The sequence below is a fragment of the Pseudonocardia sp. TRM90224 genome (assembly GCF_021245725.1).
In the GTDB taxonomy this organism is placed as follows: Bacteria; Actinomycetota; Actinomycetes; order Mycobacteriales; family Pseudonocardiaceae; genus Pseudonocardia.
Genome location: NZ_JAJGSX010000010.1, coordinates 111147 through 168084 on the forward strand (window position 1 = coordinate 111147; position 56938 = coordinate 168084).

Below are 56938 nucleotides of genomic sequence, written 5' to 3' on the forward strand. Positions count from 1 at the left end.
GTGCGCGAGGCCGGCGTCACCGTGGCCGCGCGGGTCAGCCCGCAGCGCGCCCGCGAGCTCACCCCGATCCTGCTCGCCGCCGGCGTCGAGATCCTGGTGGTGCAGGGCACGATCATCTCGGCCGAGCACGTCTCCGAGGGCGAGCCGCTGAACCTGAAGGAGTTCATCAACTCCCTCGACGTCCCCGTCGTCGCCGGCGGCTGCGGCGACTACCGCACCGCGATGCACCTCATGCGCACCGGCGCCGCCGGCGTGATCGTCGGGTACGGGCAGTCGTCCGCGACCACCACCGACGACGTGCTCGGCATCGGCGTCCCGATGGCCACAGCGATCGTCGACGCCGCCGCGGCCCGCCGCGACTACCTCGACGAGACCGGCGGCCGCTACGTCCACGTCATCGCCGACGGCGGCATGGCCGGCTCCGGCGACATGGCCAAGGCCATCGCCTGCGGCGCCGACGCCGTCATGCTCGGCGAGCAGCTCGCGGAGGCGTCCGAGTCGCCCGGCCACGGCCTGTACTGGACGTCGTCCGCCGCGCACCCCTCCCTGCCCCGATCGGAGGTCACCGGCTTCGCCCCGATGGAGCGCGACCTCGAGTCGGTGCTCTTCGGCCCCTCCGCCAGCCCCTACGGCACCGTCAACCTGTTCGGCGCGCTGCGGCGGGCGATGGCGAAGACGGGCTACTCGGACCTCAAGGAGTTCCAGCGGGTGGGGCTCACCGTCCGGGGGTGAGTGAGGTGGGTGCGAACGTTGATCCACTCGCGCTGCCGCTCATCTCGCGGTGATCATGCGGGCAACACGGTCGGCCACTCGCTTCGGGTTGTGCACCTCCGCCGCGCGGAAGCGGAGCATTCGCCAGCCTGCGCGCGTGAGGTAGGCCTCGCGGTTCAGGTCGCGCATGGCGCGCTCCTGGGTGCGGTGGTCCCGCCCGTCGTACTCGATCCCAAGCCGGACGTCCGGGTAGGCGAGGTCCAGCCGGAACGGACCAACCGGGTGCTGGAGCGTGGGTGGTGGAAGGCCGGCCAGCACGATCGCGAGGCGGATCCTGGTCTCCATCGGTGACTCGGAGAGCGGATCGGCGAGCCGGACGACAGCCGGGAGCTTCGCGCTACCTCTGGACCCGAACTGCGCGTAGGGGTAGCTCAGGAGGTCGTCCGGTGCGAACCGGAAGGTGTGGGCGAGCGCGTCGACGGCGATGACGGCGTCGGTCAGGGACTTCCACCTGGCGAGGTCGTAGGCCGTCCGCAGGGGTGACGTGAGGCGCACGTCCTCGACCGACAGGGTCTCGTCGGCGGCGAGGGTGTCGCCGTGCACGAGCAGCCCCTTCCGGCTCCGCCGCCGACCGCCCCGAGCGAGGACCTTCGCCGGCGCATCCGCCGGACCGCACGACGACCCCAGCAGCTCCGCCGCCGACCAGCCGGCCAGCACACAGCGGCCGTCGAACAGGAGGTACGCCGCGCGGGACCGCGTAGCGAGGTCGATCGGATCCGCCGCACGCACATAGATGTCGGTGAACACCCGTCGGAACCGGGGCCCGCGCAGCTGCGCGGGCGTGACGGCGCCGCGTGCTACTGCTGCGGATCCGCGAAAGGGGCGAGTCGACATAGCCGGTTGGACGGGAGCCGCGCCGGATCGGTTCCACTTCCGTGCGAGGTGGGTGTGAACGCTGTCGCAACGACAGTGGCGCCCATCTCGCGTGGAGTCGCCCGCCCGCCGTCTAGGCTTGCGAGGTGCAGAATCCGCCCACGGTCCTCGTTGTCGACTATGGAGCCCAGTACGCCCAGCTGATCGCACGGAGGGTGCGGGAGGCGCAGGTGTACTCCGAGATCGTGCCGGCCGGGACGACGGTCGAGGAGATCGTCGCCCGCAAGCCGGCCGCCGTGATCCTCTCCGGCGGGCCGTCGAGCGTGTACGCGGAGGGTGCGCCGCGGGTCGATCCGGAGCTGTTCGATGCGGGCATCCCGGTGCTCGGGCTCTGCTACGGCTTCCAGGCGATGGCGCTCGCGCTCGGGGGGCACGTCGCGCACGACGGCACCCGGGAGTTCGGGCGCACCGAGCTCACGGTCACCGAGACCGCGGGCGCGCTGCACGGCGGGCTGCCGGCGAAGCACCCGGTGTGGATGAGCCACGGCGACTCCGTCGTGACCGCCCCGGACGGGTTCACAGTCACGGCGGGGTCGGAGCGGGCCGCGGTCGCGGCGTTCGAGAACACCGAGCGCCGCCTCGCGGGCGTCCAGTACCACCCGGAGGTCGGGCATTCGCCGCACGGGCAGGAGGTGCTGCGCCGGTTCCTGCACCAGGTCGCGGGCATCACGCCGGGCTGGACCACCTCGTCGATCATCGACGAGACCGTGACGGCGATCAGGGCGCAGGTCGGCGACGGCCGGGCGATCTGCGGGTTGTCGGGCGGCGTCGACTCCGCCGTTGCGGCCGCGCTCGTCCAGCGCGCCATCGGCGACCAGCTGACCTGCGTCTTCGTCGACCACGGGCTGCTGCGCTCCGGCGAGCGCGAGCAGGTCGAACGCGATTTCGTCGCCGCGACGGGCGCCAAGCTGCACACCGTCGACGCCCGCGAGCGCTTCCTCGCCGCGCTGGCCGGAGTCACCGACCCCGAGGAGAAGCGCAAGATCATCGGGCGGGAGTTCATCCGGGTCTTCGAGGCCGCCACCAGCGAGGTCTCGGCGGAGGAGCATGTCGGCTTCCTCGTGCAGGGCACGCTCTACCCCGACGTCGTCGAATCGGGCGGCGGCTCCGGCACCGCGACCATCAAGAGCCACCACAACGTCGGTGGGCTGCCGGACGACATCGAGTTCGCGCTCGTCGAGCCGTTGCGCACGCTGTTCAAGGACGAGGTGCGCCGGGTCGGCGCCGAACTGGGCCTGCCCGAGACGATCGTGGCGCGCCAGCCGTTCCCCGGCCCCGGCCTCGGCATCCGGATCATCGGCGAGGTCACGGCCGACCGGCTGGAGACGCTGCGTGCCGCCGACGCGATCGCGCGCGAGGAGCTCACCTCCGCAGGCCTCGACCGCACCATCTGGCAGTGCCCCGTGGTCCTGCTCGCCGACGTCCGCAGCGTGGGTGTGCAGGGCGACGGCCGCACGTACGGCCATCCCGTCGTGCTGCGCCCGGTGTCGAGCGAGGACGCGATGACCGCCGATTGGACCCGCCTGCCCTACGACGTGCTGGAGCGGATCTCCACCCGCATCACCAACGAGGTCGCCGAGGTCAACCGCGTGGTCCTGGACGTCACGAGCAAGCCACCGGGCACCATCGAGTGGGAATGAGAACGACCCCGGGCCGTCAAGGCCCGGGGTCGTTTCTCGGTCAGCGCTCCCCAGCGTGACCCGCTCCGCTGCCGTCGGCTCCCCAACCCCCGGCACCGGGATGATCTATTGCAGGTTCTTGCGTCCCCGCAGGCTTCCGACCAGCAGCATCAGCCCCACCAGCGCCGCGCCGGCGGCGAGCAGCCACCGGGCGTCGAAGCCGGAGAGGTCCGGGGCCTGCCCGACGAACGCCGACGTCGCCATCGCGAGCGCCAGCACCCCCGCGATCAGCGCCAACGGGTCGGGCATCCGGCGCCGCGCGGGCGCCGCGTCCTGCTTGGTTCCGTCGTACTCAGCCACGGTGCACCTCCACGTTCCCTGCACCCGTCTCGAGCACGAGCTGCAGCATCCGTCCTGACTTGACGCCGTCGGCGCCGAGGTCTTCCTTGATGTCGAGCTGCGATCCGGTGCCGGTCTGGCTCTGCCCGCCGAACTCGACGTTGCCCAGCCCCGCCTCCGCCTTGACCGACACGTCCGCGTTCTCCGGCAGCCGCACCGTGATCTCACCGGCGCCCAGCGACACGGTCGTCGGCACCGGTGCGGCGTCGCCGCCGGCAGGCACTGTGAGGTCGAGGTTGCGCAGGTCGAGCACCACTTCGCCGAACGGCCGCTCGTAGACCGGCTGCAGTTGCGCCACCGTCGTCGGCTCGATGACCAGCTCGGAGTAGCCCTCCTGCCAGCGCTCCAGCGGCGCTGACAGCGACGCCCAGGTCAGCGCGCCGATGATGAGCGCGAACGGGATCAGGCCCCGCCCCGACCGCACGAACGACCCGACGACCAGCCCCATGCCGATCACCGCGAGCGGCACCCCGAGCATCAGCGGCAGGTTGGCCGGGTTGAACGCACCGGCCAGCAGCAGCACGACCGCCGTCACCCCACCGGCGAGCAGCGCGAACCCGAGCGTCACCGAGGTCACCGGCAGCTTGCGGGTGACCGGGACGGGCGCCTGCGACGCGGGGCTCGGCTCAGGCAGGTCCCACGCGAAGGGGGCGGCGCCGAGCGGGTCCCACGCCGGCGGCACGGGCTGCACCGGCTCGTCGACGTGCGGCTCCTTCACCATCGACGGGCCCGACGACGCTGCCTGCGCGGCCGTCGGCGCGCCCGGGATCACCGTGGTCTGTGCTTCGCCGCCACCAGCGACGCCGCGGCTACCGCGGCTGCGGTGCAGGAGGTAGAGGATCCCGGCGATCGCGAGCAGCGGGAGGATGACGTCGGCGGTGCCGTTGAACAGCGAGCCGATGCTCACGATCGCCGCGATCGCGAGGGCGACCAGCATGAGCGCCCGCGGCGACTTCGTGTCCTGCGGCGCGGCCGGGTCGACCGGCTCGTCGGGCAGCAGGATCCAGCCCGCGATGTACAGCCCGGCACCGACGCCGAGGAACGCCGCCACCACGAAACCGACCCGGACCAGCACCGGGTCGATGTCGTAGCGCCTGGCGACGCCCGCCGCGACACCGGCGACCTGACGGTCCCGACGCGGCCGAGCAGGCCGCGTCTCCCACATCTCACGGAGCGTGCCCTGCACGTCGGTCGTGTTCATGACGACAACATTGCTCCCGGTCCGGGCTGCCGACCATCGGGGATCGCCCTCAGGTCACCCGGAGGTTTCCCCGATGTCCCCCGTTGCATCGCGTGTGACCATGGAGGCGTGACACCACCGACCACACCCCCCACGCCGGCGGCCGTGCCCGCCGCGCCGCTGCTGCCTTCGGGCAGCCCGGCGCTGGTGCGGCGGCGCAGCGGGCGGTTCGTCGCCGGTGTTGCCGGCGGCGTTGCCGACCACCTCGGCGTGCAGGTCCTCTGGGTGCGCGCGGCGTTCGTCGTGCTGTGCGCCATCAGCGGAGCGGGCGCGCTCGCCTACGGCCTGCTCTGGATCTTCGTGCGGCAGGAGTCGAGCGAGGTCGCCCGCAAGCTCGGCAGGGCGGAGCGCCAGCAGGCGCTCGGCCTGGTCGCGCTCGGCATCGGCGCCGGGCTCGCCGCCGCGGCGCTGGGCAACTCCGTCGTCGGCTGGATCGTCGGCCCGCTCGGCGTGGCCGCTGTCGGCGCCGCCGTCGTCTGGCGGGAGGCCGACGAGGCGCAGCGCAGGCGTTGGACGCAGGGCGCACGTTCCGGGATGCTCGCCGGCGGCCGCACCGCGCTGTGGCGGGTCGTCGCGGGCGCGGTGTTCGTCGCGATCGGCCTCGCCGTGTTCCTCGTGGGCAACCTGCAGCTGGGCCAGGTGCAGTTCGCGCTGCTCGCGGTGCTCGCCACGCTGGCCGGCGTCGCCGTCATCACGGTCCCGTGGTGGCTGAAGCTGGTGCGTGACCTCGGGGAGGAGCGCCGGGAGCGCATCGTCGAGACCGAACGCGCCGAGATCGCCGCCCACCTGCACGACTCCGTGCTCCAGACGCTGGCGCTCATCCAGCGCCAGGCCGACCAGCCCCGCGAGGTCGTCCGGCTCGCCCGCGGGCAGGAGCGGGAGCTGCGGCACTGGCTGTACGGCCCCACCGGCTACGGACGCAGCGGCTCCGGCGATCCCGGCCTCGACGAAGGGCTCGCCGAGGCGCTGTCAAAGGCGGCCGCGGAGGTCGAGGACACCTACGCCATCGACGTCCGTCCCGTGCTCGTCGGTGACCGGCCCCTCGACGACGGCCTGCGCGCGCTCGTGCTGGCCGCCCGCGAGGCGATGGTCAACGCGGCGAAGCACGCCAAGGTCGGCGAGGTCAGCGTGTACGTCGAGGTCGAGCCGGCCGAGGTGCACGTGTTCGTGCGCGACCGCGGCGTCGGCTTCGACCCCGACACCGTGCCTGGCGACCGCCACGGGTTGGCCGACTCGATCCACGGGCGGATGGCGCGCCACGGCGGCTCGGTGCGCCTGCGCAGCTCACCCGGTGAGGGCACCGAGGTACACCTGCGGATGCCGGTAGCCGTGGCCGACCGGCAGAATCCGCAGGAAGCAACGTCATGACAGAGGCGGAACGATGACAGAACCCGAATCGACGGAAGCCGGGTCGGACAGCCCGATCAAGGTCTTCCTGGTCGACGACCACGCGCTCTTCCGGTCCGGCGTGCGCGCCGAGCTGGAGCGGGGCATCCCCGACGTGACGGTGGTCGGTGAGGCGGGCTCGGTCGACGAGGCTGTTGCCGCGGTGCGGCACCTCCGTCCGGATGTCGTGCTGCTCGACGTGCACATGCCCGACGGCGGCGGTGCCGAGGTGCTCAGGCAGCTCCGACCGGAGCTGCCTGATGTGGTCTTCCTGGCCCTGAGCGTCTCTGACGCGGCCGAGGACGTCATCGCGGTCATCCGGGCCGGCGCGCGTGGTTACGTCACCAAGACGATCTCCGGGCGGGAGCTGGCCGATGCCGTGCGCCGGGTGCGGTCGGGCGACGCCGTGTTCTCGCCGCGCCTCGCGGGATTCGTTCTCGACGTCTTCTCCGACCGGCCCGGCGCCGCGCCGCCCGGCGACCCCGAGCTCGACCTGCTGACCCGCCGCGAGCGCGACGTGCTGCGGCTGCTGGCCCGCGGTTACGCCTACAAGGAGATCGCGGGGGAGCTGTTCATCTCGGTCAAGACCGTCGAGACGCACGTCTCGAGCGTTCTGCGCAAGACGCAGCTCTCGAACCGCTACGAGCTCTCCCGGTGGGCGTCCGACCGGAGGCTCGTCTAGGGCCGGTGAACGACGACAGCCCCGGCGCGATCACCGCGCCGGGGCTGTTCGTTCGTGTTCGGCTCAGCCGAGCAGACCGCCGAGGGTCTTGCCGACACCGCTGAGCAGGCCGCCGCCGCCACCACCGCCACCGCCGGAGTCGCCGCCGTTGTCCGACCCGCCGGAGTCGTTCGACTCGTCGGAGCCGCCGTTGTCGGAGTCGCCCCCGTCGGAGTCGCTGCTCTCACTGCGGGAATCGCTGTCGTCGCTGTCGTTCGACGTCTGGGGAGCGGACGTCGAACCGTCGTCGAACAGCAGGTTGGTGACCGGCGAGAGCAGGCCACCGTTCGAGCTCTTCTTCGCGGCCGGTGCCGCCGCCTGCACGTCGGGAGCGTTGTCCCCACCGTTGGCGTTCTCGTTGCCGGAGCCGCCGTCGTCGTTGCCGACGAGCGCGTTGAGGGTGCTGCCCAGGCCGTCGGTGACGTTGGTGACGGTGTTGCCGAGGGTCTCGACCACACCGCCGTTCTCCTCGGTGCCGCCGCCGCTTCCGCCGTCGCTGTTGTTCGCGCCACCCGCCGCAGCTGCCGACTGGCTACCGCCGCCACCCGTGCTGCCGTTGTCGCCGGCGTTGTTGCTGGGCGGGGTGGTCGAGCCGCCGTCGTCGCGACTGCCGCTGTCGGCAACCGGGCCCTGCGGGACGCCGGCCTGGATGCTGGGGAATGCGACGGGCGTCCAGCGGGTGGGCGGCGCGGTGCCGGGGTCGAGCGCGTTGGTCGGTGCCTCGGGCGGGAGCACGTTGTTGGTCGGCCCGTCGTCGAGGATGCCCTGGCCGGGGTAGTTGCCGTCGGTGCCGCCCAGCGCTTCGTTGTTGCTGGTGGTCGTCGGGCTGGCGATCATGGAGACGCCGAAGACCGAGCCGGCGGCGAGCAGCGTGCCGGCCGCGACCGCGCCGCGGCGCAGGTTCACGCGGTTGGTCAGCGTGCTGGCCAGCGGGCTCTTCGCCGGCTTGCGGTCCTTCGGCTCGCTCACCTTCGCGGTGAGCTGGGTCGGCGCGTCCTGCTCGGGCGCTGCCGCGGCGGGCGCCGCCTTCTTTGCGCTGCCCTTCGAGGGTGCGCTCCTGACCGGCGTGCTCTGGGCCGCCTGGCCCTTCGGCGGGGTGAGGCCCTCACGCTCGAGGAGGCTGCTCACGGTGACCACCGGAGCGGGCACGGTGGCGGGCTCCTCGTCGTGGTCGTGCGTGGCCTGCGCGGGAACCCGTGGGTTGCGGTTCAGCAGGTCGGCAACGGTGAGCACACCTGCTGGTGCCACGCGTGGTCCACCTCGAGACACCATCTGAGCCACGGTGTGGGTCCTCCCTAGGAGTGAACGGACGAGCAAATGTCTACCGGATGCGCAACAGACACACCAAGTGTCATTCGTCCGCTGAGCGTGCTTCACTCGGTTGGAGTATTGCCGCTCATCGATCGTGACCGACCGTTCACCTCGTTCGGGTGGGGTTGCATCGGGTCGGTGAACACGCTCTCACCAGGGTGAACGCGCCACTCGGACCCGTCGAGAAGTAGCAAGTATGGCTTTATCCCGTGTCCCGGCCGAGCACGCTCCGAAATGAATCCGGACCGTGGTGCGGGGCAGCTTATGATCAATTGCCGCGGAGCGCAGCGCGGGGCCGCGACTTCCGCTCGGCGCCCGCTCAGGGTTCGCTGCGGAAGTGCGAGCGCGTGGAGTCGAGCGCCATCTTCGCCGCGACGCCAGCGCCACCGCCGAGCACCAGCCCGAGCACGTCGGGGAAGCCGCTGCCGGCCGTGAGCAGCATCCCGACGGCCGCGACCGCAGCGGTGCCGCCGGCGACCGCCCACCTGCCCTTGACGTAGTCGGTGGTCGCTGCGCCGGAGATGCCTCTCCGGTGTGCGGCGTTGTTCAGCATCGTCAGATAACCGACGTGCCCCAACGCGACGAGCAGGCCGACGAGCGCCACCACGCCCGCGACGATCCCGAACACATCCATGACTCCAGAGTGCCACGCCGGGAGGGGGTGGTGGGGCGTACTCCCTCAGCGTGTGCCCAGCCGGCCCCGCCCGAGGCGGAGCAGGATCATCCCCAGCTCACGCCCCTCTTCGCCGAGATCGCGGAAGCGGGTGAGCACGGCCATCTCGCGGCTGTAGACGATGCGCGGCCCGCCGGCGGCCATCCGCGCCCTCCCGATGCGTCGCGACACCTCGGTGCGGCGCTGGATGAGCCGCAGGATCTCGCTGTCGAGGTGGTCGATCTCCTCGCGCAGCTGCGGGATCTCGGCGTCGGACGGGACGTCGGTCGCCGGCGCGCTCTCGCCTGTTGTCTCGCCTGTGGTCACGGTCACGGTCTCCTCCTGTGCCCCGCTCCGGCCCCGTGACGCGAGAACGCCCCGGGTCCTGAGGACTCCGGGGCGTCGAATCGGGCTGGTCGTCAGCCGTAGACGGGAACCGGTGTCCGGTACCCGTAAAAAAATCGGCTGGTGATCAGTGGCACGCGGCAAGTGTGCCACAGCGCGGCGTTGTCGGGGAGCGGCGGTACCCTTTCGAACACGATGAGCGCGCTGTTCGAACTGCCTACGCACACACCCGTCACACCACGCACCGACCGGGGCGCGGCGCTGCTGGAGGGGCTCAACCCACGGCAACGGGAGGCGGTGGTGCACGCCGGCTCCCCGCTGCTGATCGTCGCGGGCGCCGGCTCCGGCAAGACCAGGGTGCTGACCCACCGGATCGCGTGGCTGCTCGCCGAGCGCGACGTGCACCCCGGCCAGATCATGTCGATCACCTTCACCAACAAGGCCGCGGCCGAGATGAAGGAGCGGGTCGACGCGCTCGTCGGCCGGCGGGCCAACGCCATGTGGGTCTCGACGTTCCACTCGATGTGCGTGCGGATCCTGCGGCGCGAGGCGAAGCACTTCGGGGTGCGCTCGGCGTTCTCGGTGTACGACGCCGACGACACCCGCAGGCTGATCGGCCTCGTCGCGCGCGACCTCGAGCTCGACCCGAAGAAGTTCGCGGCCCGCGGTATCGCGGCGCAGGTGTCGAACCTCAAGAACGAGCTGCTCACCGCGGCCGACGCCGCCGAGCGCGCCACCAACGAGTACGAGCGCAAGGTCGCCGACGTCTACGCGGTCTACCAGTCGCGGCTGCGCACGGCCAACGCCTTCGACTTCGACGACCTGATCATGGAGACGGTGTCGCTGCTGCAGCGGCTGCCGGCCGTCGCCGAGTACTACCGCCGCCGCTTCCGCCACGTGCTGGTCGACGAGTACCAGGACACCAACCACGCGCAGTACGCGCTGGTCCGCGAGCTGGTGGCGCCCGCCGTGCCCGATGCCGAGCCGGCCGAGCTGTGCGTGGTGGGCGACTCCGACCAGTCGATCTACGCGTTCCGCGGCGCGAACATCCGCAACATCATCGAGTTCGAGCAGGACTTCCCGAACGCGCACACGATCCTGCTCGAGCAGAACTACCGGTCCACGCAGACGATCCTCTCCGCCGCCAACGCCGTGATCGCGCGCAACCCCGACCGTCGCGACAAGCGGCTGTGGTCGGAGCAGGGCGACGGCGAGAAGGCGGTCGGGTACGTCGCCGACAACGAGCACGACGAGGCCGCGTTCGTCGCGAGCGAGATCGACCGGCTCGTGGATTCCGGCGATTTCCGCAACTCCGACGTCGCGGTGTTCTACCGCACCAACTCGCAGTCGCGTGTGTTCGAGGACGTGTTCATGCGGGTCGGCCTGCCCTACAAGGTCGTCGGCGGGGTGCGGTTCTACGAGCGGCGCGAGGTGCGCGACGCGCTCGCGTACCTGCGCGTGCTGTCCAACCCGGAGGACACAGTCAGCCTCCGGCGCATCCTCAACGTGCCCAAGCGCGGCATCGGCGACCGTGCGGAGGAGCTCGTCGCGACCTTCGCCGATCGTGAGCGCATCTCGTTCAACGCGGCGCTGCGGATCGCGGCCGAGCAGCCGGAGCGACTGCCCGGGCTGGTCACGCGGTCGCAGCGGTGCATCGCGGGGTTCGTCCAGCTGCTCGACGAGCTCGCCGAGCTGGTCGAGCGCGACGAGCCGACCCCGGAGATCCTCGAGGCGATCTACGCGCGCACCGGCTACACCGCGGAGCTGGAGGCGAGCGACGACCCGCAGGACGGCTCCCGCCTGGAGAACCTCGCCGAGCTCGTCACCGTCGCGCGCGAGTTCGCCGGCGACGCCGCCGTCGCCGATCTCGACGATTCCGACGTCGAGGTGGGCGCGCCGGCTCCCGGCTCGCTGGCGGCGTTCCTCGAACGGGTGGCGCTGGTCGCCGATGCCGACTCGATCCCCGACAACGACTCCGGCATGGTCACGCTGATGACCCTGCACACGGCGAAGGGGCTGGAATTCCCCGTCGTGTTCCTCACCGGGTGGGAGGACGGCGTCTTCCCGCACATGCGCGCGATGGGCGACCCCGCCGAGCTGGCCGAGGAGCGTCGGCTGGCGTACGTCGGGATCACCCGCGCCCGGCAGCGGCTCTACCTGTCGCGGGCGATGATCCGTTCGTCGTTCGGGCAGCCCAACGCCAACCCGGCCTCGCGGTTCCTCGCCGAGGTGCCCAAGGAGCTCGTCGAGTGGCGCCGGGCCGAGCCGGAACGCTCGGCTCCGGTCGGCCGCTTCGGCTTCGGCAAGCGCCCAGGCGCTACCGACCGCGGCAACTGGAACGTGCCGAAGGCGAGCATGCAGCCGTCGCTCTCGCTCGACGTCGGCGACCGCGTCAGCCACGACAAGTACGGCCTCGGCACCGTCATCGCCTCCGACGGCGCCGGCGTGCGCGCCACCGTCACCATCGACTTCGGCAGCGCCGGCACGGTCCGGCTGATGCTCATCGGTGGCGTGCCGCTCCAGAAGCTCTGAGCAAAGTCGGTCGTGGCCGCTGGAAGCCCACCTGCTGGCGGTCCACACGGCGGATCACCTCGGCCATTGCCGCTGCTGCCGCCTTGATCGCTGGCCGTGCACGCTGTGGGGAGTCGCCGATCGAGCTCGGCGGTTGACCGGCACGGAGCCGGGGTGAGCTCGTGGCCGCGGATCCGGCGGATCTGGCAGAGCGGTCAGAACGCGATGCCGTGCCGCTTGAGCCAAGGGATCGGGTTGATCTTCTGCCCGTCCTCGCTCCAGATCTCCAGGTGCAGGTGCGGGCCGGTGGAGTAGCCGCGGTTGCCGACCTCGGCGATCTGCTCGCCGGCCTTCACCTTCTGGCCGACCTTCACGAACATGCGGTTGACGTGGCCGTAGACGCTCTGGGTGCCGTCGGTGTGGCGCAGCACCACCCACAGCCCGAACCCGGTGGCCGGACCGGCCTCCTCGACCACGCCGTCGGTGAGGGCGTAGATCGGGGTGCCGATGGAGTTCGCGATGTCGATGCCGCGGTGTGCGGTGCCCCAGCGGGCGCCGAACATCGAGGTCAGGCGGCCGAGCACGGGCCGGACGAACACGTTGTCGCCGAACAGGTGCGCCTCCGACGCGCCTTCGGCGAGCGCGGCGTCGATCAGTGAGGCGGTGCGGGCCAGCTCCTGGCCGATGTCGGTCGCCTTGGCCAGTGCCTGCACGTCCAGCTGCGACTCCGCGTCGAGGTTGCGGATCGCGAGCGTGTTGGGCAGCAGCTGGTCGCCGCCGATGGCGTCGACAGCCAACGCCGCCGCGTCCGGCTCGACGTCCTCCGAGACCGACGCGACGGGCAGCATCGCGCTCGCCGTCTCAGAGGGGTCGATGAAGGCGGACGCGAGGGTCTGGCCACCTGCGACGACGGCTCCGGCGGCAACGGCCGCAACTGTCGCCCGGCCGCGGAACGTTCCGGCCGGGGGCGGCGGAAGGCGATGCACCCCTGATGGCGTCGCCCCTGCTGGTTTCGCGACGACGCGGATCGGCGTCGTGCGGTCGGGGTCGTCCATCCGGGCGCCGCTTGGGGAGCGGTGGCGCGCCAAGACCTGCCCTTCTCGACGTGGAGCCAGTGGTGCCGGTGTCACGGGCCGGCAGCAGGGCGGGGAACCCCACGTCCGATCGGGGTCGGGCGTGTTGCCGTGATCGGTCCGTGACTCGAACCTCGGGAAGGTAACGGTGCTCGCCGTGCAGCGGCAAATCCGACTTCGGCGTGTCGCAAATCGCATACGTTGGGTGACTAGGCCGGTGGGGCGTGCTCACCGTACGTACGTGCGGGTGCATCCATCGGGCGATGACCTGCGGTGTGTGGGTGAGCCTTGCGCGCCGAACGGGCCAGCGACGTGGCGATCCAATGGACCGTCCGGGGATCGATCGGTAGCGCAAGGTGACCGACGTCACGCAGCTCGAGGTGCTCGACGTCGAGGTCCGGATGGCTCAACCGGGCGTTGCCCTGCGGCAGCACGAGCTGGTCCATCCGGCTCCACACCACGAGGAACCGGGTGGAGCAGCCCGGCGCCGGCCTGCGCAGCAGCTCGACGAGGTCGGAGCCCGGCCGCAGCTGCTGGGCGAGCGGGGTGGGCATGAGGTACGCCGCGAGCGTGCCTTCGTGCGGCGTGCCGAGCGTGACCAGCGTGTCGACGACGGCGGCGCCGCCCATGCGCTGCACGTAGTAGCGCGCGATCATGCCGCCGAGCGAGTGCCCCACGATGTGCACCTTGTCGGCGCCGGTCTGCTCACGCAGCCGCTCGACGTGCCCGCGCAGCTGCCGCGCGGCGGCCCGGACGTCGCCGGTGAACAGGCTGTAGTTCACCGCGTGCACCACGCCGAACCCGCGCCGGTGCAGCGCGCGCCGGAAGACGGTGAACACCGAGCGGTTGTCCATGATCCCGTGCACGAGCAGGATCGGCGTCCCCGCGGCTGCGATGTCGGTCACCACCAGGCTGCGCCGCACCGGCGGCAACGGGTCGGTGCGGTAGCCGCCCGATTCGGCGAGCTGCTCGTGCAGCAGCCCCGCCGGGTACACCGCGACGTGCGCGGCGAGCCACGCCCACTCCAGCGCGAGCCCGCGCATCCCGGCCGGGGTGCCGAACGTCCGCGCTGCGTACGCGCCCGCGTCGAGCACCTGCGCCGCCGTGGCGCTCGCCGTCCCGAGCATGCCGGCGACACGCTCGGCGGCATCGCGGACCAGCGACATGGAGAAACGGTAAGCGAGAAACCGCGGTCGCGCCGGGTCTGCGACGACGCTGTCGTGACAGCCGTCACCGGGGCAGGTCAGACGGGGTTTCACGGGCGTCGCTACTGTCGCTGCGGCAGCGGATCGTGCGGGTCGGCAACCGGCCCGTCGGCACAGCGAAGTGGGGCAGGGAGAACCGAGTGGACCTCTACGAGTACCAGGCGAAGGACCTCTTCGCCGCGCACGGAGTCCCGGTGCTTCCGGGAAAGACTGTCGAGACCCCCGAGGACGCGGCGGCGGCCGCAGCGGAGCTCGGCACGGCCGTCGTGGTGAAGGCACAGGTCAAGACCGGTGGGCGGGGCAAGGCGGGCGGCGTCAAGCTCGCGAACGACGCCGATGAGGCGCGCGCGAAGGCGCAGGACATCCTCGGGCTGGACATCAAGGGCCACATCGTGCACCGCGTGCTGGTGACCGAGGCCAGCGACATCGCGGAGGAGTACTACTTCTCCTTCCTGCTCGACCGCTCGAACCGCACGTTCCTCGCCATGGCCTCCGCCGAGGGCGGCATGGAGATCGAGCAGCTGGCCGTCGAGCGGCCGGAGGCGCTCGCGAGGGTCCCCGTCGACGCGATCGCCGGTGTCGACCGCGCGAAGGCCGACGAGATCGTCGCCCAGGCGAAGATCCCGGCCGCCGTCGCCGACCAGGCCGCCGAGGTCATCGTCAAGCTGTGGGAGACCTTCGTCGCCGAGGACGCGACGCTGGTCGAGGTGAACCCGCTGGTCCGCGACCCGCAGGACAAGATCGTTGCGCTCGACGGCAAGGTCACGCTCGACGAGAACGCCGACTTCCGGCACCCGGACCACGCGGCGCTGATCGACGAGCGCACCGAGAACCCGCTCGAGGCGAAGGCCAAGGCGAAGGGCCTGAACTACGTCAAGCTCGACGACGGGCAGGTCGGCATCATCGGCAACGGCGCGGGCCTCGTGATGAGCACGCTCGACGTCGTCGCGTACGCCGGTGAGAAGCACGGCGGCGTGAAGCCCGCCAACTTCCTCGACATCGGCGGCGGCGCGTCGGCGCAGGTCATGGCCGACGGCCTGGACGTCATCCTGGGCGACGACGACGTGAAGGCCGTCTTCGTCAACGTGTTCGGCGGCATCACGGCGTGCGACGCGGTGGCCACCGGCATCGTCGAGGCGCTGAAGATCCTCGGCGACACCGCGACCAAGCCGTTGGTCGTCCGGCTCGACGGCAACAACGTGATCGAGGGGCGACGCATCCTCGACGAGGCGAACCACCCGCTGGTCACCCAGGTGGACACGATGGACAACGCGGCCGACAAGGCCGCCGAGCTGGCAGCGGCAGGGGCCTGAAATGTCGATCTTCCTCAACGAGCAGAGCAAGGTCATCGTCCAGGGCATCACGGGCGGTGAGGGCACCAAGCACAGCACCAAGATGCTGGCGGCCGGCACGAACATCGTCGGCGGTGTGAACGCGCGCAAGGCCGGCACGACCGTCACGATCAACGAGAAGGACCTGAAGGTCTTCGGCACGGTCGAGGAGGCCATCAAGGAGACCGGCGCCGACGTCAGCGTCGTGTTCGTCCCGCCGAAGTTCGCCAAGGACGCCGTGATCGAGGCGATCGACGCGGAGATCCCGCTCGTCGTCGTGATCACCGAGGGCATCCCGGTGCACGACTCGGCCTTCTTCTGGGCGCACGCCTGCGCGAAGGGCAACAAGACCAGGATCATCGGCCCGAACTGCCCCGGCATCATCTCGCCCGGCAAGTCCAACGCCGGCATCATCCCGGCCGACATCGCGGGCGCCGGCAAGATCGGGCTCGTCTCGAAGTCGGGCACCCTGACCTACCAGATGATGTACGAGCTGCGCGAGATCGGCTTCTCCACCGCGATCGGCATCGGCGGCGACCCGGTCATCGGCACCACGCACATCGACGCGCTCGAGGCGTTCGAGGCCGACCCGGAGACCGCGGCCATCGTCATGATCGGCGAGATCGGCGGCGACGCCGAGGAGCGGGCGGCCGACTTCATCAAGGCCAACGTGACCAAGCCGGTCGTCGGCTACGTCGCGGGCTTCACCGCGCCGGAGGGCAAGACGATGGGCCACGCCGGCGCGATCGTCTCCGGCTCCGCCGGCACGGCGCAGGCGAAGAAGGAGGCCCTGGAGGCCGCGGGGGTCAAGGTCGGCAAGACCCCCAGCGAGACAGCGGCGCTGATGCGGGAGATCATCGCAGCGCTCTGATCGACAACGAGTTGGTTGCAGGAGAGCCACGTCCGACCAGGGGCGTGGCTTTCCTGTACCAATGGGGACGGGCAGGCGTAATGCACTAGCGTTCCGACCGCCCCGTACGACGGACTGCGGGAGTCCGCACGGAGGGAGTTCTCGTCATGACGCAGCAACCGCAGGAGCCGGCAGCCGAAGAGAAGAAGCCGGTCGCGCCGCCCGACGCGCAGCTCGCACCGGGCCCGGCCCGGCTGCTTGCACTGCTCGCCGCCGGCATCGCGATCGTGATCTACCTGCTCGGCTTCTTCGGCGACGGCGGATCGGCGACCACGACGACGCTGCTCCTCGCGGGCGGTCTGCTCGCGGGCTCCGCGGTGCTGCCCAAGGTCGGCAAGGTGCTGGTGCCGGCCGCGGTGCTGATCACCACCGGCCTGCTCATCCAGCTGCAGTCGGTCGTGGCCGGCGCGAACTCGGCCACCGAGATCATCACGCTGGTGCTGGCGCTGATCGAGGCGGGTGTCGCGATCGGCGCGCTGCTGATCGACGCCGGCATCGTCACCCCGCCGGCCCCGCGGCCCGCCCAGCCGGCCGGCTACGGCCAGCAGCCCGGCTACGGCGGCTACCAGCAGGGATACGGCCAGCAGCAGGTGGGCTACCCGCCGCAGGGCTACGGCGTCTCGGGGACGGGCGGCTACCAGCCGCAGCCCCCTGCCGGTCAGCAGCCCGCCGGACAGCAGAACTACGGCCAGTACGGGCAGCAGCAGGGCTCCGGCCAGCAGGGTTATGGCCAGCAGGGTTACGGCCAGCAGCAGGCGTACGGCCAGGCCGCCCCGCAGCAGCCGTCGTGGATGCCGCAGGCCCAGCCGGCTCAGCCCTCCTCGCAGCAGCCGGCCCAGCAGCCCGTCCAGATGCAGCCGACGCAGGCGCAGCCGGTCCCGTCGCCCGAGACGGCCCAGCAGCCGAGCGTCCAGCAGCCGCCCGCCCAACAGGCGAGCCCCTGGTACAGCGGCACCGGCAACGTCGAGACCCCGGCGAGCCCGAGCCCCGCGGTGGACGTCTCGAAGCAGGCGGCCGAGGGCGACTCGACCACAGCGTTCGCGGCCACCCCGGAGTCGCCGGCGACCCCGCCCGTCGGCCAGCGCCCGCACCGCGAGCCGGAGCCGGGCGACGCGGACGACGACACTGCGAAGACCCGCTACTTCGGTCCCGGTGAGCGCGGATAGCTGAGAGATGCCGAGGTCGTCGCGGCGTGCCTGACCGGTCCACGGCCGCCACGCTGCGACCCTTGACGCTGTGACGCGCACACTCGACGGCACCGCAGACATCCCCGCGGAGCCCGAACAGACCGCGGACACCCACCAGCAGGTGGTGGGCTTCGACCGGCTCCGCATCCTGCTCGCGGGTGCGATGGGCACGGTGCTGGTGAGCTACGCGCTGCTCGTCCCGGCCGCTGCGCTCGTCGTGCTGACCGGCGGCGGCGGGACGTCGCTCGACGGCGCCTTCGCCGCCGCGATCCCGTTGTGGCTCGCGGCGCACCACATCCCGCTGGTCCTGCAGGGCCAGCCGTTGGGACTGTTGCCGCTGCTCCCGACGGTGGCGCTGTTCGCCGTGGTGATGGTGGGCGCGCGGTGGACGGTGCGCAGGCTCGGCGGGCGCTTCCGGACGGATGCCGGCCCGGTCGTGGCGTCCGTCGCCGGCGCGCATGCCGCGGTGGCCGTGCTGGGCAGCGCGCTGCTGCCGAGAGCGGCCGAGGTTGCTGCCGCGCCTTGGGCGGCGATGGTCGGCGGTGGGCTGGTGGCCGGGTGCGCGGCCGGGTGCGGGGTGCTGCGTGGCTGCTCGCTGCCCGCCGACGTCGTGGCGCGGGTCCCGGGCTGGCTGGCCGTCGGCGTCCGGGCGGCCGCTGTTGCCGTCGTCGGGCTCCTCACGATCGGTGCGGCGATGGTCGCGGTGGCGCTGGCGACGCAGGCCCAGGCCGTCGCGCACGCGTACAGCGTGCTGGCACCGACGTTCGGGGCGGGCGTCGGCGTGACGCTGCTCGCGGTCGCGTACCTGCCCAACGCGGCGATCGGCGGCGCCGGTTGGGCGCTCGGGCCGGGAGTTGCGGTCGGCACGGCGACCGCGTCGCCGTTCGCGGCGTTCCCCGGCGCACCGTCCTCGTTCCCGGTGCTGGCGGCCGTCCCGACGATCACTCCGCCGGCGTGGGCGCTGGCCGTGCTCCTGCTGCCGATCGGGACGGGTGTGCTCGCCGGGCTGACCTGCCGGCGCAGGTTGCCGGTGTCGCAGCGGCTGCCGGCCGCGTTCGCGGCGATCGTGGCCACGACGCTGTTCATGGCGCTGCTGTCGGTGCTCGCCGGTGGCCGGCTCGCGGCGGGGGCGTTCGACCCGGTCCGGGTGCCGGCGGAGTTCGTGGTCCCCTCGGTGCTGCTGCTCGTCGGGGTGCCGACGCTGCTGGTGGCCGCGGTCCAGCGGCGTGTGGAGCCGGAAGAGCCTGCATGGGAAGGCGAGCCGACGCCCGTCGAGCCCGATCGGGGATCGGAGCGGGACGAGGGTCAGGAGACCCCGCGGACCGTTGCGGAGCTGGTCGCGTTGCGCGCCCGCGAGGCGGCCTCGCACGAGATCGACGAAGCGACGGCGGACGACTTCGTCGAAGTGGAGCCGGACGAGAGCCCTGAAGACGACACCGAAGACGGCGCCGGGGACGAGAACCCCGAGGAAGCCGACCGCACCCCCTGACCGTCGACACCCCGTCGAGGGGTGTGACCTGCGCCGCGGCCTACCCTTGTGCTTCCCCCGCCAGCCGTCGAGGAGCTCGTTTGACCGTGCCGCCCGCCCAGCCGTACCGAGTGGAGATCGCCGCCCCGGCGCGGGTGGTGGTGCTCGTCTCCGGATCGGGCACCCTGCTGCAGGCCTTGATCGACGCCGCCGGGGCGCCCGGATACCCGGCGCAGGTCGTGGCCGTCGGCGCCGACCGGACGGGCATCGAGGGCCTCGCGCGCGCCGAACGGGTGGGTATCCCGACGTTCGCGCTGAAGGTCGCCGACCACGCCGACCGCGCGGCGTGGGACGGCGCGCTGGCGAAGGCGGTCGCCGAGCATCGGCCCGACCTGGTGGTGAGCGCGGGCTTCATGAAGATCCTGGGGCCCGGCTTCCGGGCCGGCATCGGCTGCCCGATGATCAACACGCATCCGGCGTTGCTGCCGTCGTTCCCCGGCATCCGCGGCGCTGCCGATGCGCTCGACTACGGCGTGAAGCTCACCGGGGCCACCGTGCACCTCGTCGACGACGGTGTGGACACCGGCCCCGTGCTCGCGCAGGGCGCGGTGCCGGTGCTGCCCGAGGACACCGCCGGTGAGCTGCACGAACGCATCAAGATCGAGGAGCGGCGGTTGCTCGTGGGCATCGTCGCAGCGCTGGCCGAGCATGGGGCCACCGTGAACGGACGAAAGGTGACCATCCCGTGAGCAGCGAGCCCATGAGCAGCGAGCGCAGGCCGGTCAAGCGGGCCCTGATCAGCGTCTACGACAAGGCGGGCCTGGAAGCCCTGGCCACGGGCCTGCACGGGCTCGGCGTCGAGATCGTGTCGACCGGCTCGACGGCGCAGCGCATCGCCGACTCCGGCGTGCCGGTGACCCGCGTCGAGGAGCTGACCGGGTTCCCCGAGTGCCTCGACGGGCGGGTGAAGACGCTGCACCCGCGGGTGCACGCCGGCCTGCTCGCCGACACCACCCGGCCGGAGCACCTCGCCCAGCTCGCCGAGATGGGCATCGCGCCGTTCGAGCTGCTGGTCTCGAACCTCTACCCGTTCACCGAGACGGTCGCCTCCGGCGCCACGCCCGCCGAGTGCGTCGAGCAGATCGACATCGGTGGACCGGCGATGGTCCGCTCGTCGGCGAAGAACCACGAGAGCGTTGCCGTCGTGGTCGAGCCTTCGCGCTACGACTGGGTGATCGAGCAGGTCAAGAACGGCGGGTTCGAGCTGGCCGACCGGCGCGTGCTCGCCGCGGAGGCGTTCCGGCACACCGCGACGTACGACGTCGCCGTCGCGTCGTGGATGGGCAGCGTGCTCGCACCGGATCCCACCACCCCGTACCCCTCGTGGGTCGGCGGCACCTGGCAGCGCCGTGACGTGCTGCGTTACGGCGAGAACCCGCACCAGTCGGCGGCGCTCTACGCCTCGGGGGCGGGCGGTCTCGCCGACGCCGAGCAGCTGCACGGCAAGGCGATGTCGTACAACAACTACGTCGACTCCGACGCCGCCTGGCGGGCCGCGCACGACCACGACGGCGCGTGCGTCGCGATCATCAAGCACGCCAACCCGTGCGGGATCGCGCTGGGCGCCGACATCGCGGAGGCGCACCGCAAGGCGCACGCCACCGACCCGACGAGCGCGTTCGGTGGGGTGATCGCGGCGAACGCCGAGGTCAGCGTGGAGATGGCGGAGCAGGTCGCGGAGATCTTCACCGAGGTCGTGCTCGCGCCCTCGTACGCCGACGGGGCGCTCGAGGTGCTCACGCAGAAGAAGAACGTGCGGGTGCTGCGGTTGCCGTCGCCCACTTCGCGGGGCGGGGTGGAGCAGCGCCCGATCTCCGGCGGGCTGCTGCTGCAGCAACGCGACGCGATCGACGCCGAAGGCGACGACCCCAGCGCCTGGACGCTCGCCACCGGCGACCCGGTGCCCGACGACGTGCTCGCCGACCTCGCCTTCGCGTGGCGGGCCTGCCGCGCGGTGAAGTCGAACGCGATCCTGCTCGCGTCCGGACTCGCGGCGGTCGGGGTCGGCATGGGGCAGGTCAACCGGGTCGACGCGGCCCGGCTCGCGGTCGCGCGGGCGGGCGACCGGGCCCGCGGCTCCGTCGCGGCGTCCGACGCCTACTTCCCGTTTCCCGACGGGCTGGAACTGCTCCTCGACGCCGGCGTGCGGGCCGTCGTTCAGCCGGGCGGGTCGATCCGCGACGAGCTGAGCGTCGAGGTCGCTGCGGCGGCCGGGGTCGCGATGTACTTCACGGGGACGCGGCACTTCGCCCACTGAGCCCGGTACCCCGGCTCCGCCGGTACCCCGGCTCCTTCCGCACGCTGCGGCCACGGCGGGCCGGTAGCCGCTTCGTGGAGGTCGGCGTCGGGAGGGCAGCAAAGCCACTTTCCGGCCCTCACAGGGCAGGAAAGTGGCTTTCCTGCCCTCGCGTGCGGAACGCACACGGTGGGGCCTGGGCGCTTCCGCCGGAAACCGGTTGTGCCGTGGGTTAGCGTCCTCGTCGTGGGAGCTACGTGGATGAGGTTGCGCCGTCCGTAGGACGCCGCGCCTGTGAACCACCCCGCCCGCTAGTCGGGCCGTCCGGTGTGCGCGCCGTCCGATCGCCAACCTCCGATCGACGTGAAGCGCAGGTCCTCCCATGTCCCGACCATCCGTCGGCGGCCGGCACGAGCTCGGCCAGAACTTCCTCACCGACCGCAAGGTCCTCGCCCGGATCGCCGGGCTGATCCCGCCGGGCCCGGTCGTCGAGCTGGGCGCCGGTGACGGCGCGCTGACCACCCGGCTCGCCGCGCGTCCCGAGCCGGTGATCGCCGTGGAGCTCGATCCGCGCCGGGTCGACGCGCTGCACCGGAGGCTCGGCCGCAAGGTCCGCGTCGTCCAATGCGACATGCTGCGGTTCCGGCACGACGAGCCGCACCACGTGGTCTCGAACGTCCCGTTCGGCATCACCACACCGGTGCTGCGGCACCTCCTCGGGCAGCGGTCGTGGCGCACGGCAGTGCTGCTGCTGCAGTGGGAGGTCGCGCGCAAGCGTGCAGCCGTCGGCGGCACGACGCTGCTCACCGCGATGTGGTGGCCGTGGTACGAGTTCTCGTTGGCCGGGCGGGTGCCGTCGGCCGCGTTCCGGCCACGCCCCGCCGTCGACGGCGGGCTGCTCGTGCTGCACCGGCGGGAGCGTGAGCTGGTGCCGCACGCCGAACGTGCGGCCTACCAGCGGCTCGTCACCACCGCGTTCCGCGGCGACCGGCTGCTGCCGGCCCTGCGCGGCCTGCCCGGTGTCCGGCGCTGGGCGACGCGGGAAGGCGTCGACGTGGACACCCGGCCCGGCCGGCTGACGCCGGACCAGTGGGCGTCGCTGCACCGCGCTGCGAGTTGAACGTCGACAACGACGTTCTGGCTGTTGTTAGCGCTAACAAGCCGCCAGAACGTCGTTTTCGACGCTCAGTCCGTGTGGAAGACCTCTTCCGTCGGGGCCCACCATTCGCCCTCGGCCGCGGTTTCCACGGGCTGCTGGCACGGGTCGGTCAGCGCCCACCACTCGCGGGTGCGCGGGTCGGTGGCCATCGCGGCCAGGTCGGCGTCGAGGTCGGTGCCGACGTACTCGTAGTAGCTGAACAGGATCCCGTCGCGCAGGAAGATCGTGTAGTTGCGGATGTTGCTGCGCGCGATCTGCGCCAACACGTCGGGCCACACGTCCGCGTGCAGCCGGCGGTAGGTGGCTTCGTGCTCGGGGCGCAGGCGGATCACCGAGCCGACACGTCGAGGTCCCATCACCACCCCATGGTGCAGGGTCGCCCGCCGAGGGTTGAACGGAGCCCGGCCACGGGCTAAGCTCGAACAAGCGTTCGAACGCCGTCTTCCCCCGGCGTGAGTCGGAGGAAGATGTCATGGCTGATCCTGCCGTTCGGAGCGAGCCTTCCGCCAGCAGGCTGGAGCGGGCAAGGGGGGTGCTGCGCGGTTGGGAGGACCGCGCGGCGTCGCCGGCGGGCTGGGGCGGCCGCGCCACCGCGACGGTCCCGGAGGCGGAAGGCAAGGTCCTGCCGGTAGCGGCTCCGCTCGCGGGGCTGCTACCGGCAGGCGGTCTGCGCAGGGGAACGACCGTTGCGGTGGCGGGCGGCCCGGGAGCAGGTTCGCTGGCGGTTGCGCTGGTCGCCGAGGCGTCGGCCGCGGGCCACTGGGTCGGGGTTGTCGGCCGGCCCGAGCTGGGGCTGGTGGCTGCGGCGGAGGCGGGGGTCCGGCTGGAGCGGCTGGCGCTGGTGCCCGAGCCGGGCGCCGACCTGCTGGCGGTCACCACCGCGCTGGTCGACGGCCTCGACGTGGTTGTGGCCGACGCGGCCCGCTCCGGGGTGGTGATCCGCGCCGCCGACCGGCAACGGCTCGCCGCGCGGGCCCGGCAGCGCGGCACGGTGCTGCTCTCGCTCGGGTCGTGGCCGGGCGCCGACGTCGAGCTGCGGTGCGCCGAGCCGCGTTGGGAGGGGGTCGGCTGCACGGGCGCGGGCCGGCTGCGCGCCAGGAGCATGCAGGTGCACCTGCACGGCCGCGGGGTGGCGCCGGGTGGGCGCAGCGCGCGGCTGCTGCTCCCCGCGCCCGGCGGGGGTGTCGGCGCCGAGCGGCGGGTGGTGGAGCGGCGCGCCCGGGTCCGGGTGGCCGGATGAGTGAGCTTGCGAGCGAATCATCGGCACAGCGCCGACCGAGCGCCGGCGAGGGAGTGCGATGAGTGTTCCTGTTCGGGTGCTGGCGTTGTGGTCGCCCGACTGGCCGGTGACGGCGGCGGCGCTCGCCGCACACGTCCCACCGGAACGGCCGGCAGCGGTGATCGTGGCGAACCGGGTGCTGGCCTGCTCGGCGGTGGCGCGGTCGCAGGGTGTGCGCAGGGGGTTGCGGCGGCGGGAGGCGCAGTCCCGCTGCCCCGAGCTCGCGGTGCTCGCCCGCGATCCCGAACGCGACGCGCGCGCGTTCGAGCCGGTGGTCGCCGCGGTCGAGGAGCTGGCGCCGGGGGTGGAGATCGTGCGCCCCGGGCTCGTCGCCCTGCCGGCGAAGGGCCCGGTCGGGTACTTCGGCAGCGAGCAGGCCGCTGCCGAGCGGCTCGTCGACCAGGTGGCGGCCCGCACCGGCGTCGAGTGCCAGGTTGGGGTGGCCGAGGGGCTCTTCGCCGCGGTGCTCGCGGCGCGGCGGGGGATCGCGGTCGCGTCGGGCGGTACGTCGGCGTTCCTCGCGCCGCTCGGGGTCGACGAGCTCGACCGCGAGCCGGAGGTCGACCGGTCCGAGCTGGTCAGCCTGCTGCGCCGGTTGGGGTTGCGCAGCCTCGGCGCGTTCGCGGCGCTGGCCGCCGAGGACGTCGCCTCCCGGTTCGGGGCCGATGCCGTGCTCGCGCACCGGCTCGCCCGCGGCCTCGACCCGCGCCCGCCGCTGCGCCGCCGCCCGCCGGAGGAGCTGACCGTCGACATCGAGCTGGACCCGCCCGTCGACCGCGTCGACGCCGCCGCGTTCGCCGCGCGCGGCCTCGCCGAGCGCCTGCACCGCCTGCTCGCCGGGCACGGCCTCTCGTGCACGCGGCTCGGCGTCGGGGCGCTGACGGAGAGCGGTGAGGTGCTGCACAGGGTGTGGCGCTGCGCCGAGCCGCTGACCCCGGCCGGGACGGTCGACCGGGTGCGTTGGCAGGTCGACGCGTGGCTCACGAAGGGCGGTTCCGGTGCGGTCACGCGGCTGTGGCTGGTGCCGGAGGAGACGGTCGCGGCCGGTGCGCTGCAGCTCGGGCTGTGGGGCGACGTCGGGGAGGCCGACGAGCGCGCGGGCCGGGCGCTGGTCAGGGTGCAGGCGCTGCTCGGGCCGGAGTCGGTGGTCACCGCGGTGCTCGGGGCCGGACGTGATCCGGCCGAGCGCGTGCGGCTGGTGCCGTGGGGTGACGACCGCGGCGACGAGCCGGAGCAACCGGCCGCCGCCGGGAAGCAGCCGCCGCGCGGGCCGACCCCGATCCCGGCCGCGCCCGCGGCGGGGGAGGGTGACGTGCTGCCGAGCACTGCGCCGGCGGGCTGGCCGGAGGACGTGCTGCGCCGCACCGGCCAGGTCTCCGCCGTCCCTTTCGTGAGGGGGCAGGACCGGCCGCGTTCCACCAATCGCCGCCGTCGCGTGCCGCCGCCGCGGCGCACCACGATGCGCCAGGTCAGGGAGCCGCCGCCGATGTGGCCGGGACGGCTGCCGGCGCCGTCACCCGCGACGGTGCCGCGCGAGCCGCTGCCGGCCGAGCTGCGCGACGCCGAAGGGACGCCCGTCACCTGCACGGCCCCCGACCTGCTCTCGGCGCCGCCGCGGTATCTCGCCGTCGACGACGGTGAGCCGCAGGCCGTCGTGCAGTGGGCCGGCCCGTGGCCGCTGCACCAGCGCTGGTGGGCGCCGGACGCCGTCGAGAGCAGCCGGGTGCAGGCGGTGGTGGAGAGCGGCGTGGCCTACCTGCTGGCCGCCCGCGAGGGCCGCTGGTGGGTGACGGGGGTCTACGACTGAAACTTCCCCACCGTTTTGCCTACTTGCACACCCGAAACGGCGTGCAGGTTGGCAAAACGGTGGGGAAGTTGGTCAGCCGTTCAGGTCCGACGTCGACTGGGCGAACCTGTTCAGCACCGCGGTCACCACGTCGGTGTTGCGGTCGAGTGCGGTGCGGTCGACGTTGTCGATCTTGTCGCACGCCTGGTGGTAGCACTTGTCGTACGCGGTGCCGGCCGCGCCGCCCCACCGTTGCGCCTCTTCCGGAGTCTTGATCGACTCCGCGCCGGTGAAGATGCCACCGGCGGGGATGCCGGCGTCGATGAACGGCTTGTAGTCCGACCGGCCGTCGAAGTCGGTGCCGGCCGACGGCACGCCGGCGCCGGTGAGGGCCTCCGCGAGCGCCCGCTCCACCGTTGCGGACCCGGCCGGGCCCGGGCCTTCGCCCTTCTTGTCGGAGTCGTCACCGTCGTAGACGAAGTAGGCGGCGTTGGGCGAGCCGACCATGTCGAAGTTCAGGTAGAGCGCGATCGAGCCGCGTTCCGCCTCCGGCACCGACTCCACGTACGCCGTCGAGCCGACCAGGCCGACCTCCTCAGCACCCCAGAACCCGAACCGCACGGCGTTCGTCACCGCGGGCGCGCCGCCGAGCCGCTGCGCTGACGTCAGCAGCGCCGCCACCCCGCTCCCGTTGTCGTTGATGCCAGGGCCCTCCGGGACGGAGTCGAGGTGGGCGCCGGTCATCACGACCTCGGCGGTGTTGCCGGTGGTGGTCTGCGCGATGACGTTGCGGCTGCGCGCCTCCTCCGTCGTCGTGCGGAGCAGCACGGTGACGCTCGCGCCGGCCTTCCCGGCGAGTGCCTCCCCGTCGGCGCGGCTCACGCCTGCGGTCGGCACGGTGTCGGGCGTCTGGCCGAGCGTCGCGCTGTCGAGGGGCGCGTCCTCGTTGTTGGAGACGATCAGCGCGGCGGCGCCGGCGGCCTTCGCCACGGCCGACTTCTGGCCGAACGGGCAGGTGCCGCGCTTGACGAGCACCACCGATCCCGGCGCGACGGTGCCCAGTGCGGCGGCGTCGCAGCCCTCACCGGTGGTGACGGTGAGCGGCGCGGTGATCCCGGCCTCCGGTGTCGTGGGGGAGAAGCTGAGCGCCTTCGCCGGCACCTCGGCGCCGGCGACCGTCAGCTTCTCCTGCTGGACCGAGAAGCGGAACGCCGAGAACTCCGGTGTCGTCACCTGGAAGCCGGCCGTTCGCAGCACGCCCGCTACGTACTCCACACTCGCGTCGTACCCGGGCGAGCCCAGCGCACGGTTGCCGCCGTTGGTGTCGGCGATCCGTTGCAGCTCGGTGAGGTGGTCGATGGGGCTCGTACTGGGATTCTGCGGCGGTGCGGTGGCCGGTGCTGCCGGCCCTGCGCATGCAGCGCCCAGTAAGACTGCGGCGACGGCTACGACGATCCTTGGTGCATTCGGCGGCATCCCCGGAGTCTGCCTGATCAGGCTGCCTCAGGGGGCGGTTCCATCGCACCGGTCATGATGGCGACGGCCTCGGCCATCGTGTGCGACTCCGGCGTGATCACCGTCGCGCGCCTGCCGAGACGCTGGATGTGGATGCGGTCGGAGATCTCGAAGACGTGCGGCATGTTGTGGCTGATGAAGATCACCGGCAGGCCGCGGTCGCGGACGTCGCGGATGAGCTGCAGCACCCGCGCGCCCTCCTTCACACCCAGCGCGGCCGTCGGCTCGTCGAGGATCACCACCTTGCTGCCGAACGCGGCCGAGCGGGCCACCGCAACACCTTGGCGCTGCCCACCGGACAGGCTCTCCACCGCCTGCCCGATGTCCTGCAGCGTGGCGATGCCGAGATCGCTCATGTGCCGGCGGGCCTCGTCGCGCATGTGCTTGCGGTCGAGCATCCGGAACACGCTGCCGAGCACCCCGGGCTTGCGCTCCTCACGACCGAGGAAGAGGTTGTCGGCGATGTCGAGGCCGGGCGCGACGGCGAGGGTCTGGTAGACGGTCTCGATGCCGGCGCGGCGCGCGTCCATCGGGTTGCGGAACCGCGCCGGCTTGCCTTCGAGCAGGATCTCGCCGCTGTCCGGGATCAGCGCCCCGGACAGCGCCTTGATCAGGCTGGACTTGCCGGCGCCGTTGTCGCCGATCACGCCGAGGATCTCGCCGGGGTAGAGCTCCAGGTCGCCGCTGGCGATGGCGGTGACCGGCCCGTACCGCTTGACGATCCCGCGCGCCTCCAGCACCGGGTCCCGGGTTGGGTCGGTCATGCCCGCACCTTCCTGATCCACTGGTCGATCGCGACCGCGACGAGCACGAGCAGGCCGATCGCGAACCCCTGCCACACGACGTCGACGCCGGCGAGCGCCAGCCCGTTGCGGAAGACCCCGACGATCAACGCGCCGACCAGCGTGCCCAGCACGATCCCGCGTCCCCCGAAGAGGCTCGTGCCACCCAGCACCACGGCGGTGATCGACTCGAGGTTGTACTCGACACCGATGTTCGGGCTGGCCGAGGCCAGCCTGCCCATGATGATCCAGGCGCCGATCGCGTAGATCACCCCGGCGACGGTGTACACCGAGAGCAGCACGCGGTCGGTGCGGATACCGGCCAGCCGGGCCGCTTCGAGGTCGTCGCCGGTCGCGTAGACGTGCTTGCCCCACGCGGTGCTGCTCAGCGCGTAGTAGAGCACCGCGAACATCACGATCATGATCAGCGACCCGTAGGTGACCCGGAACCCGCCGAGCCCGAACGTGTTGCCGGTCCACGTCATGATCGCCGGCATGTCCGCGCCGCGGACCGTCTCGCTCCGCGACACCACCGAGTTGAGCGAGAAGAAGATGCTCAGCGTCCCCAGCGTGACGATGAACGGCGGCAGTTTCAACCGGGTCACGAGCACGCCGTTGAGCGCGCCCATCGCGGTGCCGAGCACGAGCCCGACCAGCAGCGCGAGCGCTCCCGGCAGGCCGAGGTCGGTCGCGAGGTTGGCCATGATGATCGAGGAGAACACCGCGATCGCGCCGACCGAGAGGTCGATCCCCGCCGTGAGGATGACGAGGGTCTGGCCGAGCGCGAGCACGGCGATGATCGTGACCTGCGCGAGCACCAGCCCCAGGTTCGCCGCGGAGAGGAACCGGCCGCTCACGATCGAGAAGGCCACGATCGCGATGACCAGCACCGCGAGCGGGCCGAGGATCGGGTTGGCGTGCAGGACGAACTGGACGCGTTCCAGCGGGGTGCCGCCCTTGCGGGCGTCGAACCCGGCGGGAGCCGCCTCGGTGGTGGCCATCGATCAGCCCCAGCAGTTCGCGGCGCCGAAGGCGGTGTCCTTCGACGGGACGCCGGTCTGCGGCTGGTCGGTGATCAGCTCGACGCCGGTGTCGAAGAAGTCCTTGCCGGCGGTCGTCGAGGGCTTCGTGCCGTCCTTCGCGAACTTCGCGATCGCCTCGACCCCCAGCGACGCCATCTTCAGCGGGTACTGCTGCGAGGTGGCGCCGATCTGGCCCGACTTGACCGTCGCGACGCCGGGGCAGCCGCCGTCGACCGAGACGATCGTGACGTCGTTCTGCTTGCCGGCGGCCTTCAATGCCTCGTACGCGCCGTTGGCGGCGGGCTCGTTGATCGTGTGCACCAGGTTGATCGTCGGGTCCTTCTGCAGGAGGTTCTCCATGGCCGTGCGGCCGCCCTCCTCGGCGCCGTCGGTGACGTCGTGCCCGACGATGCGCGGGTCGGTCTCGTCGCCGATCTTGGTCTTGTCGCCGACGTCGATCCCGAAGCCGTCGAGGAAGCCCTGGTCGCGCTGCACGTCGACGGAGACGCCGTTGGCGCTCAGGTCGAGCAGCGCGATCCTTGCCTGCTTGCCCTCCTTCTCGAACTTGGCCTTCGCCCACTGCCCGATCAGCGTCCCGGCCTGGTAGTTGTCGGTGGCGAAGGTCGCGTCGGCGGCGGTGGCCGGATCGGTCGGGGTGTCGAGCGCGATCACCAGCAGCCCGGCCTGGCGGGCCTTGTCGAGCGCGGGGACGATCGCCTTCGAGTCGTTCGCGGTGATCAGGAACCCGGCGGCGCCGCGCGAGATCAGCGTCTCGATCGCCTGCACCTGCGCCTCGTTGTCGCCGTCCTGCTTGCCGGCGAACGACTGCAGCTCGACGCCCTGTGCGGTGGCCGCGGACTGCGCGCCCTCCTTCATCTTCACGAAGAAGGGGTTCGTGTCGGTCTTGGTGATGAGGCCGATGAGCGGCTGGCCGCCGGCGCCCGCGCCACCACCGCCACCACCGCAGGCGGTGAGCGCGAGTGCGGTCGCCAGTGCTGCGGCGCCCACCAGCGTCGTCCGTGTGCGATGCATCCTGAGCTCCCTTGCTCGACAACGTTGCCAGGGACAGTGCACCCAGTCACACTCATACGCAAGCCCCTAGTCTGACAACGTTGCCTTTCCGTGAGGAGCCACGTGACAGTCCGCCGCCCGACGATGCGTGACGTCGCGGCGCGCGCCGAGGTCAGCTTCAAGACCGTGTCGCGCGTGGTCAACGAGGAGGGCGGCGTCTCGCCGCAGCTGGAGTCGCGCGTCCGCAAGGCGATCGACGAGCTGGACTTCCGCCCGAACGCCGGCGCGCGCAACCTGCGCCGCTCCGACAACCGGACGGCCGCGATCGGGCTGCTGCTGGAGGACGTCGCCAACCCGTTCTCGGCCGCAGTGCAGCGGGCCGTCGAGGACGAGGCGGTGCCGCGTGGGGTCGTCGTGTTCAGCGCGAGCCTCGACGAGGACCCGGCCCGGGAGCGGGCGCTGGCGCGCGAGTTCAGCGCGCGGCACGCCGACGGGCTCCTGCTCGCCCCGGCCGGCGACGACCAGTCGCACCTCGCCGCCGAGCTGCGCGCCGGCACGGCGATCGTCTGCGTCGATCGCGCTGCGACGAACCTGCCGGTCGACTCCGTGGTCGCGACCAACACCATCGGCGCGGGCGAGGGCGTGCGCCACCTCCTGGCGTCGGGTCACCGCCGCATCGCCTACCTCGGCGATCGCTCGACCATCGCCACCGCGCGCGAGCGGTTCGCCGGCTACGAGCAGGCGCTCGAGGCGTCCGGGCTGGTCGTGGACCCGCGGCTGGTCGTGCACGACATCCGCGACGCCGGCACGGCCGATGGTGTCGTCACCTCGCTGATGGCCGGCGCCGACCCGCCGACCGCGTTCTTCACCGCTCAGAACATGATCACGATCGGCGCGTTCAGGGCGCTGCGGAGGCTCGGGCTCGAACACGCCGTCGCGCTCGTCGGGTTCGACGACTTCCTGCTGGCCGACCTGCTCTCGCCGGGCATCACCGTCGTCGCGCAGGACCCGGTCGCGATCGGGCGGCTGGCCGCCGAGCTGCTGTTCGACCGCATCGCCGGCGCGTCCGGCCCGCCGCAGACGCGTCTGGTGCCGACGACGCTCGTCCGCCGCGGGTCCGGCGAGCTGCCGCCGCACTGAAAGTTCCCCACCGTTTTGCCGACCTGCACACCCTTCGGGGTCTGCGGATAGGCAAAACGGTGGGGAAGTTCGGGCGTGCGATCGTGGGGGCGTGCCGGTGCGCCCGATCGAGCTGCAGCTGCGCGAGCTGGCCCCGCTCGTGCTCAGCGCGCTGCTGCGTCGGACCGGCGATTTCGGTGCCGCGGAGGACGCCGTGCAGGAGGCGCTGGTCGCGGCGGCGTTGCAATGGCCGGAGGAAGGGCCTCCGGACAACCCGCGCGGCTGGCTGATCACGGTCGCGTCGCGGCGGATGGCCGACCAGTACCGCAGCGACACCGCGCGGCAGCGCCGGGAGGCCGAGGCCGCGACGCAGCTCGTCGAGACCGATCTGGTCGCGCCACCCGTGGACGCCGAGCCCGTCTCCGGGCCGGCCGGCGACGACTCGCTGACGCTGCTCTTCCTCTGCTGCCACCCCGACCTGCCGGCGTCGTCGCAGGTCCCGCTCACGCTGCGGGCCGTCGGTGGGCTCACGACCCGGGAGATCGCGGCCGCGTTCCTGGTGCCGGAGGCGACGATGGCGCAGCGGATCAGCAGGGCGAAGTCACGGATCAAGGGCACCGGTTTCCCGCCCCCGCAGGAGCGGGCCGAGCGGCTGGTGGCGGTGCTGCACGTGCTGTACCTGATCTTCAACGAGGGCTACACCGCCACCGAGGGCGCGGAGCTCCAGCGTGCGGAGCTGGCCGTCGAGGCGATCCGGATCACCCGGCAGCTGCACCGGACGATGCCGGAGCACGGTGAGGTCGCCGGTCTGCTCGCGCTCATGCTGCTGACCGACGCACGGCGCCCGGCCCGCACGGCCGCCGACGGCTCGCTCGTCCCGCTCGCCGAGCAGGACCGCTCGCTGTGGCGGGCCGACGCGATCGCAGAGGGCACCGCGCTGCTCGACGCCACGATCTCGCACGCCGAGCTCGGGCCGTACCAGCTGCAGGCCGCGATCGCCGCGGTGCACAGCGGGGCCGCGCGTGCCGAGGACACCGACTGGCCCCAGATCGCCGCGCTGTACCGGCTGCTGCGGCACCTCGCGCCCGGCCCGATGGTCGCGCTGAACCATGCCGTCGCCGTCGCGATGGTGGAGGGCCCGCAGGCGGGACTGCGGATGCTCGCCGACGCCGAACGCGACGAGCGGCTGGCCCGCAGCCACCGGGTCGACGCCGTGCGGGCGCACCTGCAGGAGCAGGCCGGCGACCCGGCCACGGCCGCCGCCTCGTACCTGGCGGCGGCGCGCAAGGCGACGAGCCTCCCGGAGCGGCGCTACCTGGAACGGAAGGCCGCCGCGCTGCAGGTGTGACGCGCGCGACGCTGGCGTTCACGCCCACGTCAAGGTTTACCGTCGGTGGTATGCGGATCGGGGAGCTGGGGCGCCGCGCGGGGTTGACCACCCGCGCCCTGCGGCACTACGAGGACCTCGGCCTGCTCACCGCGAGACGCCGGGCCAACGGGTATCGCGAGTACGACGAGTCCGACCTGGCGATGGTCGCCGAGATCCGCTCGCTCGTCGGGCTCGGGTTCACGCTGGAGGAGACCAGGCCGTTCGTCGAGTGCCTCCGCTCCGGCCACCCGACCGGATCGAGCTGCCCCGACTCGCGCGCCGTGCACCGGAAGAAGATCGCCGAGGTCGACGCGTGGATCGCCCGCTTGCACGACGTCCGCGACGAGCTCACGAGCGCGCAGCCGCGTTGCGCGTTCACCGTCACCACCGAGGAGACCCCGTGATCGTCACCGTCACCGATGCCACGTTCGACGAGCTGGTGCTGCGCGCCGAGCTGCCCGTGCTGCTGGACTTCACCGCCGAGTGGTGCCCGCCGTGCCGCATGATCACCCCGGTGCTCCGCGAGATCGCCGTCGAGCAGGCCGGACGGCTCGTCGTCGCGCAGATCGACGCCGACACGAACCCGGAGACCATGCGCGCCAGCGGCGTTCTCGGGCTGCCGACGATGAACCTCTACCGCGGCGGGGTGGTCGTCGCCCAGGTCGTGGGGGCGCGGCCGAAGGCGGCGCTCATGAAGGCGGTCGAGGCGCACCTTCCGGCTGCGGTTCGCTGACGGAACGCATCAGCCACGGCGCCTTCCACGCGCCGAAGAGCACCGCCGTCACCAGCTGCGGGCCGGCGAGCAGCATCGTCCACGTCCAGCTGGTGCCGACGATCAGCAGCACGGTGCCGAACAGCGCGACGGCAGCGCCGCTGAGCACCGCGGCCGCCAGCCGGGACTGCCAGCGCCGGCGCCACGTCACCGGGGCGAGGCTCCCGAGCGCGAGGCCGATGGGCACTCCGAGCACGGCGCCCGCGAACCCGCCGACCGGCGCGGCGATCACGCCGTAGACCAGCCCGACGCCCAGGACGGTCCCGATGTCGAGCCCGTCCGTCGACGTCACCTCGGCGCTGATCCCGAAGAACAGCACGGCTAGAACGCCCGACACCGCTCCAGCCGCGGCGCCGAGCAGGACCGTCTTCCCGACGACGTCGCCGAAGGCGGGCTGCGATGGTTCCGGCACCGCCCCAGGATGACCCCTGCGCGGCGACACCGGAACCGTAGATCTACGCGTGCGAAACTTCCCCACCGTTTTGGGTGGATGCGCGCCAAAACGGCGCGCAAGTGCCCAAAACGGTGGGGAAGTCGGGGACGTCGGGGGCGGTCCGTCGAGTTCCGTGTGACACGTTCAGCCTGATCAGCGGTTGATCCGAGCATCGAACACGTGTTCGACTATGGGTATGGGCTGGAACAACCCGGACGTACCGTGGTCGGTGCTGGAGGCCGCGCTCTCCGGGCGGCCGCGCGACGGTTCCAGCCTCACCGGCGGGCCGGAGTTCGACGGCGGCGACAGCCCGGCGTGGTCGCGCAAGCGCGAGCCCTACGTCCCGCCGCAGCTGCGCGAACCGGCCGAGCGCGTGCCGTACGCCGAGCTGCACTGCCACTCCAACTACAGCTTCCTCGACGGCGCGAGCCACCCGGAGGAGCTGGTGGAGACGGCGTTCCGGCTGGGGCTGGAGGCCATCGCGCTCACCGACCACGACGGCATGTACGGGGTGGTGCGCTTCGCGGAGGCGGCGGCCGAGCTGGGCGTGCGCACGGTGTTCGGCTCGGAGCTCTCGCTCGGGCTTACCGCGCCGCAGAACGGCGTCGCCGACCCCGAAGGCAGCCACCTGTTGTTGCTCGCCCGCGACCCCGACGGCTACCGCGCGCTGTGCCGCACCATCAGCGCCGCGCAGCTGCGCGGGCGGGAGAAGGGCCGCCCGGTCTACGACGTCGACGAGGTCGTCGCCGACACCGCGGGCCAGGTGCTGGTGCTCACCGGCTGCCGCAAGGGCGCCGTCCAGCAGGCGTTGCACACCGGCGGCCGCGCCGCTGCGGGCAAGGAGCTGCGCTGGCTGGTCGAGCGGTTCGGCGCGGAGCACGTCGCCGTCGAGCTGACCCACACCGGCCTGCCGACCGACACCGAACGCAACGACGCGCTCGCCGAGATCGCCGCCGAGATCGGCGTGCCCACCGTCGCGAGCACCGCGGCGCACTACGCGACCCCGGCGCGGTACCCGCTGGCCACGGCGCTGGCCGCAGTGCGGGCGCGGCGCAGCCTCGACGACGCCGACGGCTGGCTGCCCCCGGCCGGTGCGGCGCACCTGCGTTCCGGCGCCGAGATGGCGGCGCGGTTCGAGGAGCGCTACCCCGGCGCGGTCGAGCGCGCGGCCCGGTTCGGTCGCGAATGCGCGTTCCCGATCAAGCTGGTGGCGCCCGACCTGCCGCCGTTCCGGGTGCCGCCGGGGCACGACGAGGCGAGCTGGCTGCGTGAGCTGGTGCAGCGCGGGGTCGCCGTGCGCTACGGGAGCCACGCCGAGTACCCGGAGGCCGTCGAGACGGTCAACCGCGAGCTGACGATCATCGAGGGCAAGAACTTCCCCGGCTACTTCCTGATCGTCCACGACATCGTCCAGTTCTGCCGCCGCTCCGACATCCTCTGCCAGGGCCGGGGCTCCGCGGCCAACTCCGCGGTCTGCTTCGCGCTCGGCATCACCAATGTCGACGCCGTGAGCATGGGGCTGCTGTTCGAACGGTTCCTCTCGCCGGCCCGCGAGGGCTACCCGGACATCGACCTGGACATCGAGTCGGGCCGGCGCGAGGAAGTGATCCAGTACGTCTACGCGACGCACGGGCGCGGGCGGGCCGCCCAGGTGGCGAACGTGATCACGTACCGGCCGCGGTCGGCGATCCGCGACATCGCGAAGGCGTTCGGCTTCTCGCAGGGGCAGCAGGACGCGTGGAGCAGGCAGATCGAGCGGTGGAGCGCGATCGACCCGCAGGCCACACCCGCGGGGATGCCGCAGCAGGTCGTCGACCTCGCCGAGGAGCTGATGGGCTTCCCGCGCCACCTCGGCATCCACTCGGGCGGCATGGTGATCTGCGACCGGCCCGTCTCCGAGGTCGTGCCGGTCGAGTGGGCGCGGATGGAGGGCCGCACGGTCGTCCAGTGGGACAAGGACGATTGCGCCGCCGCCGGGCTGGTGAAGTTCGACCTGCTCGGCCTCGGCATGCTCACCGCGCTGCACCTGATGATCGACCTGGTCGCCGAGCACCACGGGCGGGTCGTCGAGCTGCACGACCTGCAGCCGACCGACCCCACCGTCTACGCGATGCTCAGCCGCGCCGACTCGATCGGCGTCTTTCAGGTGGAGTCGCGCGCGCAGATGGCGACGCTGCCGCGGCTGAAACCGCAGAACTTCTACGACCTCGTCGTCGAGATCGCACTGATCCGTCCCGGCCCGATCCAGGGCGGCTCCGTGCACCCCTACATCCGCCGCCGCACCGGGCTGGAGGAATGGAAGCACGACCACCCGCTGCTCAAGAACGCGCTGGACAAGACGCTGGGCGTGCCGCTGTTCCAGGAGCAGCTGATGCAGATCGCCGTCGACGTCGCCGGGTTCACCGCGGCCGACGCCGACGAGCTGCGCAGGGCGATGGGTTCCAAGCGCTCCACCGAGAAGATGGAGAAGCTGCGCAGCCGGTTCTTCGAGGGGATGGCGGCCAACGGGATCGACGGCGAGGTCGCGGAGAGCATCTTCCACAAGATGCTGGCCTTCGCGAACTTCGGCTTCCCCGAGAGCCACGCGATCAGCTTCGCGTCGCTCGTGTACTGGAGCGCGTGGTTCAAGCTCAACCACGCCGCCGCGTTCTGCGCGGCGCTGCTCAACTCGCAGCCGATGGGGTTCTACTCGCCGCAGTCGCTGGTCGCCGACGCGCGCCGGCACGGCGTGCTCGTCCGCGGCCCCGACGTCAACAACGGCCGCTCCGAGGCGATCCTGCAGCCCGACCCGCGCAGCACCGGGGGGCAGGCGGTCCGGCTGGGGCTGGCCGAGGTGCGTGGGATCGGGATCGAGCTGGCCGAGCAGATCGACGACGAACGCGAGCGCGGCGGCCCGTACCGCGACCTCGGCGACCTCGCCATGCGCACCCGGCTCACCGTTCCGCAGGCGGAGGCGCTGGCCACGGCAGGCGCGTTCGGTTGCTTCGGCGTCGACCGGCGCTCCGCGCTCTGGGCGGCCGGGGTGGTCGCCGCGGTGCGTCCCGACCAGCTGCCCGGCAGCGCCGTCGGCCTCGACGCGCCCGCGCTGCCAGGGCTGACCGAGGCCGAGGTCACCGTCGCCGACGTCTGGGCGACCGGCGTCTCACCCGACAGCCACCCGATGGAACACATCCGCGAGCGCCTCGACCGGCTCGGCGCCGTGCGGATCGACCGGCTCGACGGCATCGGACGGCGGGCCGCCGACGGCACGAAGTGGGACCCGTACGACGCGGAACAACGCCCGCCACGTGTTCTCGTCGGCGGGTTGGTGACGCACCGGCAACGCCCCGCGACCGCACGCGGCGTCACGTTCGTGAACCTGGAGGACGAGAGCGGGATGCTCAACGTCACCTGCTCCGAGGGCCTGTGGGCGCGCTACCGCACCGTCGCCGTCGGCAGCGCGGCGCTGCTGGTGCGGGGCCGGCTGGAACGCAGCCCGGAGGGGGTCCTCAACCTGGTGGCCGACCAGCTGCAACGACTGCCGCTCACGGTGGCGGTGAAAGCGCGCAACTTCCGGTGAAGGCAGGAGCTGCCAGTGCGTGGTGCGCACGCAAGGGCAGGAAAGCCACTTTCAGGCCCTGCAGGGGCAGGAAAGTGGCTTTCCTGCCCTCCGGGATCATGGGTGCGGAGCCGGCGTCAGAGGTGCTCGTGGACGACGAAGGGTCCGCCCGCGGCGTACGTGTCGTACTCCACCGCCGTCACGGGCCCGACGGCGGCGCAGCGGGTGCGGCCGCATTCGCACGCGAACGGGAAGGTCGGCGCGTCCGGCAGGCCCACGGCGGCACTCCACAGCTGACCCTGCCGGCTGGCGACCCCGTTCTCGAACCGGCGCTGCGTGCTGAGCGACGGCCCGGCGTCCAACCGCGGAGAGGTGCGCAACGCTGGGCCGAGCGGCGCCTCCACAGCGGTGCCGATGGCGGTCCAGTCCGGCGACGCCGGCACGTCGACGACCGGCTGCCCAGCGGCCAGCGCCTGCGTCCTCGTGCGATCGGCCAGCACGGCGTCGCGGCCCAGCAGCGCGGCCAGCCGAGCGCGGTCGGCGTCGACCGGCACCGCGGCCAGGCGTTCCGCGCGGGCGTTGCGGGTCTGGGCGGGGTCGGGTACCAGCCACACCCCGCGGCCGGTCGGGAGTTCGCCGCTGAACGTCGGCAGCAGCTGTGGCCCCTCCACGAGAGCCGGGACGGCGCCCAGCTCCCGGGCGCGGACATCCTCGACGACGAGCGCGAGCCGTCGAGCGGCATCGGCCTCGAAGCTGTCGGCCGCCCGCGTCGCACCCGCGGCCAGCTCGTCGTCGAGCCCGGCCGTGGGCGGCAGACGTCCGGCGTGGTCGTAGGCCCAGAGATCCACCGGGTGCAGCGGCAGGTCGTACGCCCTGCTGATCTTCCACGCGAGCGTCGATTTGCCCGCTCCCGGCGCGCCCCCGATCCAGATCATCGGTGGCCACGGCACGCTGTTCGACGTCACCGGGCGGATGCTGCCGGGTCGGCCCTCCCGGTAGTTCTTCCGGCCCGCTCTCGCTCGAAGAGGCGCAGCACGCTCCTGCGGACCGCGGCCGATGCCTCGTCCGCCGGCATCCGCCCCGCCGCAACCTCGGCGCCGGCCGCGTGGCCGAGGGCGGCGGTTGCGGCGAGCAGCCACTCGGGTGAGGCGTCGGGATCGAACTCGCCGCTCGACTGCCCGCGTCGGATCAGCCGGAGCAGAAGGTCGAAGACCGGCTCGTGCAGCTCGTCGGACTCGGTGGCGCTCATGGTGGTTGCCGCCGGGCTGAGCAGCAGCGGATAGCGATCGAAAGACTGCCACCCGGTTTCCAGTAGCCGCACCAGTGCGGCGGTGGCGGGACCGTCGTCCAGCTCGGCCGCCGCCAAGGCGGTCATCGTCTCCTCGGTGATCCGCCTCATCACGGCGGCGAGCAGGGCCTCGCGGGTGGGGAAGTGGGCGTAGACGGTCTGCCGGCTCACCCCGGCGGCCGCCGCGACCTGCTCCACCCCGGCGTCGGGTGCTTGGCCGAGCACGTCGGCCGCCGCATCGAGTATCGCGGCGGCGTTGCGTTCTGCGTCGGCGCGGCGCCTGTTCCTGGACATGCTTGTCAAGGTTAGCGGCAACGGTTAACTTTGACAGTACTGTCAAAGTTTGGAGATGTCATGGGGCCACGACCAGGCCAGGACCTCGCCGGATACCTCGTCAGCTACCCCGAGGAGATGGCGTTCAGCGACGACGACCCGGCCGAGGTGCTCGACCGCTACCACACCCCCGACCTGGAATGGGTCAACGACGGCATGCTCATGGACCGGCCGCGGCTGATCGCGCACGCGCGGCCGGTGCGCAAGAACGCGCGCAGCGTCCGCATCGAGGTGCACGACACGGTGGCCGATGGCGACCGGGTCGCCGCACGGTTCACGGTGCACGCGCAGATGCGGAAAGGCGCCCCGCTGACCATCGACGTCCACTTCTTCGGCCGGCTCGCACCGGACGGGCGGCTGTGCCACATCGACCAGATCACCCGCACGAACCGGGCCTCGGCCGAGTGATAGAGATGTGGTGTGGACGACGACAGCGAGTACCTCGGCCTCGATCTCTCGGACGTGACGGCGGGAGACGGGCCGTGGGTGCGTCGCCGCTTCGTCCGCTGCGACTTCCGTGACGCCGACCTGCGCAACCTCGTCACCGACGCGTGCACGTTCGAGGACTGCGACCTCAGCGGTGTCGACCTCGGCCGCTCCAGCCACCGCGGCACGGCCTTCCGCAGCTGCACGATCCGCAACGCGACGCTGGGCGGTTCGACGTTGCACAGCTGCTCGCTGCTGGGCACCAGCCTCATCGACTGCGGGCTGCGCCCGATCGTCCTGACCGAGTGCGACCTCACGCTCGCCGGCCTCGGCCGCGCGAACCTTCGCGACACCGACCTCTCCGGGCTGCGCCTCCGCGAGGCCAACCTCGTCGAGGCGGACCTGCGTGGTGTCGATCTGCGCAGGGCCGACCTCACGGGCGCGCGCCTGCAGGGCGCCAAGCTGGAGCGCGCCGACCTGCGCGGCGCCCGGATCGACCCGAACGGGCTGGTGCAGGCGCGGATGGCGGGCGCCACCGTCGACCCGGAACAGGCGTTGGCGTTCGCAGCGGCGCACGGGCTCACGGTGGCCTGACGCCGGGCACCTGCAGGGTGGTCGTGCACAGGTTGGCAACCCGGTGCACAGGTTCCAACTTGTGCACGAGGCCATCAACCTGTGCACGGGCGGCCCCTCACCGCGGGGCCGGGTCGTGGCCAGCGGGTCGCCTGCGAGTATGGGCACCGTGACGGCGACGGTGATGGACGGCAAGGCGACGCTGAACGAGATCCTCGGCGACCTCTCCGGTCGGGTGGAGAAGCTGAAGGCCGCGGGTGTGACGCCCGGGCTCGGCACGGTGCTGGTGGGCGACGACCCCGGTTCGCACTCCTACGTGCGCGGGAAGCACCGCGACTGCGCGAAGGTGGGGATCACGTCGATCCAGCGCGAGCTGCCGGCCGACGCGTCGCAGGCCGACGTCGAGCGGGTGATCGACGAGCTGAACGCCGATCCGACCTGCACCGGTTACATCGTCCAGTTGCCGCTGCCGCGCGGGTTGGATGCGGGTGCCGCGTTGGAGCGGGTCGATCCCGCGAAGGACGCCGACGGGCTGCACCCGGTCAACCTGGGGCGGCTCGTGCTGGGTGAGCCGGCGCCTCTGCCGTGCACGCCGCGCGGGATCGTCGAGCTCTGCGCTCGCTACGGCGTCGAGCTCGCGGGTGCTCGCGTGACGGTCGTCGGGCGTGGGGTGACGGTCGGCCGGCCGCTCGGCCTGCTGCTGACGCGGCGCAGCGAGAACGCGACCGTGACGTTGTGCCACACCGGGACGAAGGACCTCGCGGCCGAGGTGTCCCGGGCGGACGTGGTGATCGCCGCGGCCGGGGTGCAGGGGCTGATCACGGCCGACATGGTGCGGCCCGGTGCCGCGGTGCTCGACGTCGGTGTGACGCGCACCGAGCTGGGGCTGGTCGGTGACGTCTCGCCGGAGGTCGCGGAGGTCGCCGGCCTGCTCGCTCCGATGCCGGGCGGTGTGGGCCCGATGACCCGCGGGATGCTCTTGACGAACGTGGTGGAAGCTGCCGAACGGAGCTTGTTGGAGTGAGCATCGACACCGAACGGAGTCTCACGGGGTGAGCATGGCCGATTTCCGTTCCCGGTTGCCGGTGAACGTGCCGATCGCGTTGGTGGCGGTGATCGTCGCGAGCGGGTTGGTGCGTGTGCTCATGCAGCACTGGCGCGAGGGTGCGGCGTTGATCGGTGGCGCGATGCTGGTGGCCGCGGTGCTGCGGATGGTGCTGCCCGACGACCGGGTCGGGTTGCTCGCGATCCGCAGCAAGGCGATCGACGTGCTCTGCTACAGCGGGTTCGGGGTGATGATGATCGTGCTGGCGGTGACGATCACGCGCGGGTTGCAGCTCGCCACGTAACGTCCGGTGGGTGCGACTCACCGCTCTCCGCCGCGCCGATCTCGATCCCGAGCAGCTTGCGCTGTTCACGAGCATCGGCGCGAGCCGTGATCTGGAGGGGGACACGCTCCCCGGCCCGTTCGACGGCATGCTTCGCGCGCCGCGATCCGGTGCCGCGCTGGCCGGGCTCGGAGCCGCGCTGCGGTACGAGGGCGTGCTCACCGACAGGGTCCGGGAGATCGTGATCCTGCAGGTGGCGGCGCACCATCGCAGCGCCTTCGAGTGGTACGCCCATGCGCCGATCGCCGAGGCGCTCGGCGTCGACCCGGCTGTGCTCGACGCCATCCGCACCGGCGGATCCGTGTCGCTCACCGACCACGTCGAGGCCGCGGCTGCGTTCGCGGCCGCCGAGCTGATCGCGAGCGGCGACCTCACCGACGGCACGTGGGAGCAGGCGGTCGTGGCGCTGGGCGAGGCCGGCGTCGTCGAGCTGATCACCCTCGTCGGCTACTACGGGTTGCTCGCCGTGCAGATGCGCGTGTTGAGGGTTGCGCCGCCGGCAGGTGCCGTGAAGGTCGAGTTCGGTGCACCATCGGGTGCATGACCGATGAGGCACGCTCCCGGCAGATCGTGGACACGCTGGTAGAGGCGTTCTCCGACCTGATGACCGCCAATCCGGCCGCGTTCCGGACGAAGTTCCGGAAGATGGCGGCCGACCCGTTCGCGTTCTACCGCGGCAGCGCATGCCTCTTCTACGCCGACGTCGCCGACCGCGAGGACCCGTGGGCGGACGAGCGCACGAGCCGCGTGTGGATCCAGGGCGACCTGCACGCCGAGAACTTCGGCACGTACATGGACGGCGACGGCGTGCTGATCTTCGACGTGAACGACTTCGACGAGGCGTACGTCGGGCACTTCACGTGGGACGTCCAGCGGTTCGCCGCCAGCCTCGCGCTCCTCGGTTGGCGCAAGGCGATCTCCGACGACGACATCTCGCTGCTCGTCGAGCGGTACGTCCGCGCCTACATCGACCAGGTGCGCTGGTTCGTCGAGCAGTCCGACGACCGCAGCTTCTCGCTGCGCCTGGGCACGACCGACGGCGTGATCCACCAGGTGCTGCAGGGCGCGCGGCTGCGCACGCGGGTCGGCCTGCTCGACGAGATCACCGAGACCGAGGGCTTCGACCGGGTGCTGCGCGACGTGCCGGGGCTGCGCAGGCTGGAGGACGACGAGCGGGCGAAGGTGCTCGACGCGTTCGAGCGCTACATCGAGTCGATCCCCGAGTCCAAGCGCTACCGCGGTGTCACCTACACCGTGAAGGACATCGCGGGGCGTTCCGGGTTCGGCATCGGCAGCGCCGGGTTGCCCGCGTACACCGTGCTGATCGAGGGGTTCAACGAAGCGCTCGACAACGACGTCGTGCTCTCCATGAAGCAGGGCAACGTCGCGGCTCCGACGAGGGTCGTGACCGACCCTGCGATCGCCGCGCAGTTCCACCACCACGGGCACCGCACGGTGATCTCGCAGCGAGCGCTGCAGGCGCACGCGCCGCGGCTGCTCGGCTGGACCGACCTCGACGGCGTCGGGTACGTGGTCGCCGAGGTGTCGCCGTACGAGGCGGACCTCGACTGGACGGAGCTGACCGAGCCGGCTCAGATCGCACCCGTCGTCGAGAACCTCGGCCGCGCGACCGCGAAGGTGCACTGCGTCGCCGACGCCGATGCCGACCACTCACTCGTCCCCTTCCAGACGGAGGAGGCGATCACGGCCGTCATCGGCGGCCGCGACGACGAGTTCGTGGCGTGGGTGACGGACTTCGCGCACACCTACGCCGCGCAGGTGCGCACCGACCACGCGCTCTTCGTCGAGGCGTTCCGCAACGGCGCGATCCCCGGGGTGGCGGCGACCGCCTCGGAGTAGCGGCCGCGGAGTAGCGCCGGCGGCTCGGGGAGGGCAGGAAAGCCACTTTCCTGCCCTGTGAGGGCCGGAAAGTGGCTTTGCTGCCCTCACGTGCGCACCCCCGGCCAGCCACCGCACCCCGTGCCGGCCACGGGGTCGCTCGTGCACAGGTTCGCCTCCCGGTGCACAGGTTGGAACTCGTGCACGGAGGCACCAACCTGTGCACGAGCACCTCCCGGTTGCCCGGGCCCCGGCCAGCACGGATTCACGTCCCTCGTGGCACCCGAAGGCCGTGGCGGACTTCCTGACCCACCTACGCCGGCCGCGAGCTCGCGTACAGGGTCCGGACGAGGTCCTCGATCGACGGCTCGTCGACCGTCACGTCGCGCAGCTCGACCCGCCGCGCGACCTCGGCGATCAGCTCGGCGGCCGACGTGCCGGCGCCGAACGCCAGCCGTTGCCGCATGCCCTGCGCCTCGACCTGCACGTCGACGACACCGGTGAGGCCGGCGAGCGCCTCCGCGGGTGCGGTCAGCTCGACGACGAGCGTCCGGTTGCCGGCGAAGCGCCGCCGCAGCGTCGAGAGCTCGTCGTCGACGAGCACCCGGCCGTGGTCGATCACGACGACCCGCCTGCAGAGCCGCTCGACGTCGGGCAGGTCGTGCGTGGTGAGCAGCAGCGTGACCTCGCCGCGCGCGTTGACCGCCGAGAGGAAGGAGCGCAGCCGCTCCTTGCTGGCGAGGTCGAGCCCGATCGTCGGCTCGTCGAGCACCAGCAGCTCGGGGGAGTGCAGCAGCGCGGCGGTCACCTCGCCGCGCATCCGCTGCCCGAGCGAGAGCTGGCGCACCGGCGTGCGCAGGAACGAGGTCATGTCCAGCAGCTCGACGCACTCCTCGAGCCGCTCCTCGTAGCGCGCCGCCGGCACCTTGTGGATGGCGCCGTGCAGGTCGAAGCTCTCCTCCAGCGGCAGGTCCCACCACAGCTGGCTGCGCTGCCCGAAGACGACGCCGATCCGCTTGCCCAGCTCACGCCGCTCGCGCACCGGGTCGAGCCCGCACACCGACGCCGATCCGGAGGTCGGGACGAGCACACCGGTGAGCATCTTGATCGTGGTCGACTTCCCCGCGCCGTTGGGGCCGAGGAACCCGACCGCCTCACCCGGCGCGACGTTCAGCGTCACGTCGCGGACGGCCACGACCCGCCTGCGGCGCAGGCGCGTGCCGACGAGGAAGTCACGGCGCAGGCCGTCGGTCTCGATGATCATGATCCTGTTCCCTGGTAGTGGCGGATCCCGCTGCGCCAGATCAACCCGGCCACGAGGATCGCGGCCGCAGCGGCGAGTGGAGAGGCGTAGCGGAGCGCCTCCGGCAGCCCGAGGGGGTCGGGCCGGTCGAGCAGCGCGAGCGTCGGGAAGTACGCGACGAACGCGCTGGGCACTGCGAAGCACATGAAACCGCGCAGCCACGGGCCGAACATCGTGATCGGGTAGGCGGTGGAGAAGTTCGAGCCGTAGGTGAACGCGTTCGCGAACTCCCTCGCGTCGACCAGCCAGAACGAGATCGCGTTGGTGGCCACCCAGATCGAGCCGAGGATCAGCGCGCCGAAGATCGGGGCGAGCACCGCGATGAGCACGTGCAGCGGCGTCCACTCGACGTCCACGTGCCCGACCGCCCAGGCCATCACGCACGCCCCCACGAGCAGCCGCCCGAGCCTGCGCAGCTCGACGTCGGCCGTCAGCACCTGCGCGAGCGTGTTGAGCGGGCGCAGCAGCATGACGTCGAACTCGCCGGTGCGGATGTACTCGGGCAGCTGCTCCACCTGCCCGGCCGTCACGTGCGCGAGCCCGAACGCGATCGACGCCATCCCGTAGATCAACATCACCTCGTCGGGCCGGAACCCGCCGAGCGAGCTGACGGTCGTGAACAGCACGAGGATCACGATCAGCTCGATCATCTGACCGATCGCCTGCCCGAGCACGTCGAGGACGAACGACGTCGGGTAGGCGAGCCGCCCGCGCAGGCGCGAGGCCACGATGCGCTGGTAGACGCGGTCAGCCACCTTGCACCACCAGCTTCTTGGCGCCGGCGCGCAGCATCAGCTTGCACGCGGCGAAGAGCAACACCGACCAGATCGCGGCGTGGCCGAGCAGCGCGACCACGTCGCCGCGCTCGGTGAAGACGTCGATCGGGCTCTGCATGATCGCCGGGAACGGCGTCCACGCGAGCACGGCCTGCGCCCATTGCGGAAACCACGCCAGCGGCACGATGAGCCCGACCACGATCCCGCTCACCGCTCCCCACACCGAGAGCACGCCGTGCGCGTCGAGCATCCAGAACGCCGTCGCGCTCAGCATGAACCTGATCGTGAAGCTCACGACGACGGCCAGCACGATGGAGACGAGGAACAGCAGCCACGTCACCGGCCGCTGCGGCCAGCGGAAGGGGAAGAACACGATCCCGAGCAGCATCGGCGGGATGAACCGCACGACCATGGCGTGCCCGGCCCGGCCCAGGTCGGTGGCCAGCATCGCGGCGGTGAGGTCCCACGGGCGGCCGAGGTCGATCACGACGTCACCGCTGCGGATGCGCTTGGAGAACTCCAGCTCCGGCCAGAGCTGGACGACCGAGAGCAGGCCCTGCCCGAGCCAGACGTAGGTGACTGCGGTGGGGATGTCGTAGCCGGCGACGGTGCCCTGCTGCGCGAGCACGGCGACGAGGACCGCCGCGCGGAGGAAGCCGAAGACGACGTTGGCGGTCAAACCCGCGAAGGCCGCCTGCCGGTAGCTTGCATATCGTCGGAAACCTGCTCTGACCAACTGGGGATAGGGAGCAGACACGTCTATCCACGTTACGGGCGCGCGCAACCGGTTTAAGACCGCCCGGGCCAGGCGTACTCGAACGTGAGGGAGAACGTGCGGGAGATCCATTCCTCGGTCGGCTCACCGGGTGCCGGCCGGGCCGCCGTTGGGGCGACGTCCGTCCGCACCCGCGCGAGCTCAGCGGAGCGATCGGCGGCTGCCTGCAGCGCGCCGGCCTCGAAGGTGAGCTCGCGGACCTCGGCGAACATCCAGGCCGGTCGGAACCCCATGTGCAGGTACGGCAGTTCGTCGGGATCGCCGTTGCCGATCAGCAGCCGTCCGGTGAACGCCGTGGGGACGGCCAGCCCTTCGTAGTGCCATTGCCACGGCTCGATGGCCACCGGTGGCCGGCCACCGAGCCGCGGCGGCGCCTGCTCCGACCCCAGTTCCAGGTCGTGCAGCTCCAACCGCCCGTCGACGACGGCGTACCGGCAGACGTGGCCGCGATAGCAGGCGGTGCTGAAGCACTCCGGTTCGAGGCCGTGCTCGGCCGGAGCGAACAGGCCCGTGCCGTCGACCGCGGTCACCACGAACCACTCCTGCTCGAAGAGCACCTCGTCGGGGATCTGCGACGTCATCATGACCCCGTGCTCTGGTAGCGGCGGATCCCGCTGCGCCACACCAGCGCGGCGGCGGCGATGCAGAGCAGCGCGACCGGCGGCGCGCTGTAGCGCAGCAGCTCGGGCAGGCCCAGCGGGTCGGGCCGGCCCAGCAGCGCGAGCGCGGGGAAGTAGGCGATGAACGCGGATGGCACGGCGAAGCAGAGGATCCTGCGCAGCCACGGCCCGAAGACGGTGATCGGGTACGAGGTGGCGAAGCCGGAGCCGTAGGTGATGCCCCGAGCGACCTCGCTGGAGTCAATCAACCAGAACGACAGTGCGTTGGCCGCGACCCAGATCGAGCCGAGGATCACCGCGCCGAGCAGCGGGGCGGTGATCGCGACGAGCACGGTCACCGGGCTCCACACGATGTTGTTGCTCGCGAGCGCGTAGCCGAGCGCGGCAACCCCGACGACCACCCGGCCGAGCCGTTTCAGCGCGATGTCCGCGGTGAGCAGCTGCGGCAGAGCACGCAACGGGCGCAACAGCATCACGTCGAGCTCGCCGGTGCGGATGAACGTCGGCAGCTCCTCGACCTGCCCGACGGCGAGGTCGGTGAGCGCGAACGCGGTCGCGGCCAGCCCGTAGATCAGCACGACCTCGCTCGCGGTGAACCCGCCCAGCGTCGTGACCTGCGTGAAGATGACCACGATCGTCACCAGCTCGAACGCCTGCCCGATCACCTGCGCCGCGACGTCCAGCGCGAACGACCAGGGATAGGCCAGCTGGCCGCGCACCCGCGAGGCGATGATCCGGGGGTAGACGGTCTCAGCCACCCTGCACCACCAGCCTCCGGGCGCCGCGCGCGAGCACGAGCCGCCCCACGGCGCACAGCACGACCAGCCAGGCCACCTGGTGGCCGAGCACGGCGAGCGCGTCGCCCCGTTCGGTGAACACGTCGATCGGGCTCTGGAAGAGCGCGGGGAACGGCGTCCACCACAGCGCCGCCTGCGCCCACGCCGGGTACCAGGCGATCGGCACGACCAGACCGCTCAGCACACCGGCGGCGATGCCCCACATCGCGATCAGGCCACGGGCCTCGAGCATCCAGAAGGCACTGAGGTTGAGCAGGAACCGGATCCCGAAGCTCACCACGACAGCGAGCACGAGCGACACCGCGAACAGCAGCCAGGTGTGGGCGTGCTCCGGGAAACGGAACGGGAAGAAGATCGCGCCGAAGGCCACCGGTGGCAGCAGCCGGAGCAGCACCGCGACGCCGGCCCGGCCGAGGTCGGCCGCCAGCATCGCGGCCTGCAGGTCCCACGGCCGGCCGAGGTCGATGACGACGTCACCACTGCGGATGCGTCGCGAAAGCTCCTGGTCGCCCCAGATCAGCACGGCGACCAGCAGCCCCTGCCCGACCCATACGTAGGTGAGCGCGGTGGCCAGGTCGTAGCCGCCGACGGTGCCGCGCCCGGCCAGCACAGCGGCCAGCACGGCCGCCCGCAGCAGCCCGAAGAGGATGTTGGTGAACAGCCCGGCGAGCATGGCCTGCCGGTAGGTCGCGTACCGCCGGAACCCCGCCCTGACGAGTTGGGGGTAGGGCCTGAACACGACTGTTCACCCTACACACGAACTTCCCCACCGTTTTGTGTATTTGCGCGCCCACAGAGCGCGCAAGTGCACAAAACGGTGGGGAAGTTCTACGGCGTGTCGGGTGTCAGAACTCCGCGAGCGCCGCGTTGAACGTCGCGCTGGGGCGCATGGCGGCGTCGGCCTTCGCCTTGTCGACGAAGTAGTAGCCGCCGAGGTCGACCGGCTGGCCCTGGACGCCGTTGAGCTCGCCGACGATCGTCGCCTCCTCGGCCTCCAGCCGCTCCGCAAGCGGGCCGAAGGTCTTCGCGAGCTCGGCGTCGTCGGTCTGCGCGGCCAGCGCCTGCGCCCAGTACAGGGCCAGGTAGAAGTGGCTGCCGCGGTTGTCGAGCTCCCCGGCGCGCCGCGACGGCGACTTCCCGTTCTCCAGCAGCTTCCCGGTGGCGTCGTCGAGCGCCTTGCCCAGCAGCGCGGCGCGCGGGTCGGCGCCCTCCTTGCCGGCGAGGAACTCGAGCGAGACGGCCAGCGCGAGGAACTCGCCGAGGGAGTCCCACCGCAGGTGGTTCTCCTTGACCAGCTGCTGCACGTGCTTGGGCGCCGAACCACCCGCGCCGGTCTCGAACAGGCCGCCGCCGTTCATCAGCGGGACGATCGAGAGCATCTTCGCGCTGGTGCCCAGCTCGAGGATGGGGAACAGGTCGGTGAGGTAGTCGCGCAGCACGTTCCCGGTGACGGAGATCGTGTCCTCGCCGGCCTTCGCCCTGGCCAGCGTGTAGCGGGTGGCCTCGGCGACGGGGAGCACCTCGATGGTGAGGCCCTCGGTGTCCTCCTCCGCGAGGTACGCGCGCACCTTCTTGATCAGCTCGGCGTCGTGCGCGCGGGTCTCGTCCAGCCAGAACACCGCCGGCCAGCCGGTGGCCCGGGCGCGCGAGACGGCCAGCTGCACCCAGTTGCGGATCGGGGCGTCCTTGGTCTGGCAGGCCCGCCAGATGTCGCCCGCGGCGACGTCGTGCGAGAGCCGCACCGTGCCGTCCGAGTCGACGACCCGGACGGTGCCGGCCGCGGCGATCTCGAACGTCTTGTCGTGGCTGCCGTACTCCTCGGCCTTCTGCGCCATCAGCCCGACGTTGGGCGTGGTGCCCATGGTGGCCGGGTCGAACGCGCCGTGCTCGCGGCAGAACGCGACCGTCTCGGCGTAGAGCGCCGCGTACGACGAGTCGGGGACGACGTACTTCGTGTCCTGCAGCTCGCCCTTGCTGTTCCACATCTGCCCCGACGAGCGGATCGCCGCCGGCATCGAGGCGTCGATGATCACGTCGCTGGGCACGTGCAGGTTCGTGATGCCGCGGTCGGAGTCGACCATCGCGAGCGAGGGGCCGCTCTCGTAGGTGGCGGCGATGGCCTTCTCGATGGCCTCGCGCTTCTCTACGGGCAGCTTCTCCAGCGCGGACAGGACGCTGGCGAGCCCGTCGTTCGGGTCGGCGTCGACGGCGGCGAGGTCGGCGCCGAACTCGGCGAACACGCCGGCGAAGTACTGCTTCACCGCGTGCCCGAAGATGATCGGGTCGGAGACCTTCATCATCGTCGCCTTCAGGTGCACCGAGAACAGCACACCCTTCGCGGCGGCGTCGGCGACCTGCTCGGCGAGGAAGGCGTCGAGCGCGCCCTTGCGCATGACGGCGGCGTCGACGACCTCACCGCCGAGCACCTTCAGCTGGTCCTTGAGCACGGTGACCGTGCCGTCGGCCGCGACGTGCTCGATGCGCAGCTGCGTGTCGGCGTCGGCGGTGAACGACATCTCGGAGTGGCGGAAGTCGCCGTCGTCCATCGTGGAGACGTGGGAAGCCGAATCGGTCGACCACGCGCCCATCGAGTGCGGGTGCGCCTTGGCGTAGCCCTTGACCGAGGCGGGTGCGCGCCGGTCGGAGTTGCCCTCGCGCAGGGCCGGGTTGACCGCGGAGCCCTTGACGGCGTCGTAGGCGGCCCGCGCCGCGCGCTCGGCGTCGGTCTGCGGGTCCTCCGGGTAGTCCGGCACGGCGTACCCGGCGCCCTGCAGCTCCTTGATCGCCGCCTTGAGCTGCGGGATCGACGCGCTGATGTTGGGCAGCTTGATGATGTTGGCTTCGGGCGTCTTGGCCAGCTCGGCCAGCTCGGCGAGGGCGTCGGCCACCCGCTGCCCGTCGGTCAGCAGCTCGGGGAACTGCGCCAGGATGCGCCCGGCGAGCGAGATGTCGCGGGTCTCCACATCGACACCCGCCTTGCCGGCGAACGCCTCGATGATCGGCAGGAACGAGTGCGTCGCGAGCGCGGGCGCCTCGTCGGTGTAGGTGTAGATGACCTTCATCGCTGCTTCGGCCCTGCCTCTGGCTCGTGGTCGGGACTGGGAAAGGGGAGCGCGCCGCTCCCGCTCGACACGCTAGTCCGTCCGGGCCCACCGACGCTGCCGGAGCCTGGTCACACGCTGTCGGCGCGGTGTGCGCTCCGCTACGGTGAGTACAACGACTGCCCTTGGAGACGACCTCGATGGCAAAGCTGACCTTCCCCTCGATCACGATGCCGACCGCGTCGACGTTCAAGGGTTGGGCTTTCGTGCTGGTCGCCGGGCTGGCGCTGGCCCTGCTCGCGGTGATCGACCGCGGCGGCCTCGGCGAGCCGGGCAGCACCGCCGACGGCTCGACGGGCTGCCAGCTGGAGGTCGCCGTCCCCGAGCTGAACATCCGCAGCTCGCCGGCGAACAACGCACCTGTCGTAGAGACGCTCCGGACCGGCGAGAAGGTCGACGGCAGCCGCACGATCACCGACGGGTTCCGCGAGCTGGAGAACGGGCGTTGGGCGTGGAACGCGTACCTGACCCCGATGCCGGGCACCAACTGCGCTTGAGGGATTCTGCCTGCGTGTTGAGGGTGAGCACGGTCAACGTCAACGGCGTGCGCGCCGCGGCGGCCAAAGGGCTCTTCGCGTGGCTCGCGGCCTCCACGGCCGACGTCGTCTGCCTGCAGGAGACCCGCGCCCAGCTCGATGAGCTGCCGGCGGGGCTCTGCGACGGCTGGCACGTGAGCTACGCCCACTGCGAGGGCGCCCGCGGACGCAACGGTGTCGCCGTGCTCTCGCGGCTCGCGCCCGACGCCGTCCGGACCGGGTTCGGGGTCGCCGAGTTCGAGGGCTCCGGCCGCTACCTCGAGGTCGACCTCCCGGGCGTCACGGTCGCGACGCTCTACCTCCCCAACGGCACCGTCGGGACGCCCAAGCAGGACGAGAAGGACCGTTTCCTCGCCGCGTTCGCCCCGTACCTGCAGGAACGCCGCGAGAAGTCGGCCGCGGACGACCGCGAGGTGCTCGTCTGCGGCGACTGGAACATCGCCCCGGCCGAGGCGGACATCCGCAACTGGCGCGGCAACGTCAAGAACTCCGGGTTCCTGCCGCACGAGCGGGCGTGGCTCGCCGAGCTCTTCGCAACCGGCTGGACGGACGTCCTTCGGGCCGTGCACCCCGATGTCGACGCGGGCCCGTACACGTGGTGGTCCTACCGCGGGCGGGCCTTCGACAACGACGCCGGCTGGCGGATCGACCACCAGGTGGCGACCCCCGCGCTCGCGTCGTCCGCCACGACGGCGGTCGTCGAGCGGGCAGCGAACCACGGCGAGCGCTGGTCGGACCACGCACCGGTCACCGTCGAATACGAGGTCGCATGAACCCCGTCAACCCCACCAGGGTCATCGGTGGCCGTTACGTCGTGCTGGCCGAGCTGGGTCGCGGCGGCATGGGCATCGTGTGGCGCGCCGAGGACCGCGTGATCGGCCGGCACGTCGCGGTCAAGGAGCTGCACCTGCCCTCCGGGCTCAGCCCCGACGAGCGCAGGCTCTTCCGCGAGCGGCTGCTGCGCGAGGCGCGCACGGCGGGCCGGCTCAACGACCCCGGCATCGTCACCGTCTACGACGTGGTCACCGACAACGATGTCGACCACATCGTGATGGAGCTGATCGAGGCGCACACGCTCGCCGACATCGTCGCCGCCAACGGCCCGCTCGACGAGCGCACCGCGGCGTCGGTCGGGAAGCAGCTGCTCGACGCGCTGCGCACCGCCCACGAAGCCGGTGTGGTGCACCGCGACGTCAAGCCGTCCAACGTCATGATCGGACCGGGTGGGCGGGTGAAGCTCACCGACTTCGGCATCGCGCAGGCCGCCGACGACCCGCGGCTTACCACAACCGGCTCCATGGTCGGCTCGCCGAGCTACATGGCGCCGGAACGGCTGGACGGCCGGCCGGCCTCGCCCGCGACGGACCTGTGGGCACTCGGCGTGACGCTGTGCTTCGCGGTGCTGGGCGTGAGTCCGTTCATGCGGGAGACGACGGCCGGGACGATCGCGGCCGTGCTGCACGGCGAGGTGCCGAGCCTCCCGGTCCGGGGCCCGCTCGCCGCGGTCGTCAGCGGTCTGATGCAGCGCGACCCGCAGCTGCGGCTCACCGCGGCCCAGGCCAGCGCGATGCTGGCCAACCTGCCGTCGATGTCGCAACAGTTCGCGACGGGCGACACGACCACGCGGGTCGAACCGCCCACGCCGCAGCACGTGCAGCCGGCGCGGCGGAGCCTGCGCTGGCCGCTGGTGGCGCTCGGGGTCGGGCTGGTGCTCGGCGCGCTGATCGGGTTCCTCGTACCGTCGCTGACGGCGGCCCGCGCGCCGGTGGTGCTGACCTACGGCGAGGGCGGGGACGTCCAGGTCTTCAAGGGCCAGGAAGGCTCCTGCTACCAGGGCGCGCTCATGCCTGGCCGGCCCGTCGACACCTACGGCGCCTGCACCGAGGCGCACGACTTCGAGGTCTATGCGGCCCTCAACCCGTTCGGCACGAGCATCCCGCTGGCCTATCCCGGCCGCGAGCAGCTCAGCGACTACGCGACGAGCGCGTGCGGGGTGCTGTTCCGCTCCGATTTCGTCGTCGGCCAGGACAAGGGCAAGCTGACCTTCGCCGCGCTCGTGCCGACGCAGGCGTCGTTCGAGAAGCTGTCGTACTCGAGCTACGGCAGCCGGCCCGTGTATTGCGTCCTGCACACCACCGACGGCACGCTGATCACCGGCACCCGCGTCGCGCAGGCGCCGCAGTGACCGCCGCCGCGCACCGCAACGTCGAGCTGGTGCTCGCCGCGCTCGCCGCGGGCGGCGCCGACCCGGCCCGCGCCGCCCGGATGCAGGTACTCCCCGACGCCGTGACCACCGCGGCCGCTGCCGCCGCGGCGCTGGGCGTCGAGGTGGGGCAGATCGCGAACTCGCTGGTGTTCGCGGCCGACGGCGAACCGCTGCTGGTGATGACGTCGGGCGCGCACCGGGTCGACACCACCAAGGTCGCGGCGCTCATCGGCGCCGGGAAGGTGCGCCGGGCCGACCCGGAGTTCGTCCGCGCCGCGACCGGGCAGACGATCGGCGGCGTCGCGCCCGTCGGCCACCCCGCGCCGCTGCGGACGCTCGTCGACCGGACGCTGGAGCGCTACGACGAGATCTGGGCGGCGGGCGGCATCGCGCACGCCGTGTTCCCGACCACGTTCACGGAGCTGGTCGCCGTGACCGGAGGGGTGCCGGCGGACGTGGCGTGACGCGGCCGGGGCATGTTCCACACCGAGCTTCGTGCGCACCAGTTCCAGCGCCGGACGGATCTGCTGCAACGGCACGCCGGCGCGTCGCAAGGCCGACAGGAACATCCCCTCGGCAAGTCCGCCGAAAGGGATCGTCGGCCCTCCCTGCGTCTGCGAGGGGAGGCCGGTCACGAGCGGAGCGCCGGTGACCGGCCGACGGTCGGGGAACTCCCGCCGATAGCCCTTCACCCAGGAAGCGAACGTGGTTGACGAAACGCCCAGGTAGCTCGCTGCCTCCCGGGAGGAGTAGATCGGCACCGCGAAGCGCACATCGGTCCTGGCTCCGGTCACGGCAGTAGCTTGGATGTTCGGTTCCCAAGTAGATGGTTGATTCCCGCGCCGATGCCGACCGAGTTCGGCGGTCGGCCCGTTCGCGTCCTGAAGGCAGATCCGGAATGGCCGCCGGCACCGAGGGGTTGGTTGCAGCGTGAAGAAAATCGGCTTCCTGTCCTTCGGCCACTGGTCGGCGTCGCCGCACTCGATGGTGCGGTCGGCCGCCGACGCCCTGCTGCAGTCGATCGAGCTGGCAGTGGCCGCGGAGGAGGCGGGCGCCGACGGCGCCTACTACCGCGTGCACCATTTCGCCCAGCAGCTCGCGTCGCCGTTCCCGCTGCTGGCTGCCGCCGGTGCGCGGACCAGCCGGATCGAGCTCGGCACGGCCGTGATCGACATGCGGTACGAGAACCCGCTCTACATGGCCGAGGACGCCGGCGCCGCCGATCTCATCTCCGGCGGTCGGCTGCAGCTGGGCATCAGCCGCGGATCACCGGAGCAGGTGATCGACGGCTTCCGCTACTTCGGACACGTGCCGCCGGAAGGCATGAGCGATGCGGACATGGCCCGCGAGCACACCCGGGTGTTCCTCGAGGTGCTCACCGGCGAGGGCTTCGCCCAGCCCAACCCGCGCCCGATGTTCCCCAACCCACCGGGCCTGCTGCGCGTCGAGCCGCACTCACCGGGCCTGCGCGACCGGATCTGGTGGGGCGCAGGCACCCGCGCGACCGCGGAGTGGACGGGCGAGCAAGGGCTCAACCTGATGAGCTCGACGCTGCTCACCGAGGACACCGGCGTGCCCTTCCACCAGCTGCAGGCCGAGCAGATCCAGCGGTTCCGGGACGCCTGGCAGGCCGCTGGGCACGAGCGTGAACCGCGGGTCTCGGTCAGCCGCAGCATCTTCCCGATCGTCGACGACCTCGATCGGCAGCTGTTCTGGCAGCAGCGCGAGAGCACCGACCAGGTCGGCCGGCTGGACGGCGGCAATGCCCGCTTCGGCCGGACGTACGCGGGTGAGCCCGACAAGCTCGTGGCCGAGCTCGCCGAGGACGAGGCCATCGCCGCCGCCGACACGCTGCTGCTCACCGTGCCCAACCAGCTGGGCGTCGAGTACAACGCGCACGTCATCGAGAGCGTGCTGACCCACCTCGCCCCCGAGCTCGGCTGGCGCTGACCTCATCCGCGCAGCGTCTGCGACGGCGTGCAGCCGTAGGTGCGGCGGTACCGCTCGGCGAACCGGCTGAGGTGGTAGAAGCCCCAGCGGTACGCGATCTCGGTGACGGTGCCGGTCGCGCGGCCTTGCCCGACGGCGCGCAGGTCCTGGTGCGCGTGGTCGAGCCGGACCCTGCTCAGGTGCGCCATCGGACCGACGCCGAGCTCGGCCTGGAAGCCGCGTTGGAGCTGGCGCACGCCCAGCCCGGCCGCGGCGGCCATGTCGGCGACCGAGATCGGCTCGTGGGCGTGCTCCTCGCAGAAGGCCAGCGCGCGGCGCAAGGATGTCGAAGTCGGGGCGGTGAGGTGGCGCGCGTCCAGCGCGCTCATCGAGTGCGGCTGGATGTCGAGCAGGATGTGCACGAGCGCCTGCTCGAAGTGCCCGAGCGCGAGCGGCGAGTGCTGGGGCAGCCCGGCCCGCCAGGCCTCGACGAAGTCCTGCGCCATGTTCAGCCAGGCGGCGACGGTGGGGTCCGCCGGGCTGATCGCGGGCTCGAACCGCGGCAGGCTCCGGGGAGTGTCGCCGATCCGGACCTGCGTCGCCTCGATGATCTTGACGATCGGGATGGTGACCGACCGCTGCCGCGTGTGCGGGGTCGCGATGTCGGTCAGCAGCTGCTCGGGGCCGAGCACGAGCCCTTCCGACCCGAGGTCCTCCCCGTCGACGCCGAGCCGCGCCGCGCCGCTGGAGTTCGTGGCGACGATGTAGGTCTCGGGGTGCGCCCGCCACCTCAGTTCCATGTCGGAGTCGGACCACACCTCGGTGAAGTTGGTCCAGATGCCGCTCGGGCCGGTGGGTATCTCGCCGCCGTCGCGGTCGAGCCAGAACCGGGCCGTCTTCGCGTCGGACGAGTCGAGGTGGAAGGAGCCCGGCTCGTTGTAGGCGCCGAGGTCCGCCCGGAACTCCTCGAGACTCACGCCGTCGAGCACACGTGACAGCGGGATGGCCCGATGCTCGACATCCCATGCGTCGGCGGTCGTCATTTCTGTCATGGGTGTGGGGGAATGTACCCGCTACCCACCATGCCGTCACAGGTCGTTGTCGACGGCCCTCATCGCGATGGCTGCAGCCCGCCGCATCGCCGCCCGGACACCGTCGGGCGGGTCGCCGCGACGCAGCGCGGTCACGGCGGCGGCGGCGACCGCGCCCATCAGCGCCCCGACGATCGCCGCGGCCGTGACCTCGTCGATCCGGTCGCGGTACGCCTCGTGGAGCGCCGTCGCGATCCGGGTCTGTGCGGCAAACCCGTTCTGCAGCAGGTGCGCCTGCACCGCCGGGGTGTCGATCACGAGCCGTGCCCGCAGTGCAGCCAACCCTGTGTGCAGGTCGCCCGCCCACGCGTCAGTGATCATCACGTCGATCGTCTCGGCGAGCACCTCGGCCGGGGTGCTCGCCGGGTCGCGGCCCGCGATGACGTCCACCCCTCTGTCGAGGCGGCCCGCGGTATCGGCCAGCAGCACGTCCTCCTTGGTGGGGAAATGCAAGAAGAATGTGCGTGCGCTGACGTCGGCCGCCTCGGCGATGTCGGCGACGGTCGTGCGCTCGTAACCCCGCTCGGTGAACAGGCGCACCGCCGCGTCCACCAGCGCGAGGCGGGTGAGCTGCTTCTTCCGCTGCTGGCGCCCGACCGCATCAACCATGCCGACAGCTTACTTCACTCTGTGCTTTACTGCAGTGAATGAAGTAGTGCATTAAGTGCAGTGGAGGCGACATGGGTGAATGGGACGGGCGAACGGTGCTGATCACCGGGGCCGGACGGGGGATCGGACGGGCCGAGGCGCTGTACCTGGCGGCCGTCGGGGCGAACGTCGTGGTGAACGACCCTGGCGTGGCGGTCGACGGGTCCGGCGGGGACCGCGGCGTGGCCGAGGCGGTGGTGGCGGAGATACGCGCCGCGGGTGGCGC

The 56938-nt window shown here is 71.9% G+C and carries 56 protein-coding genes and 1 pseudogene (2 of these 57 only partly in view); 31 read left to right on the top strand and 26 right to left on the bottom strand.

All coding sequences use genetic code 11. The features are described 5' to 3' along the window. Positions 1–732, top strand: the 3' portion of a protein-coding gene (locus LL648_RS18405; RefSeq protein WP_232663817.1) for a GuaB3 family IMP dehydrogenase-related protein. It extends 393 nt beyond the left edge of the window; only the last 732 of its 1125 coding nucleotides appear in the window; its start codon lies off the left edge, out of view; it ends in the stop codon at positions 730–732. 39 nt (positions 733–771) lie between these two features. Here the strand turns inward: LL648_RS18405 and LL648_RS45255 are convergent, their stop codons facing one another. Further along, complete coding sequence (locus LL648_RS45255) at positions 772–1518, bottom strand: endonuclease domain-containing protein (protein ID WP_232663818.1); 747 nt, start codon at positions 1516–1518, stop codon at positions 772–774. A 212-nt stretch (positions 1519–1730) separates the two neighbouring features. On the opposite strand from LL648_RS45255, the gene guaA reads away from it, so the two are divergent. Continuing rightward, positions 1731–3284 carry a glutamine-hydrolyzing GMP synthase gene (gene guaA / locus LL648_RS18415; RefSeq protein WP_232663819.1) on the top strand — a complete coding sequence of 518 codons (1554 nt, stop codon included), beginning with the start codon at positions 1731–1733 and terminating at the stop codon, positions 3282–3284. A gap of 105 nt (positions 3285–3389) precedes the next feature. Here the strand turns inward: guaA and LL648_RS18420 are convergent, their stop codons facing one another. Next, a complete protein-coding gene (locus LL648_RS18420; protein WP_232663820.1) occupies positions 3390–3623 on the bottom strand; it encodes a hypothetical protein in 234 nt (77 codons plus the stop codon). Then, the gene (locus LL648_RS18425; RefSeq protein ID WP_232663821.1) at positions 3616–4863 is read right to left on the bottom strand and encodes a PspC domain-containing protein; all 1248 of its coding nucleotides are present in this window, start codon (positions 4861–4863) and stop codon (positions 3616–3618) included. The genes LL648_RS18420 and LL648_RS18425 overlap by 8 nt, the downstream gene beginning before the upstream one ends. A gap of 108 nt (positions 4864–4971) precedes the next feature. Here LL648_RS18425 and LL648_RS18430 point away from each other — a divergent pair, with 108 nt between their 5' ends. Both LL648_RS18430 and LL648_RS18435 read left to right on the top strand, forming a co-directional pair. Then, a complete protein-coding gene (locus LL648_RS18430; RefSeq protein ID WP_374112068.1) occupies positions 4972–6270 on the top strand; it encodes an ATP-binding protein in 1299 nt (432 codons plus the stop codon). A gap of 13 nt (positions 6271–6283) precedes the next feature. Continuing rightward, positions 6284–6970, top strand: coding sequence for a response regulator (locus LL648_RS18435; RefSeq protein WP_232663822.1), 687 nt, complete (start codon positions 6284–6286; stop codon positions 6968–6970). Positions 6971–7033: 63 nt separating this feature from the next. Here LL648_RS18435 and LL648_RS18440 read toward each other — a convergent pair whose 3' ends face one another. The 3 genes from LL648_RS18440 to LL648_RS18450 all read right to left on the bottom strand — a co-directional run bounded on the left by LL648_RS18440 (position 7034) and on the right by LL648_RS18450 (position 9299). Continuing rightward, positions 7034–8257 carry a hypothetical protein gene (locus tag LL648_RS18440; protein WP_232663823.1) on the bottom strand — a complete coding sequence of 408 codons (1224 nt, stop codon included), beginning with the start codon at positions 8255–8257 and terminating at the stop codon, positions 7034–7036. A gap of 382 nt (positions 8258–8639) precedes the next feature. Then, complete coding sequence (locus LL648_RS18445; protein WP_232663824.1) at positions 8640–8954, bottom strand: hypothetical protein; 315 nt, start codon at positions 8952–8954, stop codon at positions 8640–8642. 45 nt (positions 8955–8999) lie between these two features. After that, positions 9000–9299, bottom strand: a complete 300-nt coding sequence (locus tag LL648_RS18450) for a chorismate mutase (protein ID WP_232663963.1) — start codon at positions 9297–9299, stop codon at positions 9000–9002. A 213-nt stretch (positions 9300–9512) separates the two neighbouring features. On the opposite strand from LL648_RS18450, the gene pcrA reads away from it, so the two are divergent. Continuing rightward, entirely contained in the window at positions 9513–11849 is a 2337-nt protein-coding gene (pcrA, locus tag LL648_RS18455; protein ID WP_232663825.1) for a DNA helicase PcrA, read from the top strand. 194 nt (positions 11850–12043) lie between these two features. On the opposite strand, the gene LL648_RS18460 is transcribed toward pcrA, so the two are convergent. Both LL648_RS18460 and LL648_RS18465 read right to left on the bottom strand, forming a co-directional pair. Next, complete coding sequence (locus LL648_RS18460) at positions 12044–12883, bottom strand: M23 family metallopeptidase (RefSeq protein WP_232663826.1); 840 nt, start codon at positions 12881–12883, stop codon at positions 12044–12046. Between the two features lie 227 nt (positions 12884–13110). Continuing rightward, positions 13111–14067 carry an alpha/beta fold hydrolase gene (locus LL648_RS18465; protein WP_232663827.1) on the bottom strand — a complete coding sequence of 319 codons (957 nt, stop codon included), beginning with the start codon at positions 14065–14067 and terminating at the stop codon, positions 13111–13113. Positions 14068–14246: 179 nt separating this feature from the next. On the opposite strand from LL648_RS18465, the gene sucC reads away from it, so the two are divergent. From sucC to erm, 7 genes are all read left to right on the top strand, one after another. After that, a complete protein-coding gene (gene sucC, locus LL648_RS18470; RefSeq protein WP_232663828.1) occupies positions 14247–15419 on the top strand; it encodes an ADP-forming succinate--CoA ligase subunit beta in 1173 nt (390 codons plus the stop codon). Position 15420: 1 nt separating this feature from the next. Next, positions 15421–16308 carry a succinate--CoA ligase subunit alpha gene (gene sucD / locus LL648_RS18475; RefSeq protein ID WP_232663829.1) on the top strand — a complete coding sequence of 296 codons (888 nt, stop codon included), beginning with the start codon at positions 15421–15423 and terminating at the stop codon, positions 16306–16308. Between the two features lie 146 nt (positions 16309–16454). Further along, positions 16455–17513: a DUF5336 domain-containing protein gene (locus tag LL648_RS18480; RefSeq protein WP_232663830.1), complete on the top strand. Its 1059-nt coding sequence runs from the start codon at positions 16455–16457 to the stop codon at positions 17511–17513. A 70-nt stretch (positions 17514–17583) separates the two neighbouring features. Continuing rightward, positions 17584–19023: a cell division protein PerM gene (locus LL648_RS18485; RefSeq protein WP_232663831.1), complete on the top strand. Its 1440-nt coding sequence runs from the start codon at positions 17584–17586 to the stop codon at positions 19021–19023. An 80-nt stretch (positions 19024–19103) separates the two neighbouring features. Beyond that, entirely contained in the window at positions 19104–19751 is a 648-nt protein-coding gene (purN, locus tag LL648_RS18490; RefSeq protein ID WP_255685854.1) for a phosphoribosylglycinamide formyltransferase, read from the top strand. An 11-nt stretch (positions 19752–19762) separates the two neighbouring features. Beyond that, positions 19763–21319 carry a bifunctional phosphoribosylaminoimidazolecarboxamide formyltransferase/IMP cyclohydrolase gene (gene purH / locus LL648_RS18495; protein WP_232663965.1) on the top strand — a complete coding sequence of 519 codons (1557 nt, stop codon included), beginning with the start codon at positions 19763–19765 and terminating at the stop codon, positions 21317–21319. A gap of 361 nt (positions 21320–21680) precedes the next feature. Then, positions 21681–22418, top strand: a complete 738-nt coding sequence (gene erm, locus LL648_RS18500) for a 23S ribosomal RNA methyltransferase Erm (protein WP_232663832.1) — start codon at positions 21681–21683, stop codon at positions 22416–22418. A 65-nt stretch (positions 22419–22483) separates the two neighbouring features. On the opposite strand, the gene LL648_RS18505 is transcribed toward erm, so the two are convergent. Next, positions 22484–22813 (bottom strand): L-rhamnose mutarotase, encoded by a 330-nt coding sequence (locus LL648_RS18505; RefSeq protein WP_232663833.1) that lies wholly within the window; start codon positions 22811–22813, stop codon positions 22484–22486. Between the two features lie 116 nt (positions 22814–22929). On the opposite strand from LL648_RS18505, the gene LL648_RS18510 reads away from it, so the two are divergent. Together LL648_RS18510 and LL648_RS18515 are read left to right on the top strand one after the other, a co-directional pair. Further along, the gene (locus LL648_RS18510; protein WP_232663834.1) at positions 22930–23697 is read left to right on the top strand and encodes a hypothetical protein; all 768 of its coding nucleotides are present in this window, start codon (positions 22930–22932) and stop codon (positions 23695–23697) included. A 58-nt stretch (positions 23698–23755) separates the two neighbouring features. Beyond that, on the top strand, positions 23756–25543 hold the full coding sequence (locus tag LL648_RS18515) for a DNA polymerase Y family protein (RefSeq protein ID WP_232663835.1): 1788 nt from the start codon (positions 23756–23758) through the stop codon (positions 25541–25543). A gap of 72 nt (positions 25544–25615) precedes the next feature. Here LL648_RS18515 and LL648_RS18520 read toward each other — a convergent pair whose 3' ends face one another. The 4 genes from LL648_RS18520 to LL648_RS18535 are packed head-to-tail and all read right to left on the bottom strand — an operon-like array spanning position 25616 to position 29873. Further along, complete coding sequence (locus tag LL648_RS18520) at positions 25616–26998, bottom strand: M28 family metallopeptidase (protein ID WP_232663836.1); 1383 nt, start codon at positions 26996–26998, stop codon at positions 25616–25618. 17 nt (positions 26999–27015) lie between these two features. Next, positions 27016–27801, bottom strand: coding sequence for an ATP-binding cassette domain-containing protein (locus LL648_RS18525; RefSeq protein WP_232663837.1), 786 nt, complete (start codon positions 27799–27801; stop codon positions 27016–27018). Beyond that, on the bottom strand, positions 27798–28820 hold the full coding sequence (locus tag LL648_RS18530) for an ABC transporter permease (protein WP_232663838.1): 1023 nt from the start codon (positions 28818–28820) through the stop codon (positions 27798–27800). Before LL648_RS18530 ends, LL648_RS18525 begins: the two co-directional genes overlap by 4 nt. 3 nt (positions 28821–28823) lie before the next feature. Beyond that, positions 28824–29873, bottom strand: a complete 1050-nt coding sequence (locus LL648_RS18535) for a sugar ABC transporter substrate-binding protein (protein WP_232663839.1) — start codon at positions 29871–29873, stop codon at positions 28824–28826. 102 nt (positions 29874–29975) lie between these two features. Here LL648_RS18535 and LL648_RS18540 point away from each other — a divergent pair, with 102 nt between their 5' ends. The 4 genes from LL648_RS18540 to LL648_RS18555 all read left to right on the top strand — a co-directional run bounded on the left by LL648_RS18540 (position 29976) and on the right by LL648_RS18555 (position 33073). After that, positions 29976–30992 carry a LacI family DNA-binding transcriptional regulator gene (locus tag LL648_RS18540; RefSeq protein WP_232663840.1) on the top strand — a complete coding sequence of 339 codons (1017 nt, stop codon included), beginning with the start codon at positions 29976–29978 and terminating at the stop codon, positions 30990–30992. Positions 30993–31083: 91 nt separating this feature from the next. After that, on the top strand, positions 31084–32319 hold the full coding sequence (locus LL648_RS18545; RefSeq protein ID WP_232663841.1) for an RNA polymerase sigma factor: 1236 nt from the start codon (positions 31084–31086) through the stop codon (positions 32317–32319). 50 nt (positions 32320–32369) lie between these two features. Then, positions 32370–32744, top strand: a complete 375-nt coding sequence (locus tag LL648_RS18550) for a MerR family transcriptional regulator (RefSeq protein ID WP_232663842.1) — start codon at positions 32370–32372, stop codon at positions 32742–32744. Further along, on the top strand, positions 32741–33073 hold the full coding sequence (locus tag LL648_RS18555) for a thioredoxin family protein (protein ID WP_232663843.1): 333 nt from the start codon (positions 32741–32743) through the stop codon (positions 33071–33073). Before LL648_RS18550 ends, LL648_RS18555 begins: the two co-directional genes overlap by 4 nt. Here LL648_RS18555 and LL648_RS18560 read toward each other — a convergent pair. Beyond that, positions 33030–33524: a hypothetical protein gene (locus LL648_RS18560; protein WP_232663844.1), complete on the bottom strand. Its 495-nt coding sequence runs from the start codon at positions 33522–33524 to the stop codon at positions 33030–33032. The two genes, LL648_RS18555 and LL648_RS18560, sit on opposite strands and share 44 nt — an antisense overlap. 217 nt (positions 33525–33741) lie before the next feature. Between LL648_RS18560 and LL648_RS18565 the strand changes: the two genes are divergently transcribed. Next, complete coding sequence (locus LL648_RS18565) at positions 33742–37104, top strand: error-prone DNA polymerase (RefSeq protein WP_232663845.1); 3363 nt, start codon at positions 33742–33744, stop codon at positions 37102–37104. Positions 37105–37220: 116 nt separating this feature from the next. Here LL648_RS18565 and LL648_RS18570 read toward each other — a convergent pair whose 3' ends face one another. After that, a complete protein-coding gene (locus LL648_RS18570; RefSeq protein ID WP_232663846.1) occupies positions 37221–38048 on the bottom strand; it encodes a hypothetical protein in 828 nt (275 codons plus the stop codon). Beyond that, on the bottom strand, positions 38045–38665 hold the full coding sequence (locus LL648_RS18575) for a TetR/AcrR family transcriptional regulator (protein WP_232663847.1): 621 nt from the start codon (positions 38663–38665) through the stop codon (positions 38045–38047). The genes LL648_RS18570 and LL648_RS18575 overlap by 4 nt, the downstream gene beginning before the upstream one ends. A 60-nt stretch (positions 38666–38725) precedes the next feature. On the opposite strand from LL648_RS18575, the gene LL648_RS18580 reads away from it, so the two are divergent. The 6 genes from LL648_RS18580 to LL648_RS18605 all read left to right on the top strand — a co-directional run bounded on the left by LL648_RS18580 (position 38726) and on the right by LL648_RS18605 (position 42951). Further along, the gene (locus LL648_RS18580) at positions 38726–39112 is read left to right on the top strand and encodes a nuclear transport factor 2 family protein (protein ID WP_232663848.1); all 387 of its coding nucleotides are present in this window, start codon (positions 38726–38728) and stop codon (positions 39110–39112) included. A gap of 12 nt (positions 39113–39124) precedes the next feature. Then, entirely contained in the window at positions 39125–39724 is a 600-nt protein-coding gene (locus tag LL648_RS18585; protein WP_374112069.1) for a pentapeptide repeat-containing protein, read from the top strand. Positions 39725–39872: 148 nt separating this feature from the next. Continuing rightward, the gene (locus LL648_RS18590; protein ID WP_232663849.1) at positions 39873–40727 is read left to right on the top strand and encodes a bifunctional methylenetetrahydrofolate dehydrogenase/methenyltetrahydrofolate cyclohydrolase; all 855 of its coding nucleotides are present in this window, start codon (positions 39873–39875) and stop codon (positions 40725–40727) included. 34 nt (positions 40728–40761) lie between these two features. Beyond that, positions 40762–41052 carry a DUF3017 domain-containing protein gene (locus LL648_RS18595; RefSeq protein WP_232663850.1) on the top strand — a complete coding sequence of 97 codons (291 nt, stop codon included), beginning with the start codon at positions 40762–40764 and terminating at the stop codon, positions 41050–41052. A 10-nt stretch (positions 41053–41062) separates the two neighbouring features. After that, positions 41063–41635: a carboxymuconolactone decarboxylase family protein gene (locus LL648_RS18600; RefSeq protein WP_232663851.1), complete on the top strand. Its 573-nt coding sequence runs from the start codon at positions 41063–41065 to the stop codon at positions 41633–41635. After that, positions 41632–42951, top strand: a complete 1320-nt coding sequence (locus LL648_RS18605) for a DUF2252 domain-containing protein (RefSeq protein ID WP_232663852.1) — start codon at positions 41632–41634, stop codon at positions 42949–42951. The genes LL648_RS18600 and LL648_RS18605 overlap by 4 nt, the downstream gene beginning before the upstream one ends. 292 nt (positions 42952–43243) lie before the next feature. Here the strand turns inward: LL648_RS18605 and LL648_RS18610 are convergent, their stop codons facing one another. From LL648_RS18610 to LL648_RS18640, 7 genes are all read right to left on the bottom strand, one after another. Continuing rightward, positions 43244–44194: an ABC transporter ATP-binding protein gene (locus tag LL648_RS18610; protein ID WP_232663853.1), complete on the bottom strand. Its 951-nt coding sequence runs from the start codon at positions 44192–44194 to the stop codon at positions 43244–43246. Further along, a complete protein-coding gene (locus tag LL648_RS18615; protein ID WP_232663854.1) occupies positions 44191–44988 on the bottom strand; it encodes an ABC transporter permease in 798 nt (265 codons plus the stop codon). Before LL648_RS18615 ends, LL648_RS18610 begins: the two co-directional genes overlap by 4 nt. Then, entirely contained in the window at positions 44981–45688 is a 708-nt protein-coding gene (locus LL648_RS18620) for an ABC transporter permease (RefSeq protein WP_232663855.1), read from the bottom strand. The genes LL648_RS18615 and LL648_RS18620 overlap by 8 nt, the downstream gene beginning before the upstream one ends. Before the next feature lie 110 nt (positions 45689–45798). Next, entirely contained in the window at positions 45799–46368 is a 570-nt protein-coding gene (locus LL648_RS18625) for a hypothetical protein (RefSeq protein WP_232663856.1), read from the bottom strand. Further along, positions 46365–47162 carry an ABC transporter permease gene (locus LL648_RS18630; protein WP_232663857.1) on the bottom strand — a complete coding sequence of 266 codons (798 nt, stop codon included), beginning with the start codon at positions 47160–47162 and terminating at the stop codon, positions 46365–46367. The genes LL648_RS18625 and LL648_RS18630 overlap by 4 nt, the downstream gene beginning before the upstream one ends. Next, the gene (locus LL648_RS18635; protein WP_232663858.1) at positions 47155–47940 is read right to left on the bottom strand and encodes an ABC transporter permease; all 786 of its coding nucleotides are present in this window, start codon (positions 47938–47940) and stop codon (positions 47155–47157) included. Before LL648_RS18635 ends, LL648_RS18630 begins: the two co-directional genes overlap by 8 nt. 106 nt (positions 47941–48046) lie before the next feature. Further along, a complete protein-coding gene (locus LL648_RS18640; protein ID WP_232663859.1) occupies positions 48047–50263 on the bottom strand; it encodes an NADP-dependent isocitrate dehydrogenase in 2217 nt (738 codons plus the stop codon). Between the two features lie 179 nt (positions 50264–50442). Between LL648_RS18640 and LL648_RS18645 the strand changes: the two genes are divergently transcribed. The 4 genes from LL648_RS18645 to LL648_RS18660 are packed head-to-tail and all read left to right on the top strand — an operon-like array spanning position 50443 to position 53508. Further along, positions 50443–50799 (top strand): hypothetical protein, encoded by a 357-nt coding sequence (locus LL648_RS18645; RefSeq protein ID WP_232663860.1) that lies wholly within the window; start codon positions 50443–50445, stop codon positions 50797–50799. 14 nt (positions 50800–50813) lie between these two features. Then, positions 50814–51611: an exodeoxyribonuclease III gene (locus LL648_RS18650; protein ID WP_232663861.1), complete on the top strand. Its 798-nt coding sequence runs from the start codon at positions 50814–50816 to the stop codon at positions 51609–51611. After that, the gene (locus tag LL648_RS18655) at positions 51608–53023 is read left to right on the top strand and encodes a serine/threonine-protein kinase (protein WP_232663862.1); all 1416 of its coding nucleotides are present in this window, start codon (positions 51608–51610) and stop codon (positions 53021–53023) included. Before LL648_RS18650 ends, LL648_RS18655 begins: the two co-directional genes overlap by 4 nt. Then, positions 53020–53508, top strand: a complete 489-nt coding sequence (locus LL648_RS18660; protein WP_374112070.1) for a YbaK/EbsC family protein — start codon at positions 53020–53022, stop codon at positions 53506–53508. The genes LL648_RS18655 and LL648_RS18660 overlap by 4 nt, the downstream gene beginning before the upstream one ends. 57 nt (positions 53509–53565) lie before the next feature. Here the strand turns inward: LL648_RS18660 and LL648_RS45770 are convergent. Then, positions 53566–53838 (bottom strand): annotated as a pseudogene (locus tag LL648_RS45770) (hypothetical protein); the annotation flags it as partial. 136 nt (positions 53839–53974) lie between these two features. Between LL648_RS45770 and LL648_RS18665 the strand changes: the two are divergent. After that, on the top strand, positions 53975–54994 hold the full coding sequence (locus LL648_RS18665; protein ID WP_232663863.1) for an LLM class flavin-dependent oxidoreductase: 1020 nt from the start codon (positions 53975–53977) through the stop codon (positions 54992–54994). 2 nt (positions 54995–54996) lie between these two features. Here the strand turns inward: LL648_RS18665 and LL648_RS18670 are convergent, their stop codons facing one another. Continuing rightward, complete coding sequence (locus LL648_RS18670; protein WP_232663864.1) at positions 54997–56025, bottom strand: AraC family transcriptional regulator; 1029 nt, start codon at positions 56023–56025, stop codon at positions 54997–54999. Positions 56026–56061: 36 nt separating this feature from the next. Further along, the gene (locus tag LL648_RS18675; RefSeq protein ID WP_232663865.1) at positions 56062–56673 is read right to left on the bottom strand and encodes a TetR/AcrR family transcriptional regulator; all 612 of its coding nucleotides are present in this window, start codon (positions 56671–56673) and stop codon (positions 56062–56064) included. A gap of 71 nt (positions 56674–56744) precedes the next feature. Between LL648_RS18675 and LL648_RS18680 the strand changes: the two genes are divergently transcribed. Beyond that, positions 56745–56938, top strand: the start of a protein-coding gene (locus LL648_RS18680) for an SDR family NAD(P)-dependent oxidoreductase (protein ID WP_232663866.1). It continues 781 nt past the right edge of the window; only the first 194 of its 975 coding nucleotides appear in the window; the start codon lies at positions 56745–56747; its stop codon lies beyond the right edge, outside the window.

Bases quoted from the DNA above. Each gene is read 5' to 3' on its own strand.
- LL648_RS18425 (WP_232663821.1), bottom strand. From the start codon at position 4,863: ATGAACACGACCGACGTGCAGGGCACGCTCCGTGAGATGTGGGAGACG.
- LL648_RS18435 (WP_232663822.1), top strand. From the start codon at position 6,284: ATGACAGAACCCGAATCGACGGAAGCCGGGTCGGACAGCCCGATCAAG.
- LL648_RS18445 (WP_232663824.1), bottom strand. From the start codon at position 8,954: ATGGATGTGTTCGGGATCGTCGCGGGCGTGGTGGCGCTCGTCGGCCTG.
- pcrA (WP_232663825.1), top strand. From the start codon at position 9,513: ATGAGCGCGCTGTTCGAACTGCCTACGCACACACCCGTCACACCACGC.
- LL648_RS18460 (WP_232663826.1), bottom strand. From the start codon at position 12,883: ATGGACGACCCCGACCGCACGACGCCGATCCGCGTCGTCGCGAAACCA.
- LL648_RS18465 (WP_232663827.1), bottom strand. From the start codon at position 14,067: ATGTCGCTGGTCCGCGATGCCGCCGAGCGTGTCGCCGGCATGCTCGGG.
- sucD (WP_232663829.1), top strand. From the start codon at position 15,421: ATGTCGATCTTCCTCAACGAGCAGAGCAAGGTCATCGTCCAGGGCATC.
- LL648_RS18480 (WP_232663830.1), top strand. From the start codon at position 16,455: ATGACGCAGCAACCGCAGGAGCCGGCAGCCGAAGAGAAGAAGCCGGTC.
- purH (WP_232663965.1), top strand. From the start codon at position 19,763: ATGAGCAGCGAGCGCAGGCCGGTCAAGCGGGCCCTGATCAGCGTCTAC.
- erm (WP_232663832.1), top strand. From the start codon at position 21,681: ATGTCCCGACCATCCGTCGGCGGCCGGCACGAGCTCGGCCAGAACTTC.
- LL648_RS18505 (WP_232663833.1), bottom strand. From the start codon at position 22,813: ATGGGACCTCGACGTGTCGGCTCGGTGATCCGCCTGCGCCCCGAGCAC.
- LL648_RS18510 (WP_232663834.1), top strand. From the start codon at position 22,930: ATGGCTGATCCTGCCGTTCGGAGCGAGCCTTCCGCCAGCAGGCTGGAG.
- LL648_RS18515 (WP_232663835.1), top strand. From the start codon at position 23,756: ATGAGTGTTCCTGTTCGGGTGCTGGCGTTGTGGTCGCCCGACTGGCCG.
- LL648_RS18520 (WP_232663836.1), bottom strand. From the start codon at position 26,998: ATGCCGCCGAATGCACCAAGGATCGTCGTAGCCGTCGCCGCAGTCTTA.
- LL648_RS18525 (WP_232663837.1), bottom strand. From the start codon at position 27,801: ATGACCGACCCAACCCGGGACCCGGTGCTGGAGGCGCGCGGGATCGTC.
- LL648_RS18530 (WP_232663838.1), bottom strand. From the start codon at position 28,820: ATGGCCACCACCGAGGCGGCTCCCGCCGGGTTCGACGCCCGCAAGGGC.
- LL648_RS18535 (WP_232663839.1), bottom strand. From the start codon at position 29,873: ATGCATCGCACACGGACGACGCTGGTGGGCGCCGCAGCACTGGCGACC.
- LL648_RS18550 (WP_232663842.1), top strand. From the start codon at position 32,370: ATGCGGATCGGGGAGCTGGGGCGCCGCGCGGGGTTGACCACCCGCGCC.
- LL648_RS18565 (WP_232663845.1), top strand. From the start codon at position 33,742: ATGGGCTGGAACAACCCGGACGTACCGTGGTCGGTGCTGGAGGCCGCG.
- LL648_RS18575 (WP_232663847.1), bottom strand. From the start codon at position 38,665: ATGTCCAGGAACAGGCGCCGCGCCGACGCAGAACGCAACGCCGCCGCG.
- LL648_RS18580 (WP_232663848.1), top strand. From the start codon at position 38,726: ATGGGGCCACGACCAGGCCAGGACCTCGCCGGATACCTCGTCAGCTAC.
- LL648_RS18595 (WP_232663850.1), top strand. From the start codon at position 40,762: ATGGCCGATTTCCGTTCCCGGTTGCCGGTGAACGTGCCGATCGCGTTG.
- LL648_RS18605 (WP_232663852.1), top strand. From the start codon at position 41,632: ATGACCGATGAGGCACGCTCCCGGCAGATCGTGGACACGCTGGTAGAG.
- LL648_RS18610 (WP_232663853.1), bottom strand. From the start codon at position 44,194: ATGATCATCGAGACCGACGGCCTGCGCCGTGACTTCCTCGTCGGCACG.
- LL648_RS18625 (WP_232663856.1), bottom strand. From the start codon at position 46,368: ATGATGACGTCGCAGATCCCCGACGAGGTGCTCTTCGAGCAGGAGTGG.
- LL648_RS18640 (WP_232663859.1), bottom strand. From the start codon at position 50,263: ATGAAGGTCATCTACACCTACACCGACGAGGCGCCCGCGCTCGCGACG.
- LL648_RS18645 (WP_232663860.1), top strand. From the start codon at position 50,443: ATGGCAAAGCTGACCTTCCCCTCGATCACGATGCCGACCGCGTCGACG.
- LL648_RS18655 (WP_232663862.1), top strand. From the start codon at position 51,608: ATGAACCCCGTCAACCCCACCAGGGTCATCGGTGGCCGTTACGTCGTG.
- LL648_RS18670 (WP_232663864.1), bottom strand. From the start codon at position 56,025: ATGACAGAAATGACGACCGCCGACGCATGGGATGTCGAGCATCGGGCC.
- LL648_RS18675 (WP_232663865.1), bottom strand. From the start codon at position 56,673: ATGGTTGATGCGGTCGGGCGCCAGCAGCGGAAGAAGCAGCTCACCCGC.